53 protein-coding genes (1 of these 53 running past the window's edge) are annotated in these 55932 nt (G+C 67.0%); 22 read left to right on the top strand and 31 right to left on the bottom strand.

The genetic code is table 11. The annotated features are described in order from the left end of the window. Positions 1-364 carry the 5' portion of a PaaI family thioesterase gene (locus tag DK254_RS32575; protein WP_089390398.1) on the bottom strand. Its footprint begins 83 nt before the window's first position, so the window shows 364 of its 447 coding nt (coding positions 1-364); the start codon lies at positions 362-364; its stop codon lies off the left edge, out of view. After that, positions 361-828, bottom strand: a complete 468-nt coding sequence (locus tag DK254_RS32570) for a PaaI family thioesterase (protein WP_109937134.1) — start codon at positions 826-828, stop codon at positions 361-363. Before DK254_RS32570 ends, DK254_RS32575 begins: the two co-directional genes overlap by 4 nt. Positions 829-989: 161 nt before the next feature. On the opposite strand from DK254_RS32570, the gene DK254_RS32565 reads away from it, so the two are divergent. Next, a complete protein-coding gene (locus tag DK254_RS32565; RefSeq protein ID WP_109937133.1) occupies positions 990-1214 on the top strand; it encodes a hypothetical protein in 225 nt (74 codons plus the stop codon). A 49-nt stretch (positions 1215-1263) separates the two neighbouring features. Here the strand turns inward: DK254_RS32565 and DK254_RS32560 are convergent, their stop codons facing one another. From DK254_RS32560 to sdhC, 11 genes are all read right to left on the bottom strand, one after another. Then, positions 1264-2010 (bottom strand): DUF599 domain-containing protein, encoded by a 747-nt coding sequence (locus tag DK254_RS32560; RefSeq protein ID WP_109937132.1) that lies wholly within the window; start codon positions 2008-2010, stop codon positions 1264-1266. 540 nt (positions 2011-2550) lie between these two features. Next, on the bottom strand, positions 2551-3858 hold the full coding sequence (gene brnQ / locus DK254_RS32555) for a branched-chain amino acid transport system II carrier protein (protein WP_109937131.1): 1308 nt from the start codon (positions 3856-3858) through the stop codon (positions 2551-2553). Positions 3859-4298: 440 nt separating this feature from the next. Further along, entirely contained in the window at positions 4299-5180 is an 882-nt protein-coding gene (sucD, locus tag DK254_RS32550) for a succinate--CoA ligase subunit alpha (protein ID WP_074982640.1), read from the bottom strand. Then, positions 5180-6346, bottom strand: coding sequence for an ADP-forming succinate--CoA ligase subunit beta (gene sucC, locus DK254_RS32545; protein WP_074982642.1), 1167 nt, complete (start codon positions 6344-6346; stop codon positions 5180-5182). The genes sucD and sucC overlap by 1 nt, the downstream gene beginning before the upstream one ends. A gap of 162 nt (positions 6347-6508) precedes the next feature. After that, positions 6509-7945 (bottom strand): dihydrolipoyl dehydrogenase, encoded by a 1437-nt coding sequence (lpdA, locus tag DK254_RS32540; protein ID WP_109937130.1) that lies wholly within the window; start codon positions 7943-7945, stop codon positions 6509-6511. Between the two features lie 81 nt (positions 7946-8026). Further along, positions 8027-9262, bottom strand: coding sequence for a 2-oxoglutarate dehydrogenase complex dihydrolipoyllysine-residue succinyltransferase (gene odhB, locus DK254_RS32535; RefSeq protein WP_009619379.1), 1236 nt, complete (start codon positions 9260-9262; stop codon positions 8027-8029). A gap of 42 nt (positions 9263-9304) precedes the next feature. After that, positions 9305-12136, bottom strand: a complete 2832-nt coding sequence (locus tag DK254_RS32530; protein WP_109937129.1) for a 2-oxoglutarate dehydrogenase E1 component — start codon at positions 12134-12136, stop codon at positions 9305-9307. Between the two features lie 251 nt (positions 12137-12387). Beyond that, positions 12388-13095: a succinate dehydrogenase iron-sulfur subunit gene (locus DK254_RS32525; protein ID WP_109937128.1), complete on the bottom strand. Its 708-nt coding sequence runs from the start codon at positions 13093-13095 to the stop codon at positions 12388-12390. A gap of 11 nt (positions 13096-13106) precedes the next feature. Beyond that, positions 13107-14879, bottom strand: a complete 1773-nt coding sequence (sdhA, locus tag DK254_RS32520; protein ID WP_109937127.1) for a succinate dehydrogenase flavoprotein subunit — start codon at positions 14877-14879, stop codon at positions 13107-13109. Between the two features lie 3 nt (positions 14880-14882). Beyond that, the gene (gene sdhD, locus DK254_RS32515; protein ID WP_009619375.1) at positions 14883-15251 is read right to left on the bottom strand and encodes a succinate dehydrogenase, hydrophobic membrane anchor protein; all 369 of its coding nucleotides are present in this window, start codon (positions 15249-15251) and stop codon (positions 14883-14885) included. After that, the gene (gene sdhC, locus DK254_RS32510) at positions 15245-15631 is read right to left on the bottom strand and encodes a succinate dehydrogenase, cytochrome b556 subunit (RefSeq protein WP_167364784.1); all 387 of its coding nucleotides are present in this window, start codon (positions 15629-15631) and stop codon (positions 15245-15247) included. Before sdhC ends, sdhD begins: the two co-directional genes overlap by 7 nt. 356 nt (positions 15632-15987) lie before the next feature. Between sdhC and gltA the strand changes: the two genes are divergently transcribed. The 5 genes from gltA to tsaA all read left to right on the top strand — a co-directional run bounded on the left by gltA (position 15988) and on the right by tsaA (position 20155). Next, the gene (gene gltA, locus DK254_RS32505; protein ID WP_109937126.1) at positions 15988-17274 is read left to right on the top strand and encodes a citrate synthase; all 1287 of its coding nucleotides are present in this window, start codon (positions 15988-15990) and stop codon (positions 17272-17274) included. 446 nt (positions 17275-17720) lie between these two features. After that, entirely contained in the window at positions 17721-18182 is a 462-nt protein-coding gene (locus DK254_RS32500) for a DUF1456 family protein (RefSeq protein ID WP_109937125.1), read from the top strand. Between the two features lie 15 nt (positions 18183-18197). Next, complete coding sequence (locus DK254_RS32495) at positions 18198-18563, top strand: DUF2784 domain-containing protein (protein WP_109937124.1); 366 nt, start codon at positions 18198-18200, stop codon at positions 18561-18563. 85 nt (positions 18564-18648) lie between these two features. Then, complete coding sequence (locus DK254_RS32490) at positions 18649-19419, top strand: SDR family oxidoreductase (protein WP_109937123.1); 771 nt, start codon at positions 18649-18651, stop codon at positions 19417-19419. A 40-nt stretch (positions 19420-19459) separates the two neighbouring features. Beyond that, positions 19460-20155 (top strand): tRNA (N6-threonylcarbamoyladenosine(37)-N6)-methyltransferase TrmO, encoded by a 696-nt coding sequence (gene tsaA, locus DK254_RS32485; protein ID WP_109937122.1) that lies wholly within the window; start codon positions 19460-19462, stop codon positions 20153-20155. Positions 20156-20456: 301 nt separating this feature from the next. Here the strand turns inward: tsaA and fpr are convergent, their stop codons facing one another. Beyond that, complete coding sequence (gene fpr / locus DK254_RS32480) at positions 20457-21233, bottom strand: ferredoxin-NADP reductase (protein WP_089394557.1); 777 nt, start codon at positions 21231-21233, stop codon at positions 20457-20459. 234 nt (positions 21234-21467) lie between these two features. Here fpr and DK254_RS32475 point away from each other — a divergent pair, with 234 nt between their 5' ends. Continuing rightward, positions 21468-22394, top strand: a complete 927-nt coding sequence (locus tag DK254_RS32475; protein ID WP_109937121.1) for a LysR family transcriptional regulator — start codon at positions 21468-21470, stop codon at positions 22392-22394. A gap of 104 nt (positions 22395-22498) precedes the next feature. Here the strand turns inward: DK254_RS32475 and DK254_RS32470 are convergent, their stop codons facing one another. Both DK254_RS32470 and erdR read right to left on the bottom strand, forming a co-directional pair. Beyond that, positions 22499-22870, bottom strand: a complete 372-nt coding sequence (locus DK254_RS32470; RefSeq protein WP_089394559.1) for a diacylglycerol kinase — start codon at positions 22868-22870, stop codon at positions 22499-22501. A gap of 81 nt (positions 22871-22951) precedes the next feature. Next, on the bottom strand, positions 22952-23602 hold the full coding sequence (erdR, locus tag DK254_RS32465) for a response regulator transcription factor ErdR (RefSeq protein WP_089394560.1): 651 nt from the start codon (positions 23600-23602) through the stop codon (positions 22952-22954). A gap of 227 nt (positions 23603-23829) precedes the next feature. Here erdR and DK254_RS32460 point away from each other — a divergent pair, with 227 nt between their 5' ends. Further along, positions 23830-24711, top strand: a complete 882-nt coding sequence (locus tag DK254_RS32460) for a DMT family transporter (RefSeq protein ID WP_109937120.1) — start codon at positions 23830-23832, stop codon at positions 24709-24711. 3 nt (positions 24712-24714) lie between these two features. On the opposite strand, the gene DK254_RS32455 is transcribed toward DK254_RS32460, so the two are convergent. Next, entirely contained in the window at positions 24715-25455 is a 741-nt protein-coding gene (locus DK254_RS32455) for a tRNA-uridine aminocarboxypropyltransferase (RefSeq protein ID WP_109937119.1), read from the bottom strand. Between the two features lie 167 nt (positions 25456-25622). On the opposite strand from DK254_RS32455, the gene DK254_RS32450 reads away from it, so the two are divergent. Both DK254_RS32450 and DK254_RS32445 read left to right on the top strand, forming a co-directional pair. Further along, positions 25623-26030 carry a quorum-sensing-regulated virulence factor family protein gene (locus tag DK254_RS32450; protein ID WP_109937118.1) on the top strand — a complete coding sequence of 136 codons (408 nt, stop codon included), beginning with the start codon at positions 25623-25625 and terminating at the stop codon, positions 26028-26030. A gap of 10 nt (positions 26031-26040) precedes the next feature. Then, positions 26041-26262 (top strand): DUF3820 family protein, encoded by a 222-nt coding sequence (locus DK254_RS32445; RefSeq protein ID WP_109937117.1) that lies wholly within the window; start codon positions 26041-26043, stop codon positions 26260-26262. Between the two features lie 14 nt (positions 26263-26276). On the opposite strand, the gene DK254_RS32440 is transcribed toward DK254_RS32445, so the two are convergent. Then, a complete protein-coding gene (locus DK254_RS32440) occupies positions 26277-28682 on the bottom strand; it encodes a xylulose 5-phosphate 3-epimerase (protein WP_109937116.1) in 2406 nt (801 codons plus the stop codon). A 129-nt stretch (positions 28683-28811) separates the two neighbouring features. On the opposite strand from DK254_RS32440, the gene DK254_RS32435 reads away from it, so the two are divergent. Together DK254_RS32435 and DK254_RS32430 are read left to right on the top strand one after the other, a co-directional pair. After that, positions 28812-30233, top strand: coding sequence for an MBL fold metallo-hydrolase RNA specificity domain-containing protein (locus DK254_RS32435; RefSeq protein WP_109937115.1), 1422 nt, complete (start codon positions 28812-28814; stop codon positions 30231-30233). A gap of 85 nt (positions 30234-30318) precedes the next feature. Then, the gene (locus tag DK254_RS32430; protein WP_109937114.1) at positions 30319-31410 is read left to right on the top strand and encodes an LOG family protein; all 1092 of its coding nucleotides are present in this window, start codon (positions 30319-30321) and stop codon (positions 31408-31410) included. Between the two features lie 440 nt (positions 31411-31850). On the opposite strand, the gene recX is transcribed toward DK254_RS32430, so the two are convergent. From recX to DK254_RS32400, 6 genes are all read right to left on the bottom strand, one after another. After that, on the bottom strand, positions 31851-32315 hold the full coding sequence (gene recX / locus DK254_RS32425) for a recombination regulator RecX (protein ID WP_089394568.1): 465 nt from the start codon (positions 32313-32315) through the stop codon (positions 31851-31853). 8 nt (positions 32316-32323) lie between these two features. Then, positions 32324-33385: a recombinase RecA gene (gene recA, locus DK254_RS32420; protein WP_109937113.1), complete on the bottom strand. Its 1062-nt coding sequence runs from the start codon at positions 33383-33385 to the stop codon at positions 32324-32326. An 87-nt stretch (positions 33386-33472) separates the two neighbouring features. Continuing rightward, positions 33473-33985 (bottom strand): CinA family protein, encoded by a 513-nt coding sequence (locus DK254_RS32415; protein WP_109937112.1) that lies wholly within the window; start codon positions 33983-33985, stop codon positions 33473-33475. Positions 33986-34249: 264 nt separating this feature from the next. Then, positions 34250-34576 carry a hypothetical protein gene (locus DK254_RS32410; protein WP_109937111.1) on the bottom strand — a complete coding sequence of 109 codons (327 nt, stop codon included), beginning with the start codon at positions 34574-34576 and terminating at the stop codon, positions 34250-34252. Then, entirely contained in the window at positions 34573-34947 is a 375-nt protein-coding gene (locus DK254_RS32405) for a hypothetical protein (RefSeq protein ID WP_061562211.1), read from the bottom strand. The genes DK254_RS32410 and DK254_RS32405 overlap by 4 nt, the downstream gene beginning before the upstream one ends. A gap of 9 nt (positions 34948-34956) precedes the next feature. After that, positions 34957-35370, bottom strand: a complete 414-nt coding sequence (locus tag DK254_RS32400) for a cell wall hydrolase (protein WP_061562212.1) — start codon at positions 35368-35370, stop codon at positions 34957-34959. A 118-nt stretch (positions 35371-35488) separates the two neighbouring features. Between DK254_RS32400 and DK254_RS32395 the strand changes: the two genes are divergently transcribed. The 4 genes from DK254_RS32395 to DK254_RS32380 all read left to right on the top strand — a co-directional run bounded on the left by DK254_RS32395 (position 35489) and on the right by DK254_RS32380 (position 40191). Next, entirely contained in the window at positions 35489-36820 is a 1332-nt protein-coding gene (locus tag DK254_RS32395; protein ID WP_109932575.1) for an IS4 family transposase, read from the top strand. 130 nt (positions 36821-36950) lie between these two features. Then, on the top strand, positions 36951-37355 hold the full coding sequence (locus DK254_RS32390) for a TM2 domain-containing protein (protein WP_109937110.1): 405 nt from the start codon (positions 36951-36953) through the stop codon (positions 37353-37355). A 293-nt stretch (positions 37356-37648) separates the two neighbouring features. Continuing rightward, positions 37649-39022: a pyridoxal-phosphate dependent enzyme gene (locus tag DK254_RS32385; RefSeq protein ID WP_109937109.1), complete on the top strand. Its 1374-nt coding sequence runs from the start codon at positions 37649-37651 to the stop codon at positions 39020-39022. Then, complete coding sequence (locus tag DK254_RS32380) at positions 39019-40191, top strand: cystathionine gamma-synthase (protein ID WP_109937108.1); 1173 nt, start codon at positions 39019-39021, stop codon at positions 40189-40191. The genes DK254_RS32385 and DK254_RS32380 overlap by 4 nt, the downstream gene beginning before the upstream one ends. Before the next feature lie 362 nt (positions 40192-40553). Here the strand turns inward: DK254_RS32380 and DK254_RS32375 are convergent, their stop codons facing one another. From DK254_RS32375 to gshB, 7 genes are all read right to left on the bottom strand, one after another. Next, positions 40554-41825, bottom strand: coding sequence for a dihydroorotase (locus DK254_RS32375; RefSeq protein ID WP_109937107.1), 1272 nt, complete (start codon positions 41823-41825; stop codon positions 40554-40556). Then, entirely contained in the window at positions 41822-42826 is a 1005-nt protein-coding gene (locus tag DK254_RS32370; RefSeq protein ID WP_109937106.1) for an aspartate carbamoyltransferase catalytic subunit, read from the bottom strand. Before DK254_RS32370 ends, DK254_RS32375 begins: the two co-directional genes overlap by 4 nt. 39 nt (positions 42827-42865) lie before the next feature. After that, the gene (gene pyrR, locus DK254_RS32365) at positions 42866-43375 is read right to left on the bottom strand and encodes a bifunctional pyr operon transcriptional regulator/uracil phosphoribosyltransferase PyrR (protein ID WP_089390943.1); all 510 of its coding nucleotides are present in this window, start codon (positions 43373-43375) and stop codon (positions 42866-42868) included. A gap of 118 nt (positions 43376-43493) precedes the next feature. Further along, complete coding sequence (ruvX, locus tag DK254_RS32360) at positions 43494-43922, bottom strand: Holliday junction resolvase RuvX (RefSeq protein ID WP_074986425.1); 429 nt, start codon at positions 43920-43922, stop codon at positions 43494-43496. Further along, positions 43922-44488 (bottom strand): YqgE/AlgH family protein, encoded by a 567-nt coding sequence (locus DK254_RS32355; RefSeq protein ID WP_109937105.1) that lies wholly within the window; start codon positions 44486-44488, stop codon positions 43922-43924. Before DK254_RS32355 ends, ruvX begins: the two co-directional genes overlap by 1 nt. A gap of 49 nt (positions 44489-44537) precedes the next feature. Then, positions 44538-45431, bottom strand: a complete 894-nt coding sequence (locus DK254_RS32350) for an energy transducer TonB (RefSeq protein ID WP_109937104.1) — start codon at positions 45429-45431, stop codon at positions 44538-44540. 84 nt (positions 45432-45515) lie between these two features. After that, a complete protein-coding gene (gene gshB, locus DK254_RS32345; protein WP_109937103.1) occupies positions 45516-46487 on the bottom strand; it encodes a glutathione synthase in 972 nt (323 codons plus the stop codon). A gap of 248 nt (positions 46488-46735) precedes the next feature. Between gshB and pilG the strand changes: the two genes are divergently transcribed. From pilG to DK254_RS32315, 6 genes are all read left to right on the top strand, one after another. After that, complete coding sequence (gene pilG, locus DK254_RS32340; protein WP_009615249.1) at positions 46736-47143, top strand: twitching motility response regulator PilG; 408 nt, start codon at positions 46736-46738, stop codon at positions 47141-47143. Positions 47144-47188: 45 nt separating this feature from the next. Further along, a complete protein-coding gene (pilH, locus tag DK254_RS32335; RefSeq protein WP_009615257.1) occupies positions 47189-47554 on the top strand; it encodes a twitching motility response regulator PilH in 366 nt (121 codons plus the stop codon). 45 nt (positions 47555-47599) lie between these two features. After that, on the top strand, positions 47600-48136 hold the full coding sequence (locus DK254_RS32330) for a chemotaxis protein CheW (protein WP_089390939.1): 537 nt from the start codon (positions 47600-47602) through the stop codon (positions 48134-48136). Between the two features lie 83 nt (positions 48137-48219). After that, a complete protein-coding gene (locus DK254_RS32325) occupies positions 48220-50268 on the top strand; it encodes a methyl-accepting chemotaxis protein (RefSeq protein WP_109937102.1) in 2049 nt (682 codons plus the stop codon). Between the two features lie 59 nt (positions 50269-50327). Continuing rightward, positions 50328-51185, top strand: coding sequence for a protein-glutamate O-methyltransferase (locus DK254_RS32320; RefSeq protein ID WP_109937101.1), 858 nt, complete (start codon positions 50328-50330; stop codon positions 51183-51185). A gap of 24 nt (positions 51186-51209) precedes the next feature. After that, the coding region (locus DK254_RS32315; protein WP_177412143.1) for an Hpt domain-containing protein at positions 51210-55932 on the top strand (4723 nt) is incomplete at its 3' end.

The following is a 55932-nucleotide window of genomic DNA, read 5'->3' as shown; positions in this document are numbered from 1 at the left end:
TGGCCACGCGCCGGCCCTGGCGCCACACCTGGCACTGGGCGTAGGTGTCGCGGAAGTGTCCGGCGCGCAGGTAGTCGACGGAGAAGTCGATGATCTTCGGCAGGTGCGGCACGCCCATGAGCATCAGCAGGTGCAGCATGGCCGCGTGTTCCATGAAGCCGGCGATCACCCCGCCGTGCAGCGCCGGCAGGGTCGGGTTGCCGATGTTGTCGCGGCTGGCCGGCAGGTGGAAGATCACCTCCTCGCCCAGGCGCAGGCAGCGGATGCCGATCAGCCGGGCGTAGGGGATCATCTCCAGCAGCGGGCTGAAGTCGTTGTCCTGGTGCATCTGGCGCAGCAGGCTCTCGATGTTCGGGGTGCTCATGCGCCCTCCCCCTTGCCGCCCGCCGGGCCGCCGACGGCGCCCTTGCCCAGGCGCATGAAGGTGCCGACCACATGGGCGATGGGCTCCTGCGGGTCGTCCTGGTAGTCGATGCCGCGGGTGAAGATGACGGTGGGCGTGACGCGGTAGCACTCGGCGAACCCGAAGATGTCCTTGTGCGGCTCGGCCGGGTGCATGTAGTCGATGCGCAGGTCGAGGGTCGGGCAGATCTCGAACTGCGGCAGCACGCAGATCGTCGAGATGCCGCAGGTGGTGTCCATCAGGGAGGTGATGGCGCCGCCGTGGATCACGCCGGTTTCCGGGTTGCCAACGATCGCTTCGCTATAAGGCAGGCGCAGGGTCAGGCCCTTTTCGTCCGCGGCATGGGCCGCGATACCCAGCACCTGGCAATGGCGCAGGACGGCGAGGAAGCGTTGCGCGCGCTCTAGAATGGACATTTCACTCATGCGGATCGGGGCCCCGGGATGCTCGATGGCGAATGATACTCCGCCGCCAACGGCCTCTGCAGTGAATAATCGTAGTGCCGGCGCAAACTTGCGTTGAACTTCTGAGGCGGGCCTCAGCTCAAAGGGCTAACACCAGGAACGCCGCACATGGAGGCTCCACGATGAAAAAAACCCTTCCCTTCGCTCTGATGCTGGTTGCAGGCCTGACGCTGGCCGGTTGCGACAAGAAAGAAGAGCCCAAGGCCCCGCCGGCCGAGCCGAGCACCGAGCAGCCGGCAACCCCGGCGCCGACCACGCCGCCGGCCAACGAAGCCGCTCCGGCGCCGACCACCCCGGCTCCGGACACCGCGCCGGCACCGTCCAACGAGGAGCAGAAGCAACAGTAAGCTCCCCGTACAACGCACAAGGCCCGCATTCGCGGGCTTTGTCGTTTCTTCACTCCGGCTCCTTCGCCGGCTCCACCTGGGGCGTGGGGGTGAACACCATCACCTTGAGCACGTCGGAATGGAACTCGCGCTGGTACAGCACCCCGACCACGCCGGCGGTGACCAGCATGAAGATCCACGGGTTGATGAACCAGGCCAGCATGGCCAGGCCGAAGTAGTAGGAACGCAGGCCCTGGTTGAACTGGTGCGCGGCCATGGACACCACCCGCGCGGCGCGCTCGGCGAAGGCGTTGCGCTCCTGCTCGCCGACGTGGCGCTCGCCGATCATCGGCGCCGAGCCCACCAGCACGGCGGCGAAGTTGTACTGGCGCATGCACCAGCTGAAGGTGAAGAAGGCATACACGAACACCACCGCCAGGCACAGCAGCTTCAGCTCCGACAGCCCACGGGTCGGCGAGGCCACGAAAGGCAGGTCGGCCAGCACCGACACGGTGCGCTCGGCCAACCCCAGCAGGGTGAGGATGCCGGCCAGGATGATCAGGGTGCTGGAGGCGAAGAACGAGGCGTTGCGCTCCAGGTTGCCGATCACGCTGGCGTCGGCCACGCGGTTGTCGCGCAGCAGCAGGCGGCGCATCCAGTCCTTGCGGTACAGGTGCAGCACGCTGGCCAGGCACGCGGTGTCGCGGGCCCTGTGGCTGGCGTAGCGGGCATAGCCGACCCAGCAGAGGGTGAACCAGAGCATGGCCAGCAGGTTCCACAGGTACTGGATATCGAAGAGGTCGACGACGTCGGTCATGGTCTTCCTTGGCGGGCCCTGTCGGCGGGCCCGGCCTGTTGATGGGGTAATGGCGGGAGAACGCGGCAGATAGACGCTGGATATTCGCGGGAAGACACGTGATCGCTTCCGATTGCGGAAATGTCCCATGACACCCTGTAGGAGCACGCCCTGCGCGCGAATCGCGGATGAATCCGCTACTACCCTGCCGGCGGGCACTGCTTCTCGTAGGAGCGAGCTTGCTCGCTCCTACGAAGAGCAACCTCGGCACGGCCTGCAAGACAGTTGCTCCTACGGTTCCGATGAAACACGGGCGGAGCGGACTCCGTCCGCGATTGGATTCACCGGCCACGCCAGATGCCCCGGTGGCACGGCCAACGGCGGATAACCGCGAACGGTTATGCGCCCTACGCTCCCGCCCCACAGACAAACACGATGTCCCGTAGGATGGCGTTGAGCGAAGCGAAACCCATCCTACGAAAACCGGTTCGCGCAGTGGGCAAGACAGCACAACGAAAAAGACCGCCTCGTGGGCGGTCTTTCTCGTTTCGGCGGGCCGGGTCAGGCCACGGCTTCGCTGGGCTCGCCCAGCAGGCGGTCGACCACCACCATCACGGCGAGCATGGCCACCGAGGGGATCAGCCAGGCCAGGCCCTGCTCGGACAGCGGCAGGTGGGCCAGCCACTGGGGCAGGTTGAAGCCGGCGCCCTTGAGCGCGTCGACCATGCCGAAGGCCAGCGATACCGCCATCACCGGCGCGACTATGCGTGCCTGCGACTTCCACAGGCCGGCACAGAAGCTCAGCGCCACCAGCACGATGCACGGCGGGTAGATGGCGGTCAGCACCGGCACCGAGAACTGGATCAGCTTGGTCAGGCCGAGGTTGGACACCAGCAGCGAGAAGCCGGCCAGGATCACCACCAGGCTGCGGTAGGACAGCGGCAGGATGCGGCAGAAGTACTCGGCGCAGGCGCAGGTCAGGCCCACGGCGGTGACCAGGCAGGCCAGGGCGATGAGCACGGCGAGGAAGCCGCTGCCCAGGGAGCCGAAGGTGTGTTGCACGTAGGCGTGCAGCACGGCCGCGCCATTGCTGGCGCCGGCGGCGATGTCGTGGCTGCCCGAGCCCAGGCGGAACAGGCTGATGTACACCAGCGCCAGCCCTACCCCGGCGATCAGCCCGGCGATCACCGCGTAGCGGGTGATCAGGCGCGGCGACTGCACGCCGCGGGAGCGGATGGCGTTGACGATGACGATGCCGAAGACCAGGGCGCCCAGGGTGTCCATGGTCAGGTAGCCGTTGATGAAGCCCTGGGAGAAGGCTGCGTGCTCGTAGCTCGGCTCGGCCTGGCCGATGGTGCCGGCCGGCAGCATGAAGGCGGCGATGCCCAGCGCCGCCAGGGCGATGATCTTCAGCGGGGCGAGGAAGCGGCCCACGGTGTCCAGCAGCTTGCCCGGGTACAGCGAGATCACCAGGACCACCAGGAAGTACACCAGGCTGTAGAGGAACAGCGGCAGCGCGCCGTCACCGGTGAGCGGCGCCAGGCCCACTTCGAAGGACACGGTGGCGGTACGCGGGGTGGCGAACAGCGGGCCCACGGAGAGGTAGCAGACCGCCGCCAGCAGGCCGCCGGCGACGCGCCCGATGGGGTGGCTGAGGGTGTCCATGGCGCCACCGACCTTGGCCAGGGCGACCACGGTGATGACCGGCAGGCCGACCGCGGTGATCAGGAAGCCGAGGGCCGCCATCCATACGTGCGGGCCCGAGTGCAGGCCGACGATGGGCGGGAAGATGATGTTGCCGGCCCCGACGAACAGGGCGAAGGTCATAAAGCCGAGCGCCAGGATGTCCTGGCCTTTCAAGACGTTCATTCAGGGGAATACCACAGTGCTGAAACGGTTTCGTGGCCTGCCAGGGCACAACGGCCGAACGGGCACGGCGCAGCCGCATCGGGGATGCCTGCGTTCATGCCTGTACGGGAGATTGTTCTTGGTAGTCCGATAGCAGAGGTTTTCCATGAGCTCGTGGCCCGTATGCTCCTGCATTCTGGTTGCCCCGCCATCCTTGACGGTCAGGAATCGCCGCCGCTCCGGGTAGGAGTTGGCGGTCAGCGCGCCTTCCCTTGTGGGGAACGCAACGCTGGAGATAGTTGCTAGCCTAACGATCTATCCCGATGAACTGCACTGACATACGTCAGCTCGTCCGCGGGATGAAAGGGCGTGTCGCCTGGACGACACTTCTTGCGACGAGGCGGCAATGCAAGAGGCCACCCGAAGGTGGCCTCTCGCGGACGCTCAGGTAAGCGAAACGCTTACTTGGTCGCCCAGCCGGTCAGCTCGGCCAGGGCCTTGCCGATGTCGGCCAGGGAACGCACGGTCTTCACACCGGCGTCCTGCAGGGCGGCGAACTTCTCGTCCGCAGTGCCCTTGCCGCCGGAGATGATGGCGCCGGCGTGGCCCATGCGCTTGCCGGGCGGTGCGGTGACACCAGCGATGTAGGACACCACCGGCTTGGTCACGTTGGCCTTGATGTAGGCAGCGGCTTCTTCTTCAGCCGAACCGCCGATCTCGCCGATCATGACGATGGCTTCGGTCTTCGGGTCTTCCTGGAACAGCTTCAGGATGTCGATGAAGTTGGAGCCCGGGATCGGGTCGCCGCCGATGCCCACGCAGGTGGACTGGCCGAAGCCGGCGTCGGTGGTCTGCTTCACGGCTTCGTAGGTCAGGGTGCCGGAACGCGACACGATGCCCACTTTGCCCGGCAGGTGGATGTGACCCGGCATGATGCCGATCTTGCACTCGCCGGGGGTGATCACGCCCGGGCAGTTCGGGCCGATCAGGCGTACGCCCAGCTCGTCGCACTTGACCTTGGCTTCCAGCATGTCGATGGTCGGGATGCCTTCGGTGATGCAGACGATCAGCTTGATGCCGCCGAAGGCCGCTTCCAGGATCGAGTCCTTGCAGAACGGAGCCGGAACGTAGATGACCGATGCGTCGGCACCGGTGGCTTCCACGGCTTCCTTGACGGTGTTGAACACCGGCAGGCCCAGGTGGGTGGTGCCGCCCTTGCCGGGGGTCACGCCGCCAACCATCTTGGTGCCGTAGGCGATGGCTTGTTCGGAGTGGAAGGTACCCTGCGAGCCGGTGAAGCCCTGGCAGATGACTTTGGTGTCTTTATTGATCAGGACGCTCATTACTTACCCTCCGCGGCCTTGACGACTTGCTGGGCAGCGTCGGTCAGGCTGGTCGCCGCGATGATGTTCAGACCGCTTTCGGCCAGGACCTTGGCGCCGAGATCGGCGTTGTTGCCTTCCAGACGAACGACAACCGGGATTTTCACGCCGACTTCTTTCACGGCACCGATGATGCCTTCAGCGATCATGTCGCAGCGGACGATGCCGCCGAAGATGTTCACCAGGACGGCAGCGACGTTGCTGTCGGAGAGGATGATCTTGAACGCTTCGGTCACGCGCTCTTTGGTCGCGCCGCCGCCAACGTCGAGGAAGTTGGCCGGCTTGCCGCCGTGCAGGTTGACGATGTCCATGGTGCCCATGGCCAGGCCGGCGCCGTTGACCATGCAGCCGATGTTGCCTTCCAGCGCGACGTAGTTCAGTTCCCACTTCTGCGCATGGGCTTCACGGGCGTCGTCCTGGGACGGGTCGTGCATGGCGCGCAGCTTGGGCTGACGGTACAGGGCGTTGGAGTCGATGTTGATCTTGGCGTCCAGGCAGTGCAGGTTGCCGTCTTTCTTGATCACCAGCGGGTTCACTTCCAGCAGCGCCAGGTCGTAGTCCTGGAACAGCTTGGCCAGGCCCACGAAGATGTGGGTGAACTGCTTGATCTGGTCGCCCTTCAGGCCCAGCTGGAAGGCCAGCTCGCGGCCCTGGAACGGCTGAGCGCCGACCAGCGGGTCGATGGTGGCCTTGAGAATCTTCTCGGGAGTGTCGTGGGCGACCTTCTCGATGTCCACGCCACCTTCGGTGGAGGCCATGAAGACGATACGGCGGCTGGAACGGTCGACGACGGCGCCGAGGTACAGCTCCTTGTCGATGTCGGTGCAGGATTCCACCAGGATCTTGCTGACCGGCTGGCCATTGGCGTCAGTCTGGTAGGTCACCAGACGCTTGCCCAGCCAGTTGGCGGCGAACGCCTTGGCGTCCTCCTTGCTCTTGACCAGCTTCACACCGCCCGCTTTACCGCGGCCACCGGCATGCACCTGGGCTTTGACGACCCACTCGGTGCCACCGATTTTCTCACAGGCTTCTGCGGCCTCTTCGGGTGTGTCGACGGCATAGCCCTTGGATACGGGCAGGCCGTACTCAGCGAACAGCTGCTTACCCTGATACTCGTGGAGATTCATGCTTGTCTACCGTTTTTTCGTCTTGGGTATTGCGCATTCGGCGCAGCGCTCGTGGCGCCGCACCACCTGTGACTCCCGCCCTTGCAGGCGGGAATCCGGCGGGATGGTCGCGGCAGCCCCTCGCGAATGACTGCCGCCCTGCCCCGCCGTGGTCCTACCGCCTCAGCGCTTCTTGCGGTTGGCGATGTGGATGGCGTGGCCATTCACCGCCAGGGCCGCTTCGTGCAGCGCTTCGGACAGAGTCGGGTGGGAGAAGACCATCATGCCCAGGTCTTCGGCGCTGGTGCCGAATTCCATGGCGATCGCGCCCTGCTGGACCAGCTCGGCGGCGCTCGGGCCGATCACGTGGACGCCCAGCACGCGGTCGGTCTTGGCATCGGCGATGACCTTGACCAGGCCGGTGGTGTCGTTGGCAGCCATGGCGCGGCCGCTGGCGGCGAACGGGAAGGTGCCGACGTTGACTTCGACGCCTTCGCCCTTGAGCTGCTGCTCGGTCTTGCCGACCCAGGCGATTTCCGGGTGGGTGTAGATGACCGACGGGATCAGGTCGTAGTTCATCTGGGCCTTGTGGCCTGCAATGCGCTCGGCGACCATCACGCCCTCTTCCGAGGCCTTGTGCGCCAGCATGGCGCCGCGGACCACGTCACCGATGGCGAACACGCCCGGAACGCTGGTCTTGCACTGGTCGTCGACGAAGATGAAGCCACGCTCGTCCAGGGTCACGCCGCTGTCGGCGGCCAGCAGGTCGGTGGTCACCGGGCGACGGCCCACGGCCACGATCAGCTTGTCGAAGGTTTCCTTCTGCTCGCCGTTGGCGTCGGTGAAGGTCACGGTGACCTGCTTCTTCTTCACCTCGGTGCCGGTGACGCGGGCGCCCAGGCGGATGTTCAGGCCTTGCTTGGTCAGGACCTTCAGGGCTTCCTTGGCGATCTGCTCGTCGGCGGCCGGGAGGAACTTGTCCAGGGCTTCCAGGACGGTGACTTCGGCACCCAGGCGGGCCCAGACCGAACCCAGCTCGAGGCCGATGACGCCGGCGCCGATCACGCCCAGCTTCTTCGGCACGGCCTGGAATTCCAGGGCGCCGGTGGAGTCGACGATGATGTCGTCGGTCAGCGGGGCCGGCGGGATCTCGACCGGCTTGGAGCCGGAGGCGATGATGATGTTGTCGGCTTCCAGAACCTGGGTCTTGCCGTCCAGGCCGGTCACTTCGACCTGCTTGTTGGCCAGGACCTTGCCGTGGCCTTCGAAGGAAGTCACGCCATTGGCCTTGAACAGGGTGGCGATGCCGCCGGTCAGGTTCTTCACGATGTTGGCCTTGCGGGCAATCATCGCCGGAACGTCCATCTTCACGCCGCCGGTGGAGATACCGTGGACGTCGAAGCCTTCTTTGGCTTCCTTGTACTTCCAGGAGCTGTCCAGAAGCGCCTTGGACGGAATGCAGCCTACGTTCAGGCAGGTACCGCCGAGAGCGACCTTGCCCTCTTTACCGATGTACTTCTCGATGCAAGCGGTCTTCAGGCCGAGCTGGGCGGCACGGATGGCAGCCACGTAGCCGCCGGGGCCGGCACCAATCACAACCACGTCGAATTTCTGGCTCATATCTCAATCCTTATTCCGGTGAAGCGGACGGCCCCTTGCGGGGCCGTCGTGTAGTACGGGGCCGTCGGGTGAAATGACGAATCAGACGTCCAGCAGCAGACGAGCCGGATCTTCCAGCAGGTCCTTCATGGCGACCAGGAAGCTCACCGCTTCCTTGCCGTCGATCATGCGGTGGTCGTAGGACAGCGCCAGGTACATCATCGGCAGGATCACCACCTGGCCGTTAACGGCCATCGGGCGTTCCTGGATCTTGTGCATGCCGAGGATGGCGGTCTGCGGCGGGTTGACGATCGGCGTCGACAGCAGAGAACCGAATACGCCACCGTTGGAAATGGTGAAAGTACCACCGGTCATGTCTTCGATGGACAGCTTGCCGTCCTTGGCCTTCTTGCCGAAGGTGGCGATGCCGTTCTCGATCTCGGCCAGGCTCATGAACTCGGCGTTGCGCAGTACCGGTACCACCAGGCCGCGGTCGCTGGACACGGCGACACCGATGTCCTGGTAGCCGTGGTAGACGATGTCGTTGCCGTCGATCGAGGCGTTGACGCCGGGGAAGCGCTTCAGGGCTTCGGTGGCGGCCTTGACGAAGAAGGACATGAAGCCCAGGCGCACGCCGTTGTGCTTCTTCTCGAACAGGTCCTTGTACTTGTTGCGCAGGTCCATGATCGGCTTCATGTTGACTTCGTTGAAAGTAGTCAGCATGGCCATGGAGGACTGGGCTTCGACCAGGCGCTCGGCGACCTTGGCGCGCAGGCGGGTCATCGGCACGCGCTTCTCGACGCGGTCGCCGGCGGCGAACACCGGGGCCTCGGCGGCCGGAGCGGCCGGCTTGGCAGCGGCCGGAGCGGCAGCCGGGGCGTTCTTCTTGGCCTCGACGGCGGCGACCACGTCTTCCTTGGTCACGCGACCGCCCTTGCCGGTGCCGGCTATGCTGTTCGGGTCGATGCCGTTCTCTTCGGCCAGCTTGCGCGCGGCCGGCGAGAGGATGGCGTCTTCGCCGGCGGCAGCCGGAGCGGCAGCGGCAGCCGGGGCAGCCGCCGGAGCGGCGGCGGCCGGAGCCGGAGCGGCAGCAGCGGCGCCGCCTTCGCTCAGCTTGCCGAGCAGTTCGTTGGAGAGGACGGTGTCGCCTTCGTTCTTGACGATCTCGGCCAGTACGCCGTCGGCCTCGGCCAGCACCTCGATGACCACCTTGTCGGTCTCGATGTCGACGATCAGTTCGTCACGCTTGACGGCTTCACCGACCTTCTTGTGCCAGGTGGCGACGGTGCCGTCGGCGACCGATTCCGGGAAGGTTGGGGCTTTGATTTCGATAGCCATTGTGTGTGTTTCCTTAAATTCGGTATCTACTGCGCGTTGGCGTTAAACGGTGAAGGCGTCTTGCAGCAGTTTTTCCTGCTGCTCGGCGTGCATCGATGCGTAGCCGCAAGCCGGGGCGGCCGAGCCGTCGCGGCCGGCGTATTCCAGGTTGAGGCCCTTCTTGTGCGCGGCGATGACACGGCGCATGTGGTGCTGCGAGCAGTACCAGGCACCCTGGTTCATCGGTTCTTCCTGGCACCAGACGATGTGCTTGAGGTTCTTGTACTTGGACAGGACCTCGGCCAGGTCGTCTTCCGGGAACGGGTACAGCTGTTCCAGGCGGACGATCGCGATGTTCTCGCGGCCTTCGGCACGGCGCTTCTCCAGCAGGTCGTAGTACACCTTGCCGCTGCACAGGACGATGCGGTCGACCTTCTTCGGATCCAGGCCGTCGATCTCGTCGATGACGGTCTGGAACGAGCCGTTGGCCAGGTCTTCCAGGGTCGAGATGGCCAGCTTGTGGCGCAGCAGCGACTTCGGCGTCATGACGATCAGCGGCTTGCGCAGCGGGCGGATCACCTGGCGGCGCAGCATGTGGTAGACCTGCGCCGGGGTGGTCGGCACGCAGACCTGGATGTTCTGCTCGGCGCACAGCTGCAGGTAACGCTCCAGACGCGCGGAGGAGTGCTCCGGGCCCTGGCCTTCGTAGCCGTGCGGCAGCAGCATGGTCAGGCCGCACAGGCGCTGCCACTTGGTCTCGCCGCTGGTGATGAACTGGTCGATCACCACTTGCGCACCGTTGGCGAAGTCACCGAACTGGGCTTCCCAGATCACCAGCGCGTTCGGCGTGGTGGTGGCGTAGCCGTATTCGAACGCCAGTACCGCCTCTTCCGAGAGGTAGGAGTCGTACAGGCTGACGCGCGGCTGGCCGTCGAACAGGTGGGCCAGGGGGATGTAGACCGAGTCGTCCTTCTGGTTGTGCAGCGCCGCATGGCGGTGCGAGAAGGTGCCGCGGCCGACGTCCTGACCGGTCATGCGCACCGGGTGGCCTTCGAACAGCAGGGTGGCGTAGGCCAGGTTCTCGGCGAAGCCCCAGTTGATCGGCATGCCGCCGGCGGTCATCTTGGCGCGGTCTTCGTAGATCTTCTGCACCTGGCGCTGCATGACGAAACCGTCCGGCGTCTCCAGCAGCTTGTTGGACAGCTCCTGCAGGGTCTTCAGGTCGAAGCGGGTGTCGTGACGCGCGGTCCAGGCGTGACCGACGTACGGACGCCAGTCGACGAAGAGCTCCTTGTTCGGCTCCTTGACCAGGCTTTTCACCACGTGCTGGCCGTTGTCCAGGGCGTCGCGGTACTCGTCGACCTTTTCCTGGGCCTGCTCGGCGGTCTGCACGCCGGCTGCGATCAGCGCGTCGGCATACAGGTCGCGGGTGGTGCGCTGCTTGGCGATCTGCTGGTACATCAGCGGCTGGGTGCCGCTGGGCTCGTCGGCCTCGTTGTGGCCGCGGCGGCGGTAGCAGACCAGGTCGATGACCACGTCACGCTTGAACTGCATGCGGTAGTCGACGGCCAGCTGGGTGACGAACAGCACCGCTTCCGGGTCGTCGCCGTTCACGTGGAAGATCGGCGCCTGGATCATCTTGGCAACGTCGGTCGCGTACTCGGTGGAGCGCGCGTCGTCCTGGCGGCTGGTGGTGAAGCCGACCTGGTTGTTGATCACGATGTGGATGGTGCCGCCGGTCTTGTAGGCACGGGTCTGGGACATCTGGAAGGTTTCCATGACCACGCCCTGCCCCGCGAAGGCGGCGTCGCCGTGGATGGAAATCGGTACCACCTTGTCGCCGTTGCCGTCCTTGCGACGGTCCTGGCGGGCGCGTACCGAACCCTCGACCACCGGGGAGACGATCTCCAGGTGCGAGGGGTTGAAGGCCAGCGCCAGGTGGACTTCGCCACCGCTGGTCATGACGTTGGAAGAGAAGCCCTGGTGGTACTTCACGTCGCCCGAGCCCAGCTCGACCAGCTTCTTGCCTTCGAACTCGTCGAAGAGGTCGCGCGGGTTCTTGCCGAGGGTGTTGACCAGGACGTTCAGACGGCCACGGTGGGCCATGCCGATGACGATTTCCTTGACGCCGTAGGAGCCGGAGCGCTGGATGATCTCGTCGACCATCGGAATCAGGCTTTCGCCGCCTTCAAGACCGAAACGCTTGGTGCCCGGGTACTTGGTGCCCAGGTACTTCTCCAGGCCCTCGGCCGCCGTCAGGCGTTCGAGCAGGTGGGCGCGGGCATCGGCGGAGTAAGCCGGACGACCCCGTACGCTTTCCAGGCGCTGGGCGAACCAGTGGCGCTGCTCGGAATCGACGATGTGCATGAACTCCGCGCCGATGGTGCTGCAGTAGGTCTGCTTCAGCGCATCGAGGATTTCACGCAGGGTGGCCTCTTCCTTGCCGATGTAGAGCTCACCGGTGCGGAAGGTGGTGTCGAGGTCGGCGGCGGTCAGGCCGTAGTGATCCAGCGACAGGTCCGAAGGCGCGGTGCGCACCCAGAGGCCCAGCGGATCGAGCGTCGCGGCCTGATGTCCACGCAGCCGGTACGCCAGGATCAGGCGCAGGACTTCGACCTGTTTCTTCTCGTGCTCGGTGCTGACGCTGCCGGCGGAAACGGGCGCAGCGCGGCGCTGGTTCTTGGCCAGGAGCACGAAATGATCACGGATGGAGGAATGCGAGACGTCGGGGGCGGGATTGCCGTCGGCAGGGAGCTTCTGGAAGTACGTGCGCCACTCTTCTGGCACAGCGTTCGGGTCGTGCAGGTAGAGCTCGTAGAGCTCTTCGACGTAGGCAGCGTTCCCACCGGATAGATGGGCACTGTTCCACATCCGCTGCATTACGCTTTCGTGCATGCTTGGTCACCCTCGGTAAGGGGACTCCACCTGATGGAACTCTCGGGAGACCCAGCCCTGTTGCAGCGACTGGTAGCCACAAAGGTTCCCGCAGATAGTCCGGGTACCAGCCCGGATGCCCCTGCTGGTCATATATATGTTTTCAGAGTCAGAACCCCGGCTTTGTGGGCTGGGGCCCGTTGCAACCGTACCGCCGGACAATGTTCCGGCGGCACGGGTATTGCTCTTTCCGCATGCGGCAGCGAGTGGGATCAGATCCCGCTCTGCAGCAGCATGTTGCGAATGTGACCGATGGCCTTGGTAGGGTTCAGGCCTTTCGGGCAGACATTCACGCAGTTCATGATCCCACGGCAACGGAACACGCTGAACGGATCGTCCAGGCTGGCCAGGCGAGCCTGGGTCTCCGTGTCACGGCTGTCGGCCAGGAAACGATAGGCCTGCAGCAGCGCAGCGGGGCCGAGGAACTTGTCCGGGTTCCACCAGAACGATGGGCAGGAGGTCGAGCAGCAGGCGCACAGGATGCACTCGTACAGACCGTCCAGCTTTTCGCGCTCTTCGGGGGTTTGCAGGCGTTCGATCGCCGGCGCAGCATACTTGTTCTGCAGGTACGGCTTAACGCTCTCGTACTGCTTGTAGAAGATGCGCATATCGACGACCAGGTCACGGATCACCGGCAGGCCCGGCAGCGGACGCAGCACCAGCTTGCCGCCCTTCAGGCCGGCGGCCGACAGCGGAGTGATGCAGGCCAGGCCGTTCTTGCCGTTGATGTTCATGCCGTCGGAGCCGCAGACGCCCTCGCGGCAGGAACGACGGTAGGAGAAGCCCTCGTCCTGTTCCTTGATCAGCGCCAGCACGTCCAGGACCATCACGTCCTTGCCCTGGGTATCGACGTCGAAGTCCTGCATGTACGGTGCAGCGTCCTTCTCCGGGTTGTAGCGGTAAACACTTACTTTCAACATGACGGGCACCCTTAGTAAGTACGAACCTTGGGTTCGAATGCCGGAACGGTCTTCGGCGCGAAGTTGACGGCACGCTTGGCAACGCGCTTCTCACCCGGGAAGTACAGGGTGTGGCACAGCCAGTTCTCGTCGTCGCGCTCCTCGAAGTCTTCGCGGGCATGGGCGCCGCGGGACTCTTTGCGGTTTTCGGCCGCGATGGCGGTGGCTTCGGCCACCTCGAGGAGGTTCTGCAGTTCCAGCGCTTCGATGCGCGCCGTGTTGAAAGCCTGGCTCTTGTCGTTGATCTTGACGTTGGCGATGCGATCGCGCAGGTCAGCCAGTTGGGCGATACCCTTCTGCATGTATTCGCCGGTACGGAATACACCGAAGTAGTTCTGCATGCACTGCTGCAGTTCGCGCTTGAGCGGGGCGACTTCTTCGCCGCTGGTGCGCTCGTTCACGCCGTTCAGGCGCTTGAAGGAGGCTTCCAGGTCGGACTCGGAGGCGCCGCGGTGCTCGATGCCCTCTTTCAGGGCCTTTTCCAGGTGCAGGCCGGTGGCGCGGCCGAAGACCACCAGGTCGAGCAGCGAGTTGCCGCCCAGGCGGTTGGCGCCGTGCACCGATACGCAGGCGACTTCGCCGACCGCGAACAGGCCTTCGATGATGGTGTCGTTGCCGTTGGCGTCCATGGTCAGGGCCTGGCCATGGATGTTGGTGGCGACGCCGCCCATCATGTAGTGGCAGGTCGGGATGACCGGGATGGGCGCGACCACCGGGTCGACGTGGGCGAAGGTCTTGGACAGTTCGCAGATGCCGGGCAGGCGGCTGTGCAGGACTTCCTCGCCGAGGTGGTCCAGCTTCAGCAGCACGTGGTCCTTGTTCGGGCCCACGCCGTTGCCGGCGATCACTTCCTTGACCATGGAACGGGCGACCACGTCGCGGCCGGCCAGGTCCTTGGCGTTCGGTGCGTAACGCTCCATGAAGCGCTCGCCATGGGCGTTGATCAGGTAGCCACCCTCGCCACGGCAGCCTTCGGTGACCAGTACACCGGCGCCGGCGATGCCGGTCGGGTGGAACTGCCACATCTCGATGTCCTGCACCGGCACGCCGGCACGCAGGGCCATGCCCACGCCGTCGCCGGTGTTGATCAGGGCGTTGGTGGTGGAGGCGTAGATGCGGCCCGCACCGCCGGTGGCCAGGACCACGGCCTTGGAGCGGATGTAGATGGTGTCGCCGGTCTCGATGTCGATGGCGATGATGCCGACCACGTGGCCGTCCTGGTTCTTCACCAGGTCGACGGCGTACCACTCATTAAGGAAGGAGGTGCCGTTCTTCAGGTTGGCCTGGTACAGGGTGTGCAGCAGGGCGTGACCGGTACGGTCGGCCGCGGCGCAGGTACGGGCGGCCTGGCCACCCTTGCCGAAGTCCTTGGACTGGCCACCGAACGGACGCTGGTAGATGCGGCCCTGCTCGGTACGGGAGAACGGCAGGCCCATGTGTTCCAGCTCGAACACGGCTTCCGGGCCGACGGAGCACATGTATTCGATGGCGTCCTGGTCACCGATGTAGTCGGAGCCCTTGACGGTGTCGTACATGTGCCAGCGCCAGTCGTCGTTCGGGTCGGCCGAGGCGATGGCGCAGGTGATGCCGCCCTGGGCGGAAACGGTGTGCGAGCGGGTCGGGAAGACCTTGGTCACCACGGCGGTCTTGTGGCCGCCCTGGGCCAGTTGCAGCGCGGCGCGCATGCCGGCGCCGCCGCCACCGACGATGATGGCGTCGAAGGAGAGAGTACGAATGCTTGCCATGGATCAGTTACCCCAGAGAATCTGCACACCCCAGACGAAGAATGCGAACATGGCCATGCCGCATACCGCCTGGACGAGGAAACGCACGATGGTCGCGGGCTTGCCCAGCGCCATCTGAGTCAGGTAGTCGGTGGTGATGGTCCACATGCCGACCCAGGCGTGCACGCTCAGGGCAACCAGCGTGAGAAGACTGAAGATCTTCATCAGGCCGTGGGAGAACAGACCATGCCACTCCTCGTAGGAGATGTTCGGGTGCGCGATCAGGTAACCCAGCAGGAAAAGCACATAAGCCGCGAGAACGACCGCAGAAACGCGCTGGGCCATCCAGTCGTAGAGGCCAGAACGCGAGAAGTTAGTGACGTTAGTTACCATACCCAGACCCCCGCCAGAACGATCAGCACCACGGCAATGGCGATGACGATTTTCGAACCACGCTTGCCACCTTCCAGCGTCTCGCCGATACCTGCGTCCATGACGAGGTGACGAATGCCGGCTACCAGGTGGTACAGCAGCGCGGAGAGCAGGCCCCAGATCACAAGCTTGGCCAACGGATGGGCCAGACACGCCTTCACCTGCTCGAAGCTGTCTTCCGATGCCAGGGACTTGTCGAGCGCGAACAGCAGCACGGCAATGCCCACGAACAGGATGACGCCAGAGATGCGGTGGAGAATGGACGTGTAAGCAGTGACAGGGAGTTTGATGGTCCTTAGGTCTAGGTTTACAGGTCGTTTGCTATTCACGGCTTTTTTCACACTGAGAGCCCTTCGAATTGCAGGGCTAGTTGTCGGGAGGTGCACTTGTCAGGTACCCATCACCTTCGGGAGTGACAACCGCCTGTGGAGCGAGGCCTGGAGGGCCCCAGCGGCTGGTCGCCGAGTATAGACAGTTAGGCTCCTAATGACAACGGAATCGCCTTCGCCTAAGGACTTATTGCCGCACCCCGGGAAAAGGCGTAAATAGGCGATTTTTTTCGCCAAAACAGGCAGTTGGAGGGGCTGTCAGGCACCACTTCTTGCAAATTGACAATCGGATTTATCTCTCTATAGTGGTGCGGGCCCTGCGTGGGGGGTCGTACAGATGATTTCAAGCATTAATAGGAGGCCTAATCATGGCTGACAAGAAAGCGCAGTTGATCATCGAGGGCGCAGCCCCCGTCGAACTGCCCGTCCTCTCCGGCACGCTGGGCCCCGATGTAGTGGATGTGCGGGGTCTGACCTCCACGGGCCACTTCACGTTCGATCCTGGCTTCATGTCCACCGCCTCCTGCGAGTCGAAGATCACCTATATCGACGGCGACAAGGGCGTGCTGCTGCACCGCGGCTATCCGATCGAGCAACTGGCCGAGAAATCCGACTACCTGGAAACCTGCTACCTGCTGCTCAAGGGCGAACTGCCCACCGCCGAGCAGAAGGAACAGTTCGTCGGCACCATCAAGAACCACACCATGGTTCACGAGCAGCTGAAGACCTTCTTCAACGGCTTCCGCCGCGATGCCCACCCGATGGCCATCATGTGCGGCGTGATCGGCGCCCTCTCCGCCTTCTACCACGACTCCCTGGACATCAATAACCCCAAGCACCGCGAGATTTCCGCGCACCGCCTGGTCGCCAAGATGCCGACCATCGCCGCCATGGTGTACAAGTACTCCATGGGTCAGCCGATGATGTATCCGCGCAACGACCTGAGCTACGCAGAAAACTTCCTGCACATGATGTTCAACACCCCCTGCGAGACCAAGCCGATCAGCCCCGTGCTGGCCAAGGCCATGGACCGCATCTTCATCCTGCACGCCGACCACGAGCAGAACGCCTCGACCTCGACCGTGCGCCTGGCCGGCTCCTCCGGCGCCAACCCGTTCGCCTGCATCGCCTCCGGCATCGCCGCCCTCTGGGGCCCGGCCCACGGTGGTGCGAACGAAGCGGTACTGCGCATGCTGGACGAGATCGGTGACGTTTCGAACATCGAGAAGTTCGTGGCCAAGGCCAAGGACAAGAACGATCCGTTCAAGCTGATGGGCTTCGGCCACCGCGTGTACAAGAACTTCGACCCGCGCGCCAAGGTCATGAAACAGACCTGCGACGAGGTGCTCAGCGAGCTGGGCATCAACGACCCGCAGCTGGAACTGGCCATGAAGCTGGAAGAGATCGCCCGCCACGACCCCTACTTCGTGGAGCGCAACCTCTACCCGAACGTGGACTTCTACTCGGGCATCATCCTCAAGGCCATCGGCATCCCGACCAGCATGTTCACCGTGATCTTCGCCCTGGCACGTACCGTGGGCTGGATCTCGCACTGGCAGGAAATGCTCTCCGGCCCGTACAAGATCGGCCGCCCGCGCCAGCTGTACACCGGCTACACCCAGCGCGACTTCGTCGAGCTCGGCGCTCGCAAGTAAATCCCGCCGGGATAGGAAAAGGCTGCCGAAGCAGCCTTTTTCTTTTATGGCGCCGAGCCATGCGCCCGTAGGGCGCATAACGCCTACGGCGTTATCCGCCGTCCTGCCGGGCTCCGGCGTTCCGGCTGGCCTACCGGTTGCCAGAAGGCACGGCATTTCCCTGTAGGAGCGGACTCCGTCCGCGATTGCCCCCAGGCTGCGCCGGACCATCCGGTAACCCCCACCATGCAAAAGGCCGCCCAAAGCAGGCTGTGTGAAAAACCGAGCGGCTCTTCGAAGAGCGCGTTCCTACGTGAAATCTGAAGAGGCTTGGCTATTCAGCCAATCCAGAATCCACGTAGAAACGCGAAATCCAGGTTGTTTTTTAACCAGTGGGACCGATCCTGAGGTTTTCACACAGCCTGCCCGGCGGGGCTTTCACTTTTCCAACCGAGGAAAACCAGCGCATGCTGAACAACGACATCCTGCGCAGCCTGCGCTACAGCCTCGACATCGTCGACCGCGAGGTCGCCACCATCGCCGGCCTGGCCGGCCTTGCGCTGGACGAGGCCGAAGTCGCCGCGCTGCTGGCCCGCGAGGACGAACCCGGCTACCGCGACTGCCCGGACGAAGTGCTGGCGCGCTTCCTCGACGGCCTGATCATCCACCGCCGCGGCCGCGACGACAGCCGTCCGCTGCCGCCGCTGGAACTGCCGCTGACCAACAACCTGGTGCTGAAGAAGCTGCGCGTGGCCTTCGAGCTGCGCGACCACGACCTGCTGGCGATCCTCGACGACGCCGGGCTGGTGATGACCAAGGCCGAACTCAATGCGCTGTTCCGTGCCCCCGGCCACAGCAACTACCGCCCCTGCGGCGACCAGTTGCTGCGCAACTGCCTCAAGGGCCTGGCCCGGCGCGGGAAGCGCTGAACCGGGAACGCGCCCGTGCTGATGCGCCTGGCCGCCGACGCCGTGGTACTGCTGCACCTGGCCTTCATCCTCTTCGTCGTGCTCGGCGGCCCGCTGGTGCTGCGCTGGCCACGCCTGGCCTGGCTGCACCTGCCGGCCGCGGCCTGGGGCGTGACCGTGGAGTGGCTGCAACTGGTATGCCCGCTGACGCCGCTGGAAAACCGCCTGCGCCGCGCCGCCGGCGAACAGGGCTACGGCGGCGGCTTCGTCGAGCACTACCTGATCCCGCTGATCTACCCGCCCGGCCTGACGCCCGCCGTGCAGTTGCTGCTGGGCACGCTGGTCGCCGCGCTCACCCTGGCCTGCTACGGCTGGCTGCTGCTGCGCAGGCTGCGCCGATGACCCGGCATTCTCCCGCTCGATAGTGCTGCGCCCGGTGCCGCCGGCGCATTAGGGTGCCAGAACCATCCAGCAGCGAGGATTTCCCATGCATCCCTACTTCAGCCTGGCCGGGCGTACCGCACTGGTCACCGGCGGCACCCGCGGCATCGGCCGGATGATCGCCCGGGGCCTGCTCGAAGCCGGCGCCCGCGTGTTCATCTGCGCCCGCGATGGCGAGGCCTGTGCCACCACCGCCGCCGAGCTGTCGAGCTACGGCGAGTGCCACGCCCTGGCCGCCAACCTGGCCAGCGAGGAAGGCGCCCGCGCCCTGGCCGAAGCCCTGCAGGCCCGCATCGAGCGCCTGGACATCCTGGTCAACAATGCCGGCACCACCTGGGGCGCGCCGCTGGAAAGCTACCCTGCCGCGGGCTGGGAGAAGGTCATGCAGCTCAACGTCACCGCCGTGTTCAGCTGCATCCAGCAGTTGCTGCCGCTGCTGCGCAAGGCCGGCAGCGCGGACAACCCGGCGCGCGTCATCAACATCGGCTCGGTGGCCGGGCTCAGCGCCTTCGGCGAGCAGGCCTACGCCTACGGCCCGAGCAAGGCCGCGCTGCACCAGTTGTCGCGCATGCTGGCCCGCGAGCTGGTGGGCCAGCACATCAACGTCAACGTGATCGCGCCGGGGCGCTTCCCCAGCAGGATGACCCGGCACATCGCCAATGATCCCGAGGCGCTCGCCGGCGACACCGCGCACATTCCCATGAAGCGCTGGGGCCGCGAGGAAGAGATGTCCGCCCTGGCCATCGCCCTGGCGAGCAGCGCCGGCGCCTACATGACCGGCAACATCATCCCCATCGACGGCGGCTTCCACCTCTGATCGGGTAACATGGCGGCCCCTGCTCCACGCTCGTGCCGCCATGTCCTACTCCGTCGCCCCCATCGGCCACATCCGCTCCTGCTTCAAGGAGAAGTTCGCCATCCCGCGCCAGCCGCAGCTGGCCCCGGCGGCGCGCGGCGTGCTGGAGCTGCTGCCGCCGTTCGACGGCGGCGAGGCGGTGGAAGGCCTGGAGCAGGTCAGCCACGTGTGGCTGCTGTTCCTCTTCCACCAGGCCCTGGAAGACAAGCCGCGGCTCAAGGTGCGCCCGCCGCGCCTGGGCGGCAACCGCTCCCTGGGCGTGTTCGCCACCCGCGCCACGCACCGCCCCAACGGCATCGGCCAGTCGGTGGTGCGCCTGGAGAAGGTCGAGCCCGGGCGCCTCTGGCTGTCCGGCATCGACCTGCTGGACGGTACTCCGGTGCTCGACATCAAGCCCTACGTGCCCTACGCCGACGCCGTGGCCGACGCGCGCAACGCCATCGCCGAGGCGCCGCCGGCGCCGATCCCGGTGCAGTGGAGCGACGCCGCCCTGGCCCAGGCCCGCGAGCAGGCCCTGCGCCTGGGCGAGCCGGTGGTCGAGCTAATCGAGCAGTGCCTGGCCCAGGACCCGCGCCCAGCCTACCAGCAACCCACGCCCGAACGCCGCTACGGCGCACGCCTGTGGGACCTGGACGTACACTGGCATTACCCTGAGGAGGGAGTGATCCGGGTGCTGGACGTGCAAGCCTGCCCGTAGGGCGGATAACGCCTACGGCGTTATCCGCCGAATCGCGGACAGAGTCCGCTCCTACGGTTCCGGGAAGCACGGTCGTAGGAGCGGACTCCGTCCGCGATTGGACTTACCGGCCACGCCGGACGCCACGGCGGCATGAACGGTTATGCGCCTTACGCGCTGCGGATATAGGGTGCACCTTGTAGGAGCGCGCCCTGCGCGCGATTCGCGGGCAGGGCGCGCTCCTACAGCCCACCCGGCATTTCCTGTATCCGCCATGAACGAAAAAGCCCGCCGGGTGGCGGGCTTTTTCAGCGGATCGTGCTTACTTCTCGACGAAGGCGCGCTCGATCAGGTAGTCGCCCGGCTCGCCCATGCGCGGGGAGATCTGCAGGCCGAAGCCGTTGAGCACTTCGCTGGTCTCGTCCAGCATGCTCGGGCTGCCGCAGATCATGGCGCGGTCGTCCTGCGGGTTCATCGGCGGCAGGCCGATGTCGGCGAACAGCTTGCCGCTGCGCATCAGGTCGGTCTGGCGGCCCATGTTGCGGAACTCTTCACGGGTGACCAGGGGGTAGTAGATCAGTTTCTCTTTCACCATGTCGCCGAAGTACTCGTGCTCCGGCAGGACCTTGGTGATGAAGTCGGCGTAGGCCAGCTCGCTGACCCAGCGCACGCCGTGGACCAGGATGACCTTCTCGAACTTCTCGTAGACTTCCGGATCCTGGATCACGCTCAGGAACGGCGCCATGCCGGTGCCGGTGCTCAGCAGGTACAGGTGCTTGCCGGGCTTGAGGTCGTCCAGCACCAGGGTGCCGGTGGGCTTGCGGCTGACCATCAGCTCGTCGCCTTCCTTCAGGTGCTGCAGGCGCGAGGTCAGCGGGCCGTCCGGGACCTTGATGCTGAAGAACTCCAGGTGCTCCTCGTAGTTCGGGCTGGCGATGGAGTAGGCGCGCATCAGCGGGCGACCGTTGACCTCCAGGCCGATCATCACGAACTGGCCGGTCTTGAAGCGCAGGCCCGGGTTACGGGTGGTCTTGAAGCTGAAGAGGGTGTCGTTCCAGTGGTGGACGCTGAGAACGCGCTCGGTGTACAGGTTGCTCATCAAGGACTCCTAGAGATTCGTGGCGCACCCCAGCAGATCCCGGACGTAGCGCGATTGCGCGACATTTTATAGGGGGCGAGAATATCCGCAAAATAAATTATCTGGATATTGCTAATCCAAAACGCAGATAAGGGACGCCTGGCGGCCAGCGCGCGCCAGATTACTCCCGCGCACCGCCCCGCCAGGGGCGACCGAATGTCGCGCCTCCCGCCCGCCACGGAGCCCCCCGAACCGATGAAATTCACCCTGCGCCAGATGGAAGTCTTCGTCGCCGTGGCCCAGCAGGAAAGCGTCTCGCGCGCCGCCGAAGCGCTGTCGCTGTCGCAGTCGGCCACCAGCACCGCGCTGGGCGAGCTGGAGCGGCAGTTCGACTGCAAGCTGTTCGACCGCGCCGGCAAGCGCCTGACCTTGAACGCCCTGGGCCGCCAGTTGCTGCCCCAGGCGGTGGCGCTGCTGGACCGCGGCAGCGAGATCGAGACGCTGCTCAACGGCAAGAGCGCCTTCGGCTCCCTGGACCTGGGCGCCACCCTGACCATCGGCAACTACCTGGCCACCCTGCTGATCGGCACCTTCATGCAGCGCCAGCCGGACTGCCGGGTGCGCCTGCACGTGCACAACACCGCCCACGTGGTGCAGCGCATCGCCCACTACGAGCTGGACCTGGGCCTGATCGAGGGCGACTGCCAGCACCCGGACATCGAGGTGCAGCCATGGATGGAGGACGAGCTGGTGGTGTTCTGCGCGCCGCAGCACCCCTTGGCCGGCGCCGGGCCGGCGGACCTGCAGCGCCTGAGCAGCGAGGCCTGGATCCTCCGCGAGCAGGGCTCGGGCACCCGCCTGACCTTCGACCAGGCCATGCGCCACCACCTCGAGCCGCTGAACATCCGCCTGGAGCTGGAGCACACCGAGGCGATCAAGCGCGCCGTGGAATCCGGCCTGGGCATCGGCTGCATCTCGCGCCTGGCCCTGCGCGACGCCTTCCGCCGCGGCAGCCTGGTGCCGGTGGAAACCCCGCAGCTGGACCTGCGCCGGCAGTTCTACTTCATCTGGCACCGGCAGAAGTACCAGACCGCGACCATGCGCGAATTCCTCGACCTGTGCCGCAGCGAGACGGCGGGCATCAGCCGTAGCGACGAGATCGTGCTGCCGGTGATTCCCTGAGGCGGCAGCCCGGCATACACGGGAAAATTCGGCATCGACCTGTAGGAGCGCGCCCTGCGCGCGAATCGCGGGCAGGGCCCGCTCCTACAGGGAGCGACGCCGGCTCAGCCGAGCAGGATCACCGCCCAGGTCACGGTGATGATGGTCAGCGCGACGAACTGCGCGGCGCTGCCCATGTCCTTGGCGTTCTTCGACAGCGGGTGGCGCTCCAGGGAGACGCGGTCGACCACCGCCTCCACCGCCGAGTTGAGCAGCTCGACGATCAGCGCCAGCAGGCACACGGCGATCATCAGCGCGCGCTCGCCGCGGGTGACGTCGCAGAAGAACGCCAGCGGGACGAGGATGACGTTGATCAGCACCAGTTGGCGGAAGGCCGCCTCGCCACGGAAGGCGGCGACGAAGCCGGCCATGGAGTAGCCGGCGGCATTGAGGATGCGCTTCAGGCCGGTCTGGCCCTTGAAGGGGGAGGAAGTCACGAAGGGCTCTCTGCGAAAAAGACGCGGCACTCTAAACCAGGCGCCGTAGGAAAGTGTGAAACGAAGGTCACGGGCAGCCGCTCAGGCGCCCGGAACCGTTTCCATCTGTTGCAGCAACAGCGCCGCCTGGGTACGGGTGCGCACGTTGAGCTTGCGGAAGATGGCCGTGACGTGGGCCTTCACGGTGGCCTCGGAGACGCTCAGCTCGAAGGCGATCTGCTTGTTCAGCAGGCCCTCGCAGACCATGGTCAGCACGCGGAACTGCTGCGGCGTGAGGCTGGCCAGGCCGGCGCTGGCGGCGCGCACTTCCTCGCTGAGCTCGGTCACCGCGTCGGCCTGCGGCGGCCACCAGACATCGCCGTCGAGCACCGCGCGCACCGCCTGCTGCAGGGTGGCCATGTCGCTGGACTTGGGAATGAAGCCGCTGGCGCCGAACTCCCGGGAGCGCTGCACCACGGCGGCGTCCTCCTGAGCCGAGATCATCACCACCGGAATCTGCGGGTACTGCCCGCGCAGCAGCACCAGGCCGGAAAAACCGTAGGCGCCGGGCATGTTCAGGTCGAGCAGGACCAGGTCCCAGTCGGCCTTGTCGTTGAGCCTGGCTTCCAGCTCGGCGATGCTCGCCGCCTCCACCAGCTTCGCGTCGGGACCCAACCCGAGGGTCAGGGCCTGGTGCAGGGCACTACGGAACAGCGGGTGATCGTCAGCGATCAGGATTTCGTAGGAAGCCATGTAAGTTCCTTGGTGGCCAGGCTCGATCCCCGACCAAGGGTAGTGGCGGGGCCAGCGTGGGAAAGGTCGTAACCTGATTGCCGCATTGTACGCAAATGCATCGGCCGATGCCCGTGCAGAATGCGCCCCGCCCCCATTCCCGGCGCTCCCGCTGACAGGTTGGACAGCTTTTCAAAGTCCCCGGCTTGCGGCAGAGTTGCGCTCTTTTTTTGCCTGCCGAGAACACCATGAAGAGCCACGCCCTGCGCGCCGATATCCTGATGCTGGTCACCGCCATGATCTGGGGGGTGTCCTTCGTCGCGCAGCGGTTGGGGATGGATGCCATCGGGCCCTTCCTCTACACCGGCCTGCGCTTCGCCCTCGGCGCCCTGATGCTGCTGCCGCTGCTGGCCTGGTCGGCCAGGCGCGGCGCCCAGCCATTCAACCGCGGCCTGCTGCTGGCGGGCCTGGCCATCGGCACCGCGCTGACCCTCGGCATCAATCTGCAGCAGGTCGGCCTGCTGTTCACCAGCGTGACCAACTCCGGCTTCATCACCGGGCTGTACGTGATCATAGTGCCGCTGCTCGGCCTGCTGCTGGGCCACCGCACCGGCATGGGCACCTGGCTCGGCGCCGCGCTGGCGGTGATCGGCATGGCCATGCTGAGCATCGGCCCGGGCTTCCAGGTGGCCTCCGGCGACTGGCTGCAGCTGGCCGGCGCGCTGGTGTGGGGCTGCCACGTGCTGCTGGTGGGGCTGTTCGCCAGCCGCTACGACCCGATCCGCCTGGCCTTCCTGCAGTTCGCCACCTGCTCGGTGGTGAGCATGATGCTGGCGGTGATCTTCGAGGAAATCCACTGGGACGCCATCGTCCAGGCCGGCCCGGCCCTGCTCTACGGCGGCCTGTTCGGCGTCGGCACCGGCTTCACCCTGCAGGTGATCGCGCAGAAGCACGCCATCGCCTCCCACGCTGCGATCATCCTGTCCCTGGAGGCGGTGTTCGCCGCCATCGCCGGGGCGATCTTCCTCGACGAGAGCCTGCACACGCGCGGTTACATCGGCTGCGCGCTGATGCTCGCCGGCATGCTGGTGGCCCAGCTGTGGCCGCAGAAGAAGGCCGCGGCGGCCTGAGCCCTAGAGTGCGGTATAGGGCCGCAGGGCTTGGTGCGCCGGGCTCTGCTCGTCCAGGCCGCGCTGGTGCTTCGCGCCCAGGTAGCGCTCGCTGAACACGTCCAGGTAGGCGTCCAGCGCGTCTCCCGCGCGCCGGTCGCCGGCCAGGCCCAGGCACAGCGCCGCCACTTCCGCGGTGCACAGGTGCTCGTCGAACTTGGAGCGGCGCAGGCGGTAGCGCGACAGCGCCTCGGGGGTGATGCTCAGCACCGGGAAACGGTCCAGGTAGGGGCTCTTGCGGAACATCTTGCGCGCCTCGTTCCAGGTGGCGTCCAGCAGGATGAACAGCGGGCGCTTGCCGGGCGCCGGTTCCACCCGCTCCACCACCCGCTCGGCGGCGACGAACTCGCCGGGGAACACCACGTAGGGCTGCCACTGCGGGTCGTCCAGCAGCGCCAGCAGGGCCGGGTCGACCTCGATCCGCGACCAGCCGAAGGCCCAGGTGTCCGGCACCGTTTCGGCGATCAGCCAGCCGGTGTTGCTCGGCTTCAGCGGCTCGGTGTCGAACATCACCAGGCACATCCCGGCATTGGCCTGCACCCGCGGCTGCCAGGCGCACATGCAGTAGTCCGGGCGCAGGCGGCAGCCGGCGCAGCGCGGCGAACGCGAGCCGCGGGCCACGAAGGGCTTCACGCAACGGGCCAGGCGCTCGGCGCGCAGGCGGGCGACGGCATGGTTCTTGGCGGCGGGATGGGCGGGCGACATCGGCGACTCGGGCGGGCGATCACGGCGGGCGGCGATTGTAGCAGAGCCCCTGCGCGCCCAGGCCGCTCGGCAGCCAGGCGGTTTTCGGGGACAATGGCGCCCGCATCCATCCGCCGAACCCAGAAGGGTCCGCGCGGTCGAACAGGCACCCATGCCAGGAGATACCCATGCTGCGCCTAACCGCCCTCGCCCTCTGCCTCGTCCTGCCCGCGGCCCACGCCGCGTCGCTCAAGAATTTCGAACTGGCCAAGACACTGGAGAAAGTCGCCAAGGAAAGCAGCGAAGGCACTCCGCGCGCGATCAACGAGGATATCCTCGACCAGGGCTACACCGTCCAGGGCAACCAGTTGATCAACCACCTCAGCGTGCGTGCCAGCCACGCCGCGAAAATGCGCGCCAACCCCGAGAAGGTGCGCAGCCAACTGGGCGACAGCGTGTGCAGCAATACCGGCTACCGCCAGCTGCTGGCCCAGGGCGCGGTCCTCACCTACGACTTCACCGAGTACCACACCAACGCCCCGGTGGCCGTCGAGCGCTTCGACGCCGGCAGCTGCCGCATCAAGCTGCAGAAGTGAAGCCGGCGCCATGCTGGAGTCGGAAAAGCTCAACCTGCTGAAGATCGCCCGCACGCCGATGCCCTTCGGCAAGTACCAGGGGCGCATGCTGGTGGACCTGCCGGAGGAATACCTGTTGTGGTTCCAGCGCAATGACAGCTTTCCCAAGGGGGAGCTGGGCCGCCTGATGCAGATAGTGCTGGAGCTGAAGGTCGAGGGCCTCGACGCCCTCGTCAAACCGCTGAAGCGCTAAGACGCCCCAGCGTTTCAGCGCAGGGCCCGCGGGTCCCCCTTGCCGGCCAGCGCCGCGACCTCCTCGGCGGTCAGCAGCGCGCTGCGCGGCACTTCCAGCAGGCGCGCGCAGGCTGCCAGTACATCGCCCCAGCTGGCCCGGTTGGCGAACAGCATGCCGGGCTCGTCGAGGGTCCCGCCGCGGTTGCGATACCCCAGCACCGAACTGCGCAGCGCATCCGGCAGGATCGGCCAGAGATGCCCGCGCGCCACCTCCGGGCGCATGTGGGTGAGCAGCACGCGGCGCCCATAGGCATCCGGGAACAACTGCTCGATCAGCGCCTCGTCGGCCACCGCCGCCAGCTCCCAGTTGTCCCTGGGCGCGCGGAAGCGCCCGGGCTCCTGCAGGTAGACCAGGCGGTACGGGTAGCCGGCCTCGGCCAGGCGCTCCGCAGCGCGGCGCATCTCGCCGAGCTGGTAGCTGCCGTTGGCGATCAGCAGCAGTGGGTCGCTGCCCGGGTGTTCCTCCACCACGATGGCGCCGTCGTGCGCCAGTTGCTCGGCCTGGGCCCGGTCGAACAGGTTCGGCCGCTCGCGCTTGGGCGCCACCAGGCAGGCCAGCTGCCCGCGGCTGCGGTAGATCTGCGGCAACAGCGCCAGCAGGCTGTTGTGGTCGGCGGGGAACAGCACCCGCACCATGTCGCTCATCTCGCCGAGCAGGCTCTCGCAGAAAGTGGTGTCCTGGTGCGACTGCTGGTTCTTGCCGTTCTCCCAGGTGTGCGAGGTGGCCACCAGGGGCCAGCCGAGCCAGCCGGCCGGGCGCCCGGCCTCCTTCTGCAGGCGGGCGAAGATCAGCGCCTGGCGCACCGCGCCGAGCATCTTCACGCAGAAGGCCTCGTAGCTGGCCACCAGGTTGAGCCCGCCCTGGTTGGCCAGGCAGGCGGAGACCACGGCCTCCTCGTTGAGCGCGGTGATGACCCGCCCGTCGATGGCCTCCAGCACGCTCTCCGGCTGGCAGACGCGGTGCTTCAGCGCCTTGAGCACGCCGCCCAGGCGGTTGCTGGCCAGCTCGTCGGGGTTGCCGACGCGGGCCCGCAGGTCCGGGTTCGCCGCGCACAGCTCGGTGAAGAAGCGGTCCAGCGCCAGCATCGGCGAGCACTGGTCGTTGCGGTAGTGCAGCTCCGGCAGGCTGGGCTCGATGGGCCGCCGCACCGCCAGCGGGTTGTCGCGCTCCAGCAGGCGCCCCTGGCGGCTCGCGGCGAACAGCGCGCAGGCGGCGTCCAGCTCGGCCTCCGGCACCCACAGCTGCGCCGCGTGGTGGTTGAACAGCTCCCGGGCGTTCTCGTCCTCGCTGGGGTTGCCCGGCAGCGGCAGGTTGTGCGCGGCGTTGCTGCCGGCACCGTAGAAGCCGAAGCCCTTGACCGTCTCGGCGATGCCGTAGGGGATCGGCAGCGGGTAATGCAGGATGCCGCTGTTCTTCTCGTGGACGCGATGGGCCAGGCGCTGCTCCATTTCCCAGAGGGCGCAGACGAAGGCGGCCGGGTCGCGGCCATCGAAACTCAGGGGGTCGAAGCCGCAGCCGCCGAGGTGGTGCTTGAAGCCTTCCAGGCCCTCGCGGGTGCCCAGCTGGGTGCGCTGCTCGATGCGTCGGCCATTGGCGATCATCACCGGCAGGGCCACGCCGCAGTCCTCGGCGCGCCACCAGCGCGGCATCCAGTCGCTGCCGCGCTGCTCCTCGGCGGCGCCGTCGGAGAGGAAGGCCACCAGGGTCTCGCCGGGCAGCGGCAGGTGCGCGTACTGCAGTTCGGCGAAGCCCAGGTAGCCGCCTTCGGCGATGCCGCCGGCGGTATGCGGGTTGACGTGGCTGCCCAGGGGCGCGGCGACGCTGCCGTCCGGCGCCTGGGCGTAGCTGTAGAAGTCCTGCACCAGGCGCTCCAGGCCGGCGGCGTCGATGCCGTAGCGCCGTGCCTGCTCGGGGTGCAGGTTGCCGGTCAGCACGTTGAGCGCCTCGATGGCCGCCACGCAGTGCCCCTGCCCCATCAGCCAGCCGCGGGTGGTGGCGGTCAGGGCATTGAGCGCGAGGTAGCCGGCGTAGGCCGGTACCATGTTCAGGGCGCCGCCGGTGTGGCCCTCGGGGCTGGCCTTGAAGTCCTCGGCCTGCAGCGGCGCGCCGTCCAGGTGCACGCGCCGCGCGTAGGTCATGTGCACCACCAGCCAGAGCCCGGCGCAGGTCAGCCGGTCCAGCGCGCGGAACATCCGATAGACGCTGGGCAAGTCCGGCTGCAGGCCGGCTTGGACCAATTGATGAGCCATGCGGAAGACCGCAGCCTGGGTCTGCGCGCTATGCTCAAGCGGACCGTATCCGCTCAGCCATTCGGTGAATGCCGGCTGCTCCGCCGCGTGCGCGGCCAGCTCCTCCGGACTGGGCAGTATCTGCGACATGCTCGACGTTCTCCCTTGGGCTATTGGGGGAAGTCTAGGTCGCCGGATGGGAGCGGCGCTGACCTGTATCAACGCCATTTCGTTCCAGCTACGCGAGTCTGAAATACCGAATCCTGCTAAGGAGGCCCCATGGCCCTACTCACTTTCATCGGCGCAGCCCAGGAAGTCACCGGCTCCTGCTACCTGCTGGAAACCCGGGATGGCGCGCGCGTGCTGCTCGAGTGCGGCATGCGCCAGGGCCGCAGCAACGGCAAGGGCACCCGCGACAATGAAGCCAGCAACCGCACGCCCTTCCCCTTCGATCCGAAGAGCCTGAACGCGGTGGTCATCTCCCACGCCCACATCGACCACAGCGGGCTACTGCCGCGCCTGGCGAAGGAAGGCTACAAGGGGCCGATCTACGCCACCGAGTCCTGCTGCGAGCTGCTGGAACTGATGCTGATGGATTCGGCCAACATCCAGGAAAAGGACGCCGAGTGGGAGAACAAGTGGCGCGCCCGCCTGAACAAGCCGGCGACCACCCCGATCTACACCGTCGAAGACACCGAGAAGGCCCTGGCCCTGCGCCGCGGCGTCAGCTACGGCAGCACCGTGGAAGTGGCGCCCGGCATCCGCGTGACCTTCCACAACGCCGGGCACATCCTCGGCTCGGCCATCGTCGAGATCGAGATCCACGAGCAGGGCCTGACGCGCCGCCTGGTGTTCTCCGGCGACCTGGGCAACACCTGCTCGCCGCTGATGCGCACGCCGACGCCGCTGAGCCGCGCCGACGTGGTGCTGCTGGAGTCCACCTACGGCGACCGCGACCACCGCGACAACAACGAGACGCTGCTGGAACTGGCGGACATCCTCGAACAGGCGCAGAAGGACGGCGGCAACGTGCTGATCCCCGCCTTCGCCGTCGGCCGCACCCAGGACCTGCTGTTCTACCTCGGGCGCTTCTACCAGGAAGGCCGCCTGCCGCAGCAGATGGTCTTCCTCGACAGCCCCATGGCCGCGCGGGCCAACGACATCTACCTGCGCCACTCCGGCGAATTCTCCGATAGCGACCGCGAATACATCCGCGGCACCGGCACCGTGAAGCTGTCCGAATGGCTGCCGCTGCTGCGCACCACGCAGACGCCGGAAGACTCCATGGCGATCAACCGCATCAAGAGCGGCGCCATCATCATCGCCGGCAGCGGCATGTGCACCGGCGGGCGCATCGTCCACCACTTCAAGCACAACCTCTGGCGCGAGGAATGCCACATCGTCTTCCCCGGCTTCCAGGCCAAGGGCACCCTCGGCCGCGCCATCGTCGACGGCGCCGAGAGCGTGCGCGTGCTGCGCCAGCGCATCGCCGTGCGGGCGAAGGTCCACACCCTCGGCGGCTTCTCCGCCCATGCAGGACAATCGCAATTGATTCAGTGGGTTGGCCACTTCGAGAACAAACCCGAGCTATACCTGATACATGGCGAGCGGGAAAAGATGGATGCCCTGCAGGCCGCACTGCTCGAACGCCTCGACTGGAAAGCCAACATTCCCGAACAGGGGGACCGCATCGCAATCTGAAACAGGGTCATCGCCGACTGCCGTCGGCGGCATGTCAGACTGGCGCAAGCCTACGACAAGGGGTTGAAGAACAAGGAGTATCCCCATGCCCTATGAACCCGAGGACTACCTCTCCAGGCACTTCCAGACCAGCGGCACCGACCTGACGCAGAAGGTCGAGGAACTGGCCGCCCTCGCCGCGCCGGGCGACAGCCCGAACCTGCCGCTGTACCGCGAGATGCTCTTCACCGTGGCGCGCATGGCCCAGGCCGACCGCAACCGCTGGGACGCCAAGATCATGCTGCAGACGCTGCGCGAGATGGAGCACGCCTTCGCCACCCTCGAGCAATTCAAGCGCCGGCGCAAGGTCACGGTGTTCGGCTCGGCGCGCACGCCCCCGGACCACCCGCTGTACGCCCTGGCCAGGGACCTGGGGCGCACCCTGGCCCGCTACGACCTGATGGTCGTCACCGGTGCCGGCGGCGGCATCATGGCCGCCGCCCACGAAGGCGCCGGGCTGGAGAACAGCCTGGGCTTCAACATCACCCTGCCCTTCGAGCAGCAGGCCAACCACACGGTGGCCGGCACCAACAACCTGCTGTCGTTCCACTTCTTCTTCCTGCGCAAGCTGTTCTTCGTCAAGGAAGCCGACGCCCTGGTGCTCTGCCCCGGCGGCTTCGGCACCCTGGACGAGGCGCTGGAAGTGCTGACGCTGATCCAGACCGGCAAGAGCCCGCTGGTGCCGGTGGTGCTGCTCGACCAGCCCGGCGGGCATTACTGGGAGCAGGCGCTGCAGTTCATGCAGGAGCAGTTGCTGGACAACCGCTACATCCTGCCCAGCGACATGCACCTGATGAAGCTGGCCCGCTCGGTGGAGGACGCGGTCGGGGAGATCGCCCACTTCTACAGCAACTTCCACTCCAGCCGCTGGCTCAAGGACAACTTCGTCATCCGCCTCAACCACCGCCTCAGCGACAGCGCCATCCAGCGCCTGCACGAGGAGTTCGGCAACCTCTGCCTGCACGACGGCTTCCACCAGCAGGCCTGCGGCGAACTGGAAAAGGACGAACCGGAATTCACCAAGCTCACGCGCCTGGCCTTCGCCTTCAACGGCCGCGACCACGGCCGCCTGCGCGAGTTGGTGAATTTCATCAATGACAAGCAGAACTGGACCGAGGCTTGTCCCGTTCCTGCATAGGCCACCGCACCTGTAGGAGCGGGCCCTGCCCGCGAATCGCGCGCAGGGCGCGCTCCTACATGGGATGGCGCTCCTACGCCCACGCCCAACCGTAGGGCGTATAACCGTTCGCGGTTATACGCCGTTGGCCCGACGTGACACTGCGCTGGCGCGTGATTCCGGGGGGAACGGTGTGTGAAATGGCGTAGGGGCAACTGTCTTGCCGACTACGCCGAGATGTTCTCTGTAGGAGCGAGCTTGCTCGCGAACAGACTCCGCTGCGGGGTTTATTCGCGAGCAAGCTCGCTCCTACGAGAAGCCGTTCCCGCGCCTTACAAGCGGATCTTATCCACGAACCGCGCCGATACCGCCAGCTATCGCGGACAAGCCAGGGGAATGTGGGCGTAGGAGCGGACTCCGTCCGCGATCCGGCCGATAGGCCGGCCAGCACCGCGCAGGGCTCAGTCGTCCCCGCCGCGCCCGCTGAACAGGCGGTTGATGGCTTCCATGGAAAACCCCCGGTAGGCGAGGAAACGCCCTTGCTGGGCACGCTCGCGGGCATCCTGGGGTAGACGGGGGAACTTGCGGCGCCAAGCGTCCCGAAGTTGCGCCTGCCAGTCGACGTCGGCCTCGCCCAGGGCCTTCTCGATCTCGCCGCGGGGCAGGCCGCGCTGGCTCAGTTCGTCGCGGATGCGCAAGGGGCCATAGCCGCTGCGCGCCTTGCTGGCGATGAAGGCTTCCAGGTAACGGGATTCGTTGAGCAACCCCTCCTCGGCCAGGCGGTCGAGGGCGGGCTCGATGAGTTCCGCAGGCGCGCCGCGCTGGCGCAGCTTGCGGACGAGTTCGGCGCGACCGTGCTCGCGCCGCGCCAGGAGGTCCATGGCGGCCCGTCGCACGGCGACGGGCGTATCGAGCACGGTCGGCATCGGCGGGATCAGTAGTCGAGGTCGGCTTCAGCGGCCTCGGCGGCTTCGGCTGCAGCCAGCTCGGCCTTGGTCGGCGCCGGCTGGTTGTTCAGCAGTTGCTCGCGGATGGCCTTGTCCAGCACCGCGCAGATTTCCGAGTTTTCTTCCAGGAACTTGGCGGCGTTGGCCTTGCCCTGGCCGATCTTGCTGCCCTGGTAGCTGTACCAGGCGCCGGACTTCTCCACCAGGCCCAGCTGCACGCCCAGGTCGATGATCTCGCCGGTGCGGTAGATGCCCTTGCCGTAGAGAATCTGGAACTCGGCCTGGCGGAACGGCGGAGCGACCTTGTTCTTCACGACCTTGACGCGGGTTTCGCTGCCGACCACCTCGTCGCCTTCCTTCACCGCGCCGGTACGGCGGATGTCCAGGCGCACGGAGGCGTAGAACTTCAGGGCGTTACCACCGGTGGTGGTTTCCGGGTTGCCGAACATCACGCCGATCTTCATGCGGATCTGGTTGATGAAGATGACCAGGCAGTTGGCGTTCTTGATGTTGCCGGTGATCTTGCGCAGCGCCTGGGACATCAGGCGGGCCTGCAGGCCGACGTGGGCATCGCCCATCTCGCCTTCGATCTCGGCCTTGGGCACCAGGGCCGCCACGGAGTCGACGATGATCACGTCCACCGCGTTGGAGCGCACCAGCATGTCGGTGATTTCCAGGGCCTGCTCGCCGGTGTCCGGCTGCGAGACCAGCAGGTCGTCGACGTTGACGCCCAGCTTGCCGGCGTAGTCCGGGTCCAGCGCGTGCTCGGCGTCGACGAAGGCGCAGGTGGCGCCCTGGCGCTGGGCTTCGGCGATGACCGAGAGGGTCAGGGTGGTCTTGCCCGAGGATTCCGGGCCGTAGATCTCGACGATCCGGCCTTTCGGCAGGCCGCCGATGCCCAGGGCGATGTCCAGGCCCAGGGAGCCGGTGGAGATGGCCGGGATGGCCTGGCGCTCGTGGTCGCCCATGCGCATCACCGCGCCCTTGCCGAATTGGCGTTCGATCTGTCCCAGGGCCGCGGCCAGGGCGCGCTTCTTGTTGTCGTCCATTGAAGTCCTCGCGAAGTCAGGCGGCCGGGATGGGCCACGAACAACTGTATAAGTAGACAGTATTATTTCACAGGGCAAGGCGCTCGCCTACCCCCGGACGGGATTTTCCCCGACGGCCAGTCGCAACACCCCGTCCAGAGCGGCCGCCACCGCCTGCCGGCGCACCGCGAGGCGGTCGCCGGCGAAATGCAGGCACGCCGGGAGCAGCCTTTCGCCGTCGGCCCAGCACAACCAGACGGTTCCTACAGGCTTCTCTGGTGAACCACCGTCCGGCCCGGCGATACCGCTGACCGCCACGGCGAAACGCGCGCCACTGCGCGCCTGTGCGCCACGGGCCATGGCCTCGACCACCTCGCGGCTGACCGCGCCGACCTGTGGGAAAAGTTCGTCGGGCACGCCCAGTTGGGCGGTCTTCTGCGCGTTGGAATAGGTGACGTAGCCGGCATCGAACCAGGCCGAGCTGCCGGCGATCCGCGTGATCGCCTCGGCGATGCCGCCGCCGGTGCAGGATTCCGCGGTGCAGACCCGCGCGCCCAGCCGCTGCAACTGCGCGCCCAGGCGCGCGGCCAGGTCGGTGATGCCTTCGTCGCTGATGCTCATTGCGTACTCCGATGCTTAAGCCGTCAGGCCGGATACCGTACACTAGGCGCTTTTGCATATAGAAGACGGACCGCCCAAAGTCATGAGCCAAAGCGACCTTTCCGCTCACACCCCGATGATGCAACAGTAGCGGAAGAAGCAAGCTCCAGGCCGCGCAGAGCCTGACTATTAGTCAGGCTCTGTCCAAAACAAAATCGCGAGATAGGCCGTCTGAAAGCCGCATAGTTCGGCGAGTTGTGAGTTAGTTTTAGACAGATCACAGCCCTACTGACAGGCCATCACCGCGGCACGCAACTGCGCCTCGTAGCCCAGGTGCTGCTGCCGCTCTGCCAGCAGCGCCCGGACCTTCACCTGCAGCGTGTCGCTTTTCTGCAAGCTCGCCGTGGCCCAGGCTGGCTCCTGCACCGCCGGCGCCCGGCAGGGCACCGCCACCGGCACCTCTACGCGCACCGTGCGCGGCTCAGGCTCGACCTGGCCGGCGCATCCCGCCAGCGCGAACACCATCCCCAGCACCTGCACCACCTGCACTTTTCGGCTGCACCTGCCGAAAATCGCTGCACCTGCAGCTTTTCGCCACTCCTGCGGTTTCATAGGCCCAACTCCTTGTCGATGACCGCCTCTGCCGCTGCGCACTGATCACCCTCGGCGTGCTCCTGCTGCAGGCGCTGCGCCGCGGCGTAGTGCTCGCCGGCCTGCTGCTGGGCATCGGCCACGGCCTGGGCGGCACGTGCCTGGCGCTGCTGGGCCTGGTTAGCCAGGCCAGCGATGGCGGCGTTCTGGTCGCCCACCAGTGCCTCGAGGTTGCCCCGGGCCGCGCGACAGCTGGTCAGATCCACGGCCGCGGCATCGAGCTGCGGACGGTAGTGCCCGGCGGCCAGCCACACACCCAAGCCGGTGCCGACGGCGACCAGCAGCAGCGCGGCCAGCACCAGGCCGGCCGCCTTCCACGGGAAGTTCTGCATGGTTCGCTCCTACGGGACGTCGCGGAAGAAGGCGTGGTGGCCGATCACTGCCGTGCGTTTCGCTTTCGCCGCCCAGGCCGGCGGCTTGGCCATGGTGGTGGCGTAGTAGTGGGTGGCCCCGCCGGTTGGGTCCAGCTGGCTGCCGCTGATCACCGCCAGTGCGGCCTCTCTGGCGCGCAGGTACTCGCCGGCCGGGATCTGCTTCGCGCCGGACAGGTACGGATAGTTCGGATCGTTCTTGTTCCAGCAGCTGAACTGCCAGGGCGCCTGGCAGACGCTGACGATGTCCCGCCCCCACCAGCCAGGCTTCGCCGCGCGGTTACGGATCGTCCAGCCCACGGCGACCATGCCGGCGGCGCCTTCGCCGCGCGCCTCGCCCCACAGCGTCCGCGCCAGCACATCTACATCACGGTCTTGGCCCATGGTTTCCTCCGGGCATGAAAAAGCCCGCCAGGTGGCGTAATGCTGTTCACTTAAGCATTTGAGCCACGGCAGGTGTTCCCCAAGAATCCGGTGCCAGACTTCTGGCATCGGATTTTTTATGTCTTTCCAACAGCACCTGCTCGATCTGGGCGACCTGTTCAACTTCTCCGACCTGAGCACCTTCACCCAGAACATTCCAATCGAGTGGGTGGAGTCGGCACTGCATCTTTCCTCACAGGCCAGCATTCGGCGGCGGCGTCTGCCTACCGATCAGGTGCTCTGGCTGGTACTGGGCATGGCGTTGTTCCGCGATGAGCCCGTCCATGAAGTGGCCAGGCGCCTGAATATCTGCGCTCAGGGCCTGGCTTCCGACCACCTGCTGGCGAGAAGTGGTATCAGCCAAGCCCGTAAGCGGCTCGGCGCCGATCCGGTCGAGTGGTTGTTCCGCAAAACCGGCAAGCAGTGGGGGTGCGAACGCTATGACGGAGACAACTGGCAGGATCTGCGGGTCCTGGCGGTGGATGGCGCACTCCTGCGCACCCCGGACAGCACTGAACTGCGCAAGCATTTCGGTTCCGGCAACACCGCCACCGACCGCCAGACGCCGTTTCCCATGATGCGCCTGGTTGCGTTGATGAACGTACGCTCGCACGTGATCCTGGATGCCCAGTTGAGCCCCTACCGGCGCAGTGAAATGCGTTTGGCCGACGAGTTTCTTCAGCAAATCCCCGATCACTCGGTAACCCTGTTCGACAAGGGCTTCTGGAGTGCCGATTTGCTGTTGGGCGTCGCCACGACGGGGGCGAACCGCCACTGGTTGATCCCGGCTCGCAAGGGCCTGGTCGGTGAAGAACTGGTCCGTTACGGCAAGCGTGATCGCCTGCTGCGCATGAAGGTGTCGGCACAGGCTCGAAAGCGTAACCCGGCGCTGCCGGCCTACTGGGAGGTACGTGAAGTCAGCTACGAACGTCAGGGCAAGCTGAAAACCGTGCTGACCTCTCTGCCAGCCGAGCGCTACAGCGCCAAGGCCGTTGCCGATCTGTACCAGGAGCGCTGGGAGATCGAACTGGGCTTCCGAGATATCAAGAGTTCCCTGCAACAGAACGCGGTCACCCTGCGCAGCAAGAAGGTTGAGCTGATCTATCAGGAAGTCTGGGGGTTGCTGCTGAGCTACAACGTCATTCGCCGTGAGGCGAGCCAGGCGGCGGTAGCGTTCGGCCGTTCCGCATCCGAGATACGCTTCAAGCCGGTGGCTCATTACATCGCCGTTCAACTGATCGTGATGGCAGCAGCCAATCCGATTTCCGCCACTGGAAGGCGCCTGGCGGAGTTGCGGGCCGGGATCGGCGGGCTATTCCTGGATCGCCGCCCAAGGCCGGCAAGACCAAGGGCGGTGAAGATTTCGAAGACCCGCTATCCGGTGAACCGCAATGCTGCTCCGCTTAAGTGAACAGCATTACGCCCCAAGGCGGGCTTTTGCCATCCATGGGTTTGTATTCCCCGCGACTTTTCTTACAGTGATGGCAAACCCGCCGCGATTGCGCCGGTCGAATCCAGGAATCCCCGCCAAGGAGCGCTCCATGCCCAACACCCCCGACACCCACAGCAAGGTCATCGGCTACCTGCTATGGATCTTCGGCTTCACCGGTTCCCACCGCTTCTACTACGGCAAGCCGGTGAGCGGGACCATCTGGTTCTTCACCCTGGGGCTGTTCTTCATCGGCTGGATCATCGACCTGTTCCTGATCCCCTCGATGGACGACGAGGCCGACCTGCGCTACCGCAGCGGCGCCCTGGACTACAACGTCGCCTGGATACTGCTGACCTTCCTCGGCGTGTTCGGCGTGCACCGCATGTACATGGGCAAATGGCTGACCGGCATCCTCTACCTGTTCACCGGCGGCCTGTTCTTCATCGGCGTGCTCTACGACTTCTGGACGCTCAACGCCCAGGTCTCCGAGCGCAACGGCCCGCAGCGGATCTGACCTTGCCCGCTCCTGCAAGAAGCCATGCTCACCAGCACCGTAGGAGCGGACCTTGTCCGCGATAGCCGGACGTATCGGCGCGGTTCGCGGATGAGATCCGCTCCTACACCGCCCAGCCACGCCGTTCCCCTGTAGGGGGCGCCCTGCGCGCGATTGCGGGCCGGGCCCACGCCTGCGCACCGGTCTTTTCGTCGTGGCCGCCTGGCGGTCGGGCAGGCGCCGGCCTATGGTCAGGAGGACCATAAAGGCGCGCCGCCGGGCGATCCCCGTGGCGCCGACAAGGAGTGGATGCCATGAGCAACGAACTTCGTCCTGCCGTACTCGACCTGATCGGCAATACCCCGCTGGTGCAGGTCACCCGCTTCGATACCGGCCCCTGCACCCTGTTCCTCAAGCTGGAATCGCAGAACCCCGGCGGCTCGATCAAGGACCGCATCGGCGTGGCCATGATCGAGACCGCCGAGCGCGACGGCCGCCTGAAGCCCGGCGGGACCATCGTCGAGGCCACCGCCGGCAACACCGGCCTGGGCCTGGCCCTGGTGGGCCGCGCCAAGGGCTACCGGGTGGTGCTGGTGGTGCCGGACAAGATGTCCAGCGAGAAGGTGCTGCACCTCAAGGCCATGGGCGCCGAGGTGCACATCACCCGCTCCGACGTCGGCAAGGGCCACCCGGAGTACTACCAGGACGTGGCCGCGCGCCTGGCGCGGGACATCCCCGGGGCCTTCTTCGCCGACCAGTTCAACAACCCGGCCAACCCCCTGGCCCACGAAACCAGCACCGCCCCGGAAATCTGGCAGCAGACCGGCCATGACCTCGACGCCATCGTCGTCGGCGTCGGCTCGGCGGGCACCCTCACCGGGTTGACGCGCTTCTTCCGCCAGGTACAGCCGGACCTGGAGATGGTCCTGGCCGACCCGGTGGGCTCGGTGATGGCCGGCTACGTGCGCGACGGCACCCTGGGCGAGGTGGGTTCCTGGGCGGTGGAAGGCATCGGCGAGGACTTCATTCCCTCTATCGCCGACCTTTCCAGCGTGCGCCACGCCTATTCCATCAGCGACGAGGAAAGCTTCGCCCACGCCCGCGAGCTGCTGCGCGCCGAGGGCATCCCCGGCGGTTCCTCCACCGGCACCCTGCTGGCCGCCGCCTTGCGCTACTGCCGCGAGCAGACGCAGCCCAGGCGCGTGCTCAGCTTCGTCTGCGACACCGGCACACGCTACCTGTCCAAGGTCTACAACGACCAGTGGATGACCGACCAGGGCCTGCTGCAGCGCAAGCGCTACGGCGACCTGCGCGACATCATCGCGCGGCGCTTCGAGGAGGGCCGGGTGATCAGCGTGGGGCCGGACGATACCCTGCTGACGGCCTTCCAGCGCATGCGCCTGGCCGACGTCTCGCAGCTGCCGGTGCTGGCCGACGGCAAGCTGGCCGGGGTCATCGACGAATCCGACATCCTGCTGGGCGTGCACGCCGACGCCAGCCATTTCCGCCAGCCGGTGGCCAGCGCCATGACCACCCGCCTGGAAACCCTGGCCCCGGACGCCAGCCTGGCCGAACTGCAGGCCGAGCTGGACCGCGGCCTGGTCGCCATCATCGCCGACGCCTCGGGCTTCCACGGCCTGATCACCCGTTTCGACTTGCTCAACCATCTTCGGAGAACGCTCCCATGAGCCAGGATTCCCAAGCGCCCCGCGGTTTCGCCACGCGGGTCATCCACGCCGGCCAGGCGCCCGACCCCTCCACTGGCGCGCTGATGCCGCCGATCTACGCCAACTCCACCTACCTGCAGGACAGCCCCGGGGTGCACAAGGGCCTGGACTACGGGCGCTCGCACAACCCCACGCGCTGGGCCCTGGAGCGCTGCGTGGCGGACCTGGAGGGCGGCAGCAGGGCGTTCGCCTTCGCCTCGGGGCTCGCGGCCATCTCGGCGACACTGGAACTGCTCGACGCCGGCTCGCACATCGTGTCCGGCAACGACATCTACGGCGGCACCTTCCGCCTGTTCGAGCGTGTGCGGCGGCGCAGCGCCGGGCACGAGTTCAGCTTCGTCGACCTCACCGACACCGGCGCCATCGAGGCCGCGTTGCGCCCGGAAACCCGCATGGTGTGGGTCGAGACGCCGAGCAACCCGCTGCTGCGCCTGGCCGACCTGGAGACCATCGCCCGCCTGTGCCGCAGCCGCGGCATCCTCTGCGTGGCCGACAACACCTTCGCCAGCCCGCGCATCCAGCGCCCGCTGGAGCTGGGCTTCGACGTAGTCGTGCACTCGACGACCAAGTACCTGAACGGCCACTCCGACGTCATCGGCGGCATCGCCGTGGTCGGCGACAATCCCGAGCTGGCCGAGCGCCTGGGCTTCCTGCAGAACGCCGTGGGCGCCATCGCCGGCCCCTTCGATGCCTTCCTCACCCTGCGCGGGGTGAAGACCCTGGCCCTGCGCATGGAGCGGCACTGCGCCAACGCCCTGGAACTGGCCCAGTGGCTGGAGCGCCAGCCGCAGGTGGCGCGGGTGCACTACCCGGGCCTGCCCTCGCACCCGCAGCACGCGTTGGCGAAGCGGCAGATGAACGGCTTCGGCGGGATGATCTCCATGGACCTGGCTACCGACCTGGCCGGCTCGAAACGCTTCCTGGAGAACGTGCGCATCTTCGCCCTGGCCGAGAGCCTGGGCGGGGTGGAAAGCCTGATCGAGCACCCGGCGATCATGACCCACGCGACTATTCCGCCGGCTACCCGGGCGGAGCTGGGCATCGGGGATGCATTGGTACGGCTGTCGGTGGGGGTGGAGGATGTCGAGGACCTGCGTGCGGATTTGGCGCAGGCGTTGGCGACTATCTAACTAAGGGGGGCTTTTCGTAGGAGCGAGCTTGCTCGCGAATGGTGCCTCCCGGTGGTCACGGTGTATCGGTTGGCTCCGCTCCCTCTCCCTAACCCTCTCCCTGAAGGGAGAGGGGACCGTTGGGCAGAAGTGGATGTTCTGCAGTCAGCCGGATATCTCTCCGTGCTGTCCGGTTGAGGCCTTGCTTCCAGCCGGTACGGACAAGCCCCCTCTCCCTTCAGGGAGAGGGCTGGGGAGAGGGGACAGAGGTAACCTCATGCACCGGCATGTCCGGGAAACACCGTTCGCAAGCAAGCCAGTTCCTACAGGACCAGACAACGAAAAAACCCGCCAACTGGCGGGCTTCTTCATGCCTGACAAGCTCAGACCGCGTGAACGATATGCCCATCCACCAGCGTGCAGCGCACCGCGCCCGGCAGGCAGTGGCCGATGAACGGGCTGTTCTGGCCGCGGGAGTACCAGGTCTCGCCGGCCAGGGTCTGGCCCTCGGCCTCGAACAGCACCAGGTCGGCGGCCTCGCCCACGGCGATGCGGCCGGCCGGCAGGCGCAGCGCTGTGGCCGGGCCGCTGGTCAGGCGCGTCAGCAGGGTCGGCAGGTCGAGCAGGCCGTCCTGCACCAGGGTCATGGCCAGCGGCAGCAGCAGCTCGACGCTGCTGATGCCCGGCTCGGTGTCGGCGAAGGGGGCGTTCTTGGCGTCCGCCTCGTGGGGTTGGTGGTGGCTGGCGATGGCTTGCACCACGCCGCTCTTCACCGCCTCGCGCAGGGCGTCGCGGTCCTTGCGCGAGCGCAGCGGCGGCTGCACGTGGTAGAGGCTGGAGAAGTCGGCCAGGGCCTCGTCGGTGAGGATCAGCTGGTACAGCGCCACGTCGGCGGTCACCGGCAGGCCGCGGGCCTGGGCCTGGGCGATCATCTCCACGCCGCGGGCGCTGGTCAGCTGGCTGAAGTGCGCGCGCACGCCGCTCTGTTCCACCAGCAGCAGGTTGCGGGCCAGGGCCACGGTCTCGGCGCTCTCGGGGATGCCGGCCAGGCCGCGGAAGCTGGCGGTGGGGCCGTCGTGGGCCAGGCCGCCCTGGGCCAGTTCGGCATCCTGGGAGGTGAAGATCACCGTCAGGTCGAAGGTCGCCGCGTATTCCAGCGAGCGCAGCAGCACGCGGTTGCTGGCCAGGGGCGCCAGGCCGTTGCTGAAGGCCACGCAGCCGGCGTCGCGCAGGGCGGCCAGTTCGGACAGCTGCTCGCCGGCCAGGCCGCGGGTCAGCGCGCCGATGGGGAAGACCTTGGCATTGCCGGCCTCGCGGGCGCGGTCGAGGATCAGCTCGGCCACCGCCGGGGTGTCCAGCACCGGTTTGGTCTGCGGCGGGCAGCACAGGCTGGTGACGCCGCCGGCGCTGGCGGCGCGGGTTTCGCTTTCGATGTTGCCCTTGCGGCTGTAGCCCGGCTCGCGCAGGGCGACGTTCAGGTCCACCAGGCCGGGCGCGGCGATCAGGCCGGCGGCGTCCAGTTCCTGGGCGGCGTGGAAGTCGGCCGGGGCCTGGCCCAGGGCGATGATCCTGCCGGCTTCGATGTGGACGTCGCAGACCTGGTCCAGGCCGCTGGCCGGGTCGATGACGCGGGCGCCGTGAATGCTGACGGTCATTGCGCGTCCTCCTGTTCCAGCTGGCGTTGGGCGTTCTGCCCGCTCATGGCCATGGACAGCACGGCCATGCGGATGGCGATCCCGTAGGTCACCTGGTTGAGGATCACCGACTGCTCGCCGTCGGCCACCGCGGATTCGATCTCCACGCCGCGGTTGATCGGCCCCGGGTGCATGACGATGGCGCCCGGCCTGGCCAGCTTCAGGCGCTTCTCGGTCAGGCCGTAGAGCTTGAAGAACTCGCCTTCGCTGGGCAGCAGGCCACCCTGCATGCGCTCGCGCTGCAGGCGCAGCATGATGACCACGTCGACGTCCCTGAGGCCTTCGTTGGCGTCGGTGAACACCTTCACCCCGTAGACTTCCTCCAGGCCGATGGGCAGCAGGGTGCGCGGGGCGATGACGCGGATGTCCGGGCAGCCGAGTGTCTTCAGCGCCAGCATGTTCGAGCGCGCCACCCGCGAGTGCAGGACGTCGCCGACGATGGCCACCGAGAGGTTCTCGAAGCCGCCCTTGTGGCGGCGGATGGTGAGCATGTCGAGCATGCCCTGGGTCGGGTGGCCGTGGCGGCCGTCGCCGCCGTTGATCACCGCCACCCGGGGGCTGACGTGCTCGGCGATGAAGTGCGCCGCGCCGGAGTCGCTGTGGCGCACGACGAACATGTCGGCGGCCATGGCCTCGAGGTTGCGCAGGGTGTCGGTGAGTGTCTCGCCCTTGCTGGTCGAGGAGGTCGACACGTTCAGCGTGATGACGTCGGCGGACAGGCGTTGGGCGGCCAGTTCGAAGGTGGTGCGGGTGCGTGTGGAGTTCTCGAAGAACACGTTGCACACGGTCTTGCCGCGCAGCAGCGGGACCTTCTTCACCGCGCGCGCGCCGACTTCCAGGAAGGAGTCGGCGGTGTCGAGGATTTCGGTCAGCAGCTCGCGGGGCAGGCCGTCGAGCGAGAGGAAGTGGCGCAGCTGGCCCTGGTCGTTGAGCTGCAGCGGGCGCTTGGCGTCTGTCGGCATGGGGCAGGCCCTGAATGGTGGAAAGGGTGGCGCGCGCGTTCAGAGCGCGCTGATGAGGGTGCGCTCGAGGACGAGTGGTGCGGGACCGCGCAATTTTACCCTTTCATTGGGGGCCAGCGACAGGGTCTGGCCGACCACGTCAGGGCGGATCGGCAGTTCGCGGGCGTTCAGGTCCAGCAGGCAGACCAGGGTCACGCTGGCCGGGCGGCCGTAGTCGAACAGCTCGTTGAGCGCGGCGCGGATGGTGCGGCCGCTCATCAGCACGTCGTCGACCAGGACCAGGTGCTGGCCGTCGATCTCGAACGGCAGTTCCGACGGACGGACCTGCGGGTGCAGGCCGCTGCGGGTGAAGTCGTCGCGGTAGAAGGACACGTCGAGGATGCCGAGGATCTCCTCGCTGTGCAGTTCCTTGAGCAGGGCCTGGGCGACCCAGATGCCGCCGGTGTGGATGCCGACGAAGCGCGGCGCGTCTATGCCGCGCTCGGCGAGGTGGTTGCGCAGGTCGGTGGCCATGCGCGGCAGGAGTTCGGCGGGGCTGGGCAGGTTCATGACATCTCCTGGATGACTCGTGGCGGTCCAGGCTGGGCCGCCGTGGATTCCTCGGGCGCCCGTGCGGCGGGTACCCGCTCAAGATTAGCGCGTGTGCCGCGGCCGGCACTGCCGCAGGTCAAGCGCCGCCGTGCGCCTCCAGCCAGCCCTCGAGCAGCAGGGCCGCGGCCAGGGCGTCCACCGGGCGTTCGCGGTAGCCGTCGCGCTGGCCCTGGGCCAGGCGCTCGCCCTTGGCGGCGTAGGTGGTCAGGCGCTCGTCGTGGGTGTGCACCGGCAGGTTGTAGCGGCCGTGCAGGCGGCGGGCGAACTTCTCGGCGCGCTCGCTCATCTCGCTGGGCGTGCCGTCCATGTTCAGCGGCAGGCCGACGACGATGGCGTCGGGCTGCCATTCCTTTATCAGCGCCTCGACGCGGTTCCAGTCCGGCACGCCGTTCTGCGCCTTGAGCACGCAGAGTTCGCGGGCCTGGCCGGTGACCGCCTGGCCGACGGCGACGCCGATCTGCTTGGTGCCGTAGTCGAAGCCCAGCAACAGGCGCGGCGCGGCCATCAGGCGTGCCCGGCCTGGGCGGTGAGCAGGCTGAGGTTGATCCCCAGGCGCTGCGCGGCGGCGGCCAGGCGCTGCTCGGCGGGCACGTCGAAGAGCACTTGCAGGTCCGCCGGGCAGGTCAGCCAGGCGTTGTCGGCCAGCTCGGCCTCCAGCTGGCCGGCTTCCCAGCCGGCGTAGCCGAGGGCGATGACGCTCTGCGCGGGGCCGCTGCCGTCGGCGATGGAGAAGAGCACGTCCTGGGAGGTGGACAGGTTCAGCTCGCCCAGCTCCAGGGTGGCCTGGAACAGTTGCCCCGCCGGGTGCAGGACGAAGCCGCGGTCGGTCTGCACCGGGCCGCCGCTGTAGACGGTGATGCCCTGGCAGCGCGCCGGCGGCAGGGGCTCGGGGCGCAGCTGCTCGAGCACGTCGCTGAGGTTCAGGCCGCTGGGGCGGTTGATCACCAGGCCCATGGCGCCCTGCTCGTTGTGCTCGACCAGGTAGGTGAGGGTCTGGGCAAAGTTGGGATCGGCCATGTGCGGCATGGCGATCAGGAAGTGGTGCTTGAGGTAGGTGGGCGCTGTGTTCATGGCGCTAGTTTCAGGCTTGGGCGCGTGGCCTGCAAGCCGCCCGCGGAGCCTAGCGGCTGGACAGCCGGTCGCCGCGCTCGAAGCGCCAGGTGCGGATGATCTCCAGGCGGTCGATGTCCGCCAGTTCGCCGGTGAAGGGGGCGAAGGGCGCGGCCAGGCGCACGATGCGCTGGGCGGCCTGGTCCAGCAGCGGCTGGCCGGAGGACTCCAGCACCTGCACCTCGTACAGCGAGCCGTCGCGGTTGATCGACACCAGCATCCGCAGGCTGCCGTAGATGCGCTGGCGGCGGGCCTCGTCGGGGTAGTTGAGGTTGCCGATGCGCTCGATCTTCTTGCGCCACTCCTCCTTGTACCAGGCGCCCTTGTCGCGCATGGTCGAGGCGGCGGTCAGGCGGTGGATGCGCGGGCGCTTGGCGTAGGCCTGGCGTTCCTTGGCCAGGTCCGCCTCGAGGCTGGAGATTTCCGCCGACAGCTGGCTGGAGTCGAACTGCGGCGCCGGCTGGGCGACCTGCTCGGCCTTGGGCTTCTGCGGCTTGGCCTGGACCTTCTGCGGCTTCGGCGCCTTGGTGGCCACCGCGGTCTTCGGCGACTCCGCCTCCTTGGCCTGCTTCGGCGTTGGCGGCGGGGCGACCTTCTTCGCCTCGCTGTCCTGGAACGGCGCCTGCTCGGTGGTCTTGGGGACGGCCTTGTGCTCGAGGGTGCCGCTGCCTTCCTGGTTCATCTGCGCCAGGTAGTCGGCCTTCTCCGGCTTCTTCTCGCTCTTGAAGGTGGCCAGGGTGATTTCCAGCGTCTTGCTCAACTGGCTCGGGTGCGGCATCGAGAAGCCCACGCCGAGGATCAGCGCCACATGCAGCACCGCCGCCACGAACAGGGTGAAGCCCAGGCGGTCCGCCGGGCGGACGCCGGAGGACGGGAAGGCTTGGGGGGAGGTTGCAGCGTTCATTGCATATCGAGCCGGCCGGGGTGGGCGAAGTCTGCTTTCCCCGGCCGCCGCCTGCAAGCGGCAAGCGTCAAGTTGTCGGTTGCGTCAAACTTGCGCCGCCGCCTGGCGGGCCTTGAGCTTGCCGGCGATGGCGTCCATCAGGCGCTCGCCGATGCGGGTGTCGTAGGCCTTGTCGATCTCGCGAATGCAGGTCGGGCTGGTGACGTTGATCTCGGTGAGGTAGTCGCCGATCACGTCCAGGCCGACGAACAGCAGGCCGCGCTCGCGCAGCTGCGGGCCGACCTGCCCGGCGATCCAGCGGTCGCGCTCGGACAGCGGCTGGGCCACGCCGCGGCCGCCGGCGGCGAGGTTGCCGCGCGTCTCGCCCTGCGCCGGGATGCGTGCCAGGCAGTATTCCACCGGCTCGCCGTCGATCATCAGGATGCGCTTGTCGCCGTCCTTGATCTCCGGGATGTAGCGCTGCGCCATGATCTGCTGCTGGCCGTGCAGCGTCAGGGTCTCGAGGATCACCGAGAGGTTCGGGTCGCCCTCGCGGTGGCGGAAGATCATGGTGCCGCCCATGCCTTCGAGGGGTTTGAGAATGATGTCACGATGTTCGGCGGCGAACTCGCGCAGAATGTCGGCGCGCCGTGTGACCAGTGTCGGCGGCGTGCACTGCGGGAACAGCGTGGCGAAGAACTTCTCGTTGCAGTCGCGCAGGCTCTGCGGCCGGTTCACCACCAGGGCGCCGGCGCGCTCGGCCTGTTCCAGCAGGTAGGTGGAATAGATGTACTCGTTGTTGAAGGGCGGGTCCTTGCGCATCAGGATCACGTCCAGCTCGGCGAGCGGCAGGTCGGTCTCCTGGCCCAGCTCGTACCAGCGTTCGGCATCGTCGAAGACCTTCAGGGAGCGGACCTTCGCCCGCGCGGCGTTCGCTTTCTGGTAAAGATCCCGTTGTTCCATGTAGAAGAGCGACCAGCCACGGGCCTGGGCCGCCAGCAGCATCGCCAGGGAGCTGTCCTTCTTGAAGTTGATGCTGGCGATGGGGTCCATCACGATGCCCAGGCGTACGCTCATGGGGAAGTCCTCCGAAAGGGGCAGGTGCGGCGACAAACCGCGCCGAAAAGGGCGGAAAAGAGTGCTCAGGGTGGCGCCGGATATGTGCCCGGTCAAGGAAAAAGCCAGCGCATCCGGGGTGTTATGGATGGATGCGGGAGAGTGTGCTAAAAGACTCCGACGATTGGGTCGCAGCCCGAACGGTGGCAGGGCGTCAGCGCACTGAATATAAGACAGTAACGATTCACCGAGATGGTAAAAGGGCGAACATGGAACAGCATTCCGATGGTTTGAAGGTCATGGTCATCGACGATTCCAAGACGATCCGTCGTACCGCCGAAACCTTGCTCAAGAAAGTCGGCTGCGATGTCATCACGGCCATCGATGGCTTCGACGCGCTGGCGAAGATCGCCGACACCCATCCGAACATCATCTTCGTCGACATCATGATGCCGCGCCTGGACGGCTATCAGACCTGCGCCCTGATCAAGAACAACAGCGCCTTCAAATCCACCCCGGTGATCATGCTGTCCTCCAAGGACGGCCTGTTCGACAAGGCCAAGGGTCGTATCGTCGGCTCCGATCAGTACCTCACCAAGCCTTTCAGCAAGGAAGAGCTGCTCGGCGCCATCAAGACCCACGTGCCAGACTTCACCCCGGTGGAGCAAGCTTCCTGATGTCCGGCCCTGCGTGCCGGTGATGCCTTTTCCTGGGGGACCCCAATGGCTCGAATCCTCATTGTTGATGACTCTCCGACCGAGATGTACAAGCTGACCGCGATGCTGGAGAAGCATTCGCACCAGGTGCTCAAGGCCGAGAACGGCGCCGACGGCGTCGCCCTGGCGCGCCAGGAGAAGCCGGACGTGGTCCTGATGGACATCGTCATGCCCGGGCTGAACGGCTTCCAGGCCACCCGCCAGCTGTCCAAGGATCCGGAGACCAGTGCTATCCCGGTCATCATCGTCACCACCAAGGACCAGGAGACCGACAAGGTCTGGGGCAAGCGCCAGGGCGCGCGTGACTACCTGACCAAGCCGGTCGACGAAGAAACGCTGCTCAAGACCATCAATGCGGTACTCGCCGGCTGATGCCCGGCGGGGCCCGAATAACTATTAGAAAAGGCCAGGGCCGGCATGTCTGAAGTCCAGAGTCCCTACCAGCTTCTCGTCGAGATCGACCAGCGCTGCCGTCGCCTGGCTGCCGGCCTGCCGGCGCAGCGCGAGGTCGTGCAGAGCTGGAACGGCATCGGCTTCCGCATGGCTGGGCGCCTGTTCGTGGCGCCCATGGGGGAGGTCGGCGAAGTGCTCCACGAGCCGCGCTACACCCTGCTGCCCGGCGTGCGCGAGTGGGTCCGGGGCGTGGCCAACGTCCGCGGTCGGCTGCTGCCGATCATGGACCTGTGCGGTTTTCTCGGCGCGGAGCTGTCGCCATTGCGCAAGCAGCGCCGCGTGCTGGTGGTGGAACACGGGGAGGTGTTCGCCGGGCTCATCGTCGATGAGGTCCTGGGCATGCAGCACTTCCCGGTGGACGCCTTCAGCGAACAGTTGCCGCCCCTGGAGGCGGCGCTGCAACCCTTTGTTCATGGCGTATTCCATCGAGAGCAGCCCTGGCTGGTATTCAGCCCGCATGCCCTGGCGCAGCACCCGGGCTTCCTCGACGTCGCCAGCTAGTTGAAACCGGTTGGGTCGGGGACTTCCGGCCCGTGTCGTGACATGGAAACCGAAATCGTGGTGGGTCCAGGCGGGGGCCGTATATGAAGAAAATCAAGACAGGCAATCTCTTTTCGGGGGCGCGCAGCAGTTCACTGATCGCGGGGCTGTTCATCGTCCTGATCGTCTCGATCGTGCTGCTGTTCGCCAACTTCGCCTACCTCAACACCCAGTCGAACCACGACAAGCAGTACATCGGCCACGCCGGCGAACTGCGCGTGCTGTCGCAGCGGATCGCCAAGAACGCCACGGAAGCGGCGGCGGGCAAGAGCGAGGCGTTCAAGTCGCTGAAGGACGCCCGTAACGACTTCGAGAAGCGCTGGAACGTGCTGCTCAAGGGGGACGAGACCACCGGCCTGCCGCCGAGCCCGGCCGACGTGCAGGTGCCGATGGCCGACGTGCAGAAGGACTGGGACCTGCTGCGCAAGAACACCGACTCCATCCTCGCCAGCGAGCAGACCGTGCTCTCGCTGCACCAGGTGGCCGCGACCCTCGCCGAGACCATCCCGCAGCTGCAGGTGACCTACGAGGAAGTGGTGGACATCCTCCTGGAAAGCGGCGCGCCGGCCGACCAGGTCGCCGTGGCCCAGCGCCAGTCGCTGCTCGCCGAACGTATCCTCGGCTCGGTGAACAAGGTGCTCGCCGGCGACGAGAACTCGGTGCAGGCCGCCGACAGCTTCGGCCGCGACGCCAGCCTGTTCGGCCGGGTGCTCAAGGGCATGAAGGAAGGCAACGCGGCGATGAGCATCTCCAAGGTGACCAACGCCGAGGCCGTCGACCGCCTCAACGAGATTTCCGAGCTGTTCGAGTTCGTCTCGGGCTCGGTGGACGAGATCCTCGAGACCTCGCCGGAACTGTTCCAGGTCCGCGAGTCCGCCAACACCATCTTCAGCAGCTCGCAGACCCTGCTGGACAAGGCCTCCAAGCTGGCCGACGGCTTCGAGAACCTGGCCGGCAGCCGTCACCTCAACCAGGTGGCGAGCGTCGCCCTGGCGATCCTCGCCCTCGGCTCGATCATCCTCATCGGCCTGGTGATGGTGCGCGAGACCAACCGCCGGCTGGCCGAGACCGCCGAGAAGAACGAACGCAACCAGGCGGCGATCCTGCGGTTGCTCGACGAGATCGCCGACCTCGCCGACGGTGACCTGACCGTGGCCGCGACCGTGACCGAGGACTTCACCGGTGCCATCGCGGACTCCATCAACTACTCCATCGACCAGCTCCGCGAGCTGGTGGAAACCATCAACCTGACCGCCGTGCAGGTGGCCGCCGCCGCCCAGGAAACCCAGGCCACGGCGATGCACCTGGCCGAGGCTTCCGAGCACCAGGCCCAGGAAATCGCCGGCGCCTCCGCGGCGATCAACGAGATGGCGGTGTCCATCGACCAGGTATCGGCGAACGCCTCCGAGTCCTCGGCGGTAGCGGAACGTTCCGTAGCCATCGCCAACAAGGGCAACGAGGTGGTGCACAACACCATCACCGGCATGGACAACATCCGCGAGCAGATCCAGGACACCTCCAAGCGGATCAAGCGCCTGGGCGAATCGTCCCAGGAGATCGGCGACATCGTCAGCCTGATCAACGACATCGCCGACCAGACCAACATCCTCGCCCTGAACGCCGCGATCCAGGCGTCCATGGCCGGTGACGCGGGCCGCGGCTTCGCCGTGGTGGCGGACGAGGTACAGCGCCTGGCGGAACGTTCCTCCGCCGCGACCAAGCAGATCGAGGCGCTGGTGAAGACCATCCAGACCGACACCAACGAAGCGGTGATCTCCATGGAGCAGACCACCTCCGAAGTGGTCCGCGGTGCCCGCCTGGCGCAGGACGCCGGTGTGGCCCTGGAAGAGATCGAGAAGGTATCCAAGACCCTGGCGGCGCTGATCCAGAACATCTCCAACGCCGCCCGTCAGCAGGCGTCGTCCGCCGGCCACATTTCCAACACCATGAACGTGATCCAGGAGATCACCTCGCAGACCTCCGCCGGTACCACCGCCACTGCGCGCAGCATCGGCAACCTGGCGAAGATGGCGAGCGAGATGCGCAACTCGGTATCCGGCTTCAAGCTGCCGGACCTGGCAGAACGGGCCTGAGCGGAGGTGCGCGGGGCTGAAGGGCACCGCGCACGACAGTCTTGAGCGAGAGGCGCGACATGCAGGCAACTGGCGTCTGGTCGTTGCAGCCGTTGGCCGACATGTCGGCGGCGGAGTTCCGCGACTGGCAGGCTCTGCTGGAAGAACGCACCGGCGTGGTGGTCAACGAACAGCGCCGGACCTTCCTGCAGACCAGCCTGGGCGCGCGCATGCGCGAATTGGGTATCGGCGACTACGCCAGCTACTACCGCCAGGTCACCGATGGCCCGCGGGGCGCGGTGGAGTGGTCGAACCTGCTGGATCGCCTGACCGTCCAGGAAACCCGCTTCTTCCGCCACCTTCCGTCCTTCGAGCTGCTCGCCGGCTACGTCCGCGAGCGCCTGCCGGCGCTGGGGCGGCCGCTGGCGCTGTGGAGCGTGGGCTGTTCCAGCGGCGAGGAGCCGTACTCGCTGGCCATGGTGGTCGCCGAGGCGCTGGGCGAACTGGAGCTGCCGGCGCTGTACGGGGTGAGCGGCACCGACATCAGCCTCAGCGCCCTGGGCAAGGCCCGCGAGGGGCTGTACCCGGCGCGCAAGCTGGCGGATGTCGAGGACGAACTGAAGCAACGCTATTTCCGGGAAGAGGCCGACGGCCGCTACCGGGTACGACCCGAGCTGGCCGAGCGGGTGTGCTGTACGCGATTGAACGTGCTGGACCTGGGGCAGGCGCCCATGTCCGGCCTGGACGTGATCTTCTGTCAGAACCTGTTGATCTACTTCCGCCGCTGGCGGCGCCGGGACATCCTCAACCGCCTGGCCGAGCGCCTGGCGCCGGGTGGGCTGCTGGTGATAGGCGTCGGCGAGGTGGCCGAATGGCAGCACCCGGACCTGGTGCCGGTGGCCGACGAGCGGGTTCTGGCCTTTACCCGGAAGGGATGACACAGACACATGAGTGGAGTGGCTATGGGTGATCGGCACGATTATGTCGCCCTGGAATGGGTGAAAGGCGAGATCGCCGAAACCCTCAAGCAGGCGCGGCAAGCCCTGGAGGCGTTCGTCGAGAACCCGCAGGACCCCACGCGCATGGGTTTCTGCCTGGCCCACGTCCACCAGGTGCGGGGCACCCTGCAGATGGTGGAGTTCTATGGCGCCGCCCTGCTCGCCGAGGAAATGGAGCAGCTCACCCAGGCGCTGATCGACCAGCGCGTGCCCAGCCAGGGCGAGGCCCTGGAAGTGCTGATGCAGGCCATCCTGCAGCTGCCGGTGTACCTCGACCGCATCCAGAGCGCCCGCCGCGACCTGCCGATGGTGGTGCTGCCGCTGCTCAACGACCTGCGCGCCGCCCGCGGCGAGAAGCTGCTCTCGGAAACCAGCCTGTTCGCCCCCGACCTGTCCGGTGGCAAGCCGCTGCTGCCCCACGATGCCCTGGCGCGCCTGCGCACCTCCGAACTGCCGGTGCTGCTGCGCAAGCTGCGGCAGATGCTGCAGGTGGCGCTGGTCGGGGTGATCCGCAACCAGGACCTGCCGACCAACCTGGGCTACATGGCGCGGGTCTTCGCCCGCCTCGAATCGCTGTGCCGGGAGGCCCCGCTGGGCCGCCTGTGGACCATCGCCTCGGCCATGGTCGAGGGCCTGGCCAACGGCAGCATCGCCAACGGCACCACGGTGCGCAACCTGCTGCGCCAGGTCGACCGCGAGTTCAAGCGCCTGGTCGAGGAGGGCGCCGACGGCATGAACCAGGCGGCGCCCGACGAACTGGTGAAGAACCTGCTGTTCTACGTGGCCAAGGCCTCCGACCAGTCGCCCAAGGTGCGCGAGGTCAAGGACGAATACCGCCTGGACGAGGCGCTGCCCGGCGCCGCCGTGGTGGACGAGGAACGCGCCCGCCTGGCCGGCCCCGACCGCGACGCCATGCGCTCGGTGGTCGGCGCCCTGTGCGAGGAGCTGGTGCGGGTCAAGGACAGCCTCGACCTCTTCGTGCGCAGCGACCGCTCCGCGGTGGCGGACCTGCAGGCCCTGGTGACGCCGCTCAAGCAGATCGCCGACACCCTGGCGGTGCTCGGCTTCGGCCAGCCGCGCCGGGTGATCCTCGACCAGCTCGAAGTGGTCGGCGCCCTGGCCGACGGGCGCCGCGAGCCCAGCGACGCCACCCTGATGGACGTCGCCGGCGCGCTGCTCTACGTCGAGGCCACCCTGGCCGGCATGGCCGGGCCCAGCGAGGAACACGGCGACGAGGAGAGCCGCCTGCCGACCACCGACGTGGCGCAGATCCACCAGGTGGTGATCAAGGAGGCGCGCAACGGCCTGGAGCTGGCCAAGGACGCCATCATCGAGTTCATCGCCTCGCAGTGGAACCACGAGCACCTGGCGCGGGTGCCGGAGTTGCTGACCCAGGTCCGCGGTGGCCTGGAAATGATCGACCAGGGCCGCGCGGCGCGGCTGCTGGAAGCCTGCAACCGCTACATCCAGGAACAGCTGCTGGCGCGCCAGGCGGTGCCGGACTGGCACAGCCTGGACACCCTGGCCGACGCCATCACCGGCGTGGAGTACTACCTCGAACGCCTCTCCGAGGACCAGGGCAGCTCCGGCGAGCTGATCCTCGACGTCGCCGAGGAGAGCCTGGATCAGCTGGGCTACCCGCTCAAGCCGCGGCCTTCCATCCTGGATGCGCCCACGCCCACGCCCACGCCCACGCCCGCCGCCCCGGCGGACGAGGCGCTGGCGGAAATCGACCTGCTGGCGAGCAGCGCCGCCGCCGACGTGTTGGCGGAGCAGGGCGTCGTCGACGAACTGCAGGCGCCGAACGACATAGTGCCCGAGGCCGCGCAGGCCTTCGCCGCCGAGCCCGGCTGGGAGCCAGCCAATGCCGGCGATCTCGCCCAAGCCGGCGACGAGCTTTCCTGGGACCTGCCGGCCACCGAGGAAGCGGCGCCGATCCGCGAGGACGTCGAGGCGCCGTTGCTGGTCTCCGACGACAACTGGACCCTGGCCGGGCCCGAGACCCCGGCGCTCGACGATGCCGGCGTCGACTTAAGCCCGGACGCGCCGCTGGAGTCGCCCACCGAGCAGGTGGAGCCGAGCTGGTCGCTGGACAAGAGCCTGTCCCTGGACAGCCTGGAGCCGCTGCCCGGCTCCGAAGTGGTGCCCGCAGCCCCGGGCCTGGCGGCCGCCGGCGATTCCTGGACCCTCGACGACCTGCCGAGCCTGGATGCCGCCGCGAGCCCCGCTGCCGCGGAAGGTGAAATCCAGTGGACGCTGGACGAAGAAACCCCCTCCGCCCCCGATACGACGTGGAGCCTGGACGAGCTGCCGACCCTGGATGCCGGTGCCGAGCCGGAAACCACCCTGCCGGCGTCGGCCGGCGAACTCGAATGGGACCTCTCGTTCGACGCCCCGCAACCCGGCGACGCCGCACCGAGCCTGGGCGAGTGGAGCCTGGAGCCCCTTGCCGACGAGCCACCGGCGGCCGAGGAGCTGCCCACGCTGGAGCTGGACGCCCCGCTCGATGCGCTCGAGCCGTTGGCGGAAGCGCTACCCGAGCTATCCTCCCCGGAGCTCGACGAGGCCCCGGCCGTCGCCCAGCCCAGTGCCGCCGACCAGGCCTGGGAAGACCTGGACATGGCTGCGCTGGACCTGCCCGAGGTCGAACTGCCGACGCCGCCGGCCGAGCCCGCGGCCGAACCGGAGATGGCCAGGCCGCTGTCCCTGGCCGAGGTGATGGCCACCCCGGCCCAGGCGATCAACCCGCCGGCCCGCGAGGTGCCGCCCAGCCTGCTGCCGCCGCCGGCCGACGAGGAGCCGGTGGACGAGGAACTGCGCGAGGTCTTCATCGAGGAGGCCGGCGAGGTCCTGGAGACCATCAACGAATACCTGCCGCGCTGGCAGGCCGACACCGACGACCGCGAGGCGCTGACCGAGATCCGCCGCGCCTTCCATACCCTCAAGGGCAGCGGGCGCATGGTCCGGGCGCTGGTGGTCGGCGAACTGGCCTGGTCCATCGAGAACCTGCTCAACCGCGTGCTCGACCGCAGCATCGCGGCCAGCGCGCCGGTGCTGCAGGTGGTGGGCGACGTGGTGGCCCTGATGCCGGCGCTGGTGGACGAGTTCGCCGCCAGCGTGCAGCGCCAGCGCGATGACGTCGACCAGCTCGCCGCCACCGCCCACGCCCTGGCCAAGGGCGAGCCGGTGCCGCCGCCGGAAGGCGGGGAAACCCCGGCGGCCGAGGCGGCGCTGGAGCCCGCGCTGGAAGCCGCGGCCCTGGACGAAGGGCTCGACCCGCAACTGCTGGAAATCTTCCGCAACGAGGCCGAGACCCACCTGGAAACCCTCGGCGGCTTCCTCGCCGACTGCGACCGCGAGTTGCCCCAGCCGGTCACCGACGACCTGCAGCGTGCCCTGCACACCCTCAAGGGCAGCGCGCACATGGCCGGCATCCTGCCGATCGCGGAAATCGCCACGCCGCTGGAGCGGCTGGTGAAGGAGTTCAAGACCAACCTGCTGCAGGTCGACCTGCGCGAGGCCGAGCTGCTGCGTGAGGCCGGGCGCCTGCTCAGGGTCGGCCTGCAGCAACTGGACGCCGGCCGCCCGCTGGCGCGCATAGACGGCGGCGACGAGCTGCTGCGGCGTATCGCCCAGGTCCAGCAGGAGCGCCTGGAGGCCGCGGAGGCCAAGCGCCGCGGCGAAAGCGGCGAGAGCGCTGGCGATCCGCAGATGCTCGGCCTGTTCCTCGCCGAGGGCATGAACATCCTGCTGGACGCCGAGGACCTGCTCGGCCGCTGGCGCGAACACCCCCACGAAGGCCAGGAACTGGGCGCCCTGCACGACGAGCTGGCGACCCTGGCCAACGGCGCGCAGCAGGCCGAGCTGCCGCAGATGGCCGAGCTGTGCGACGCGCTGCTGGCCGTCTACGGCGCGGTGCAGCAGGGCCGGCTGGCGGTGGACGACGACTTCTTCGGTGCCGCCGAGGACGCCCACGAGGCACTGATCGGCATGATGGACCAGGTGGCCGCCGCGTTGCAGGTCAGCGCCTGCCCGCAGCAGGTCGAGGCCCTGCACCGCCTGCTCGAAGCGCCGGCCCAGGCCGACGAGGATCCTGCGCCGGCGCAGCCGGAGGCCGACGGTGAGAGCGATTTCATCGACCTCGACCAGCTCACCGCCGACGACTTCCCGCTGGAAGACGAGGAACTGCTGCTCGACCGTCCCACCGCCCCGGAAGACCTGCCCGAAGGCCTGCAATGGCCGGCGGCGCCGCTCGCCGGGGCGCCGGAGCCCGCGCCCGCCGAGCCGGAGGCCGTGCGCACGTCCGGCATAGCGCCGACGCTGGACGAGGAAATGGTGGCGATCTTCCTCGAAGAGGCCGTGGACATCCTCGACAGCGCCGGCCAGGCCCTGGCCCAGTGGGCCCAGGCCCCGGACGTTCCGGCCCCGCTGTCCACCCTGCAGCGCGACCTGCACACCCTCAAGGGTGGCGCGCGCATGGCCGAGATCCGCGAGATCGGCGACCTTTCCCATGAACTGGAGTCGCTCTACGAAGGCCTGCTCGATGGCCGCTTCCAGGCCAACCCCGGTCTTGCCGGGCTGCTCCAGGCCTGCCACGACTGCCTGGCGCAGCAGCTCGACCAGTTGCAGGCCGGGCAGCCGCTGACCGACCCCGACGAGCTGATCCAGCGCATCCGCGCCTTCCGCC

The sequence above is a fragment of the Pseudomonas sp. RW407 genome (assembly GCF_003176655.1).
Lineage (GTDB): Bacteria > Pseudomonadota > Gammaproteobacteria > Pseudomonadales > Pseudomonadaceae > Pseudomonas > Pseudomonas delhiensis.
Note: the sequence above shows the minus strand (reverse complement) of the source record. Positions and strands in the feature narration are given on the sequence as shown.

What these genes read in the sequence shown, in the direction of transcription:
- DK254_RS32405 (WP_061562211.1), bottom strand. Translation starts at nt 34,947, where the DNA reads ATGCAGAACTTCCCGTGGAAGGCGGCCGGCCTGGTGCTGGCCGCGCTG.
- recA (WP_109937113.1), bottom strand. Translation starts at nt 33,385, where the DNA reads ATGGACGACAACAAGAAGCGCGCCCTGGCCGCGGCCCTGGGACAGATC.
- DK254_RS32370 (WP_109937106.1), bottom strand. Translation starts at nt 42,826, where the DNA reads ATGCCGACAGACGCCAAGCGCCCGCTGCAGCTCAACGACCAGGGCCAG.
- DK254_RS32330 (WP_089390939.1), top strand. Translation starts at nt 47,600, where the DNA reads ATGTCTGAAGTCCAGAGTCCCTACCAGCTTCTCGTCGAGATCGACCAG.
- DK254_RS32570 (WP_109937134.1), bottom strand. Translation starts at nt 828, where the DNA reads ATGAGTGAAATGTCCATTCTAGAGCGCGCGCAACGCTTCCTCGCCGTC.
- pilH (WP_009615257.1), top strand. Translation starts at nt 47,189, where the DNA reads ATGGCTCGAATCCTCATTGTTGATGACTCTCCGACCGAGATGTACAAG.
- tsaA (WP_109937122.1), top strand. Translation starts at nt 19,460, where the DNA reads ATGTCCTACTCCGTCGCCCCCATCGGCCACATCCGCTCCTGCTTCAAG.
- DK254_RS32390 (WP_109937110.1), top strand. Translation starts at nt 36,951, where the DNA reads ATGCCCAACACCCCCGACACCCACAGCAAGGTCATCGGCTACCTGCTA.
- DK254_RS32350 (WP_109937104.1), bottom strand. Translation starts at nt 45,431, where the DNA reads ATGAACGCTGCAACCTCCCCCCAAGCCTTCCCGTCCTCCGGCGTCCGC.
- DK254_RS32445 (WP_109937117.1), top strand. Translation starts at nt 26,041, where the DNA reads ATGCTGGAGTCGGAAAAGCTCAACCTGCTGAAGATCGCCCGCACGCCG.
- DK254_RS32525 (WP_109937128.1), bottom strand. Translation starts at nt 13,095, where the DNA reads ATGTTGAAAGTAAGTGTTTACCGCTACAACCCGGAGAAGGACGCTGCA.
- DK254_RS32490 (WP_109937123.1), top strand. Translation starts at nt 18,649, where the DNA reads ATGCATCCCTACTTCAGCCTGGCCGGGCGTACCGCACTGGTCACCGGC.
- DK254_RS32500 (WP_109937125.1), top strand. Translation starts at nt 17,721, where the DNA reads ATGCTGAACAACGACATCCTGCGCAGCCTGCGCTACAGCCTCGACATC.
- DK254_RS32475 (WP_109937121.1), top strand. Translation starts at nt 21,468, where the DNA reads ATGAAATTCACCCTGCGCCAGATGGAAGTCTTCGTCGCCGTGGCCCAG.
- DK254_RS32410 (WP_109937111.1), bottom strand. Translation starts at nt 34,576, where the DNA reads ATGAAACCGCAGGAGTGGCGAAAAGCTGCAGGTGCAGCGATTTTCGGC.
- gshB (WP_109937103.1), bottom strand. Translation starts at nt 46,487, where the DNA reads ATGAGCGTACGCCTGGGCATCGTGATGGACCCCATCGCCAGCATCAAC.
- erdR (WP_089394560.1), bottom strand. Translation starts at nt 23,602, where the DNA reads ATGGCTTCCTACGAAATCCTGATCGCTGACGATCACCCGCTGTTCCGT.
- gltA (WP_109937126.1), top strand. Translation starts at nt 15,988, where the DNA reads ATGGCTGACAAGAAAGCGCAGTTGATCATCGAGGGCGCAGCCCCCGTC.
- pyrR (WP_089390943.1), bottom strand. Translation starts at nt 43,375, where the DNA reads ATGAACCTGCCCAGCCCCGCCGAACTCCTGCCGCGCATGGCCACCGAC.
- DK254_RS32320 (WP_109937101.1), top strand. Translation starts at nt 50,328, where the DNA reads ATGCAGGCAACTGGCGTCTGGTCGTTGCAGCCGTTGGCCGACATGTCG.
- fpr (WP_089394557.1), bottom strand. Translation starts at nt 21,233, where the DNA reads ATGAGCAACCTGTACACCGAGCGCGTTCTCAGCGTCCACCACTGGAAC.
- DK254_RS32435 (WP_109937115.1), top strand. Translation starts at nt 28,812, where the DNA reads ATGGCCCTACTCACTTTCATCGGCGCAGCCCAGGAAGTCACCGGCTCC.
- DK254_RS32460 (WP_109937120.1), top strand. Translation starts at nt 23,830, where the DNA reads ATGAAGAGCCACGCCCTGCGCGCCGATATCCTGATGCTGGTCACCGCC.
- DK254_RS32430 (WP_109937114.1), top strand. Translation starts at nt 30,319, where the DNA reads ATGCCCTATGAACCCGAGGACTACCTCTCCAGGCACTTCCAGACCAGC.
- DK254_RS32380 (WP_109937108.1), top strand. Translation starts at nt 39,019, where the DNA reads ATGAGCCAGGATTCCCAAGCGCCCCGCGGTTTCGCCACGCGGGTCATC.
- DK254_RS32560 (WP_109937132.1), bottom strand. Translation starts at nt 2,010, where the DNA reads ATGACCGACGTCGTCGACCTCTTCGATATCCAGTACCTGTGGAACCTG.
- sucD (WP_074982640.1), bottom strand. Translation starts at nt 5,180, where the DNA reads ATGAGCGTCCTGATCAATAAAGACACCAAAGTCATCTGCCAGGGCTTC.
- sdhD (WP_009619375.1), bottom strand. Translation starts at nt 15,251, where the DNA reads ATGGTAACTAACGTCACTAACTTCTCGCGTTCTGGCCTCTACGACTGG.
- lpdA (WP_109937130.1), bottom strand. Translation starts at nt 7,945, where the DNA reads ATGAGCCAGAAATTCGACGTGGTTGTGATTGGTGCCGGCCCCGGCGGC.
- DK254_RS32385 (WP_109937109.1), top strand. Translation starts at nt 37,649, where the DNA reads ATGAGCAACGAACTTCGTCCTGCCGTACTCGACCTGATCGGCAATACC.
- pilG (WP_009615249.1), top strand. Translation starts at nt 46,736, where the DNA reads ATGGAACAGCATTCCGATGGTTTGAAGGTCATGGTCATCGACGATTCC.
- ruvX (WP_074986425.1), bottom strand. Translation starts at nt 43,922, where the DNA reads ATGGCCGCGCCGCGCCTGTTGCTGGGCTTCGACTACGGCACCAAGCAG.
- DK254_RS32530 (WP_109937129.1), bottom strand. Translation starts at nt 12,136, where the DNA reads ATGCACGAAAGCGTAATGCAGCGGATGTGGAACAGTGCCCATCTATCC.
- brnQ (WP_109937131.1), bottom strand. Translation starts at nt 3,858, where the DNA reads ATGAACGTCTTGAAAGGCCAGGACATCCTGGCGCTCGGCTTTATGACC.
- DK254_RS32325 (WP_109937102.1), top strand. Translation starts at nt 48,220, where the DNA reads ATGAAGAAAATCAAGACAGGCAATCTCTTTTCGGGGGCGCGCAGCAGT.
- sdhA (WP_109937127.1), bottom strand. Translation starts at nt 14,879, where the DNA reads ATGGCAAGCATTCGTACTCTCTCCTTCGACGCCATCATCGTCGGTGGC.
- sucC (WP_074982642.1), bottom strand. Translation starts at nt 6,346, where the DNA reads ATGAATCTCCACGAGTATCAGGGTAAGCAGCTGTTCGCTGAGTACGGC.
- DK254_RS32450 (WP_109937118.1), top strand. Translation starts at nt 25,623, where the DNA reads ATGCTGCGCCTAACCGCCCTCGCCCTCTGCCTCGTCCTGCCCGCGGCC.
- DK254_RS32395 (WP_109932575.1), top strand. Translation starts at nt 35,489, where the DNA reads ATGTCTTTCCAACAGCACCTGCTCGATCTGGGCGACCTGTTCAACTTC.
- DK254_RS32400 (WP_061562212.1), bottom strand. Translation starts at nt 35,370, where the DNA reads ATGGGCCAAGACCGTGATGTAGATGTGCTGGCGCGGACGCTGTGGGGC.
- recX (WP_089394568.1), bottom strand. Translation starts at nt 32,315, where the DNA reads ATGCCGACCGTGCTCGATACGCCCGTCGCCGTGCGACGGGCCGCCATG.
- DK254_RS32415 (WP_109937112.1), bottom strand. Translation starts at nt 33,985, where the DNA reads ATGAGCATCAGCGACGAAGGCATCACCGACCTGGCCGCGCGCCTGGGC.
- DK254_RS32440 (WP_109937116.1), bottom strand. Translation starts at nt 28,682, where the DNA reads ATGTCGCAGATACTGCCCAGTCCGGAGGAGCTGGCCGCGCACGCGGCG.
- DK254_RS32565 (WP_109937133.1), top strand. Translation starts at nt 990, where the DNA reads ATGAAAAAAACCCTTCCCTTCGCTCTGATGCTGGTTGCAGGCCTGACG.
- DK254_RS32375 (WP_109937107.1), bottom strand. Translation starts at nt 41,825, where the DNA reads ATGACCGTCAGCATTCACGGCGCCCGCGTCATCGACCCGGCCAGCGGC.
- odhB (WP_009619379.1), bottom strand. Translation starts at nt 9,262, where the DNA reads ATGGCTATCGAAATCAAAGCCCCAACCTTCCCGGAATCGGTCGCCGAC.
- DK254_RS32355 (WP_109937105.1), bottom strand. Translation starts at nt 44,488, where the DNA reads ATGAACACAGCGCCCACCTACCTCAAGCACCACTTCCTGATCGCCATG.
- DK254_RS32455 (WP_109937119.1), bottom strand. Translation starts at nt 25,455, where the DNA reads ATGTCGCCCGCCCATCCCGCCGCCAAGAACCATGCCGTCGCCCGCCTG.